We start from the raw sequence: 57671 nt of genomic DNA, 5'->3' as shown, positions 1-57671 counted from the left end.
GCCGTTTACAAAAGCAGCCGCTACGCCTACCCGATTAAGTGCAGAGCTTATTGGCGATAATAAACAGGCCTCATTGGGGCTTAAACTAGCGAAACAAGCTGAGTTTTGGGGCGGCTTCAATCAACAAAGTGGTGATAATTTAGCCCATTATGATCTGATCTTGGGGCGTCAGTTTAAGTTAGGCGACAAGCTTGCCAAAGACCAAGGTCATATCATTATTGATTTACCTGATGCGGTGCTGACTCAGTGGCTGCCGATCATCAGTCAATTTACCGATAAGGCAAGCTCAAGTATCGATCTTCCAGATACCACGGCTGCGGCACTGGTAAATACTGAAGAGGAAATGGCCAGTATTTTTGCCAATAAGCCTGCAGCTGAGTCAGCCGTGGTTGATACTGTGACAGCCCATGCAGCGGAAACCTCAGCGCCCACTGAAAACCAGCCTAGCACCACAGAAGCTACCCTAACGCGGCAAAAAGCTAGCTTCTTCCCGCCGCTAGCGTTAATTGATGCCAAGGTGGGTAAATTAGATATTTTAGCCCAAGACTTTAATCAACTGAGTTTTAGCGCCAAGCCGTTAGAGCATGTATGGCGTTTTGATGTTTTGTCACAAGAATTTGATGGGCGGATTGATTTTTATTCCAGTTGGCGTGAACAAGGCTTAAAAGTTGTTGCCAGTAAATTGCATTTAACGCCCAGGGTTAAACCTGCTGAAGAAGCGGAGTTCAGCCCAGATAATATGCTCGATAATTTACCGCCATTAGCTGTGGATGTGGATGATTTTGGCATCTACGATAGGCGTCTGGGCCATTTAGTGCTGCAGGGTATTCCTTATGAAGACGGTTATCGCTTTCAAACATTAACCCTCACCCGGCCCATTGTTAGCTTGCAAGCTACTGGCGATTGGACCTTTAAAGATGGCAAAAACCTGACTAAGTTTGATGTTAAATTGAAAGCCAGTAAATTTGATGCATTGTCAGAAGTCCTTGGGATTAACCCCGGCTTAAAAGACGCCCCCCTTGATTTAGTTGGTGAGTTTTCATGGCAGGGCCCGCCTTATGGTTTCTCATTAGACACCCTAAACGGTAAATTACGTTTTGATATGGGCAAAGGTTACTTATCTGAAATTAGTGACAAAGGTGCCCGTATATTCTCGCTATTTAGCTTAGATTCTATTGTACGTAAATTGTCTTTAGATTTTTCAGATGTCTTTGGTAAAGGGTTGCACTTTGACTCGTTCGGGGGCTCACTTAATATCGATAACGGTGTGGTTAAAACCACTGACACTGAAATGGATGCGATTGCCGGTAATATGAAAGTGCGTGGTTATACTGATTTAACCACCCAAAGTTTAAATTATGATATTCGCTTTATTCCGCAATTGGCATCAAGTGTGCCTACAGTGGTATTACTTAGTACCAGCGCATGGACTTTAGGCTTAGGTGCCTTTGCCTTGACCAAGGTATTAGAGCCTGTGATTGAGGTTATTTCTGAAATTCGTTTTCGCCTTGGTGGTACTATGACCGAGCCACAATTAGAAGAACTTGAGCGAAAAAGTAAAGAAATCGAAATCCCAGAATCAATTTTGCCAAGAACGCCAGCAACACAAGTCAGCCCTGATAAGGTCGGGGCAGGTACGGTAAGCTCGGAAGCTATTAGCTCTAAAGCTGAGAGTGTAGAACTAAACCGCTCTGAAAATCAGCCGAATGCAACTGATGTTAATAAAGCTAATGTTAATAAAGCTAATGTTAATGACGCTGGTGTTAATGACGCTGGTGTTAATGAAGTAGATGCTACTGACATAAACCTAAAAGCAGATGAAGCAGCCACAGAGGCCGCAGCCAATATCGTGTCCTTTAGCCTGTATCATCGACAATGCCAAGGAGGCGCCAATGCAAGTCAGTTTATTGCAATGTCAAAGCAGCACAGATGTCAAAGCCAATCTGGCCTTTATCGACTCGCAGCTTAGTGTATTACCTCGAAAGGCTAATGAACCGCAACTGGTAGTACTGCCTGAGTGCAGTTTGCTATTTGGTGGTCACGAGCAGCAGCAATTAGCTGTTGCTGCTGTGGAAGAATCCAGCAAACTTAAACAGCAACTGGCCGCATTAGCTCAGCGTCATCATGTTTATATGGTGGCCGGAACTATCCCGATTTCTGCAGATGCAGCTAGGGTCTATAGTCGCAGTTACTTATTTGATGATGAAGGCAATACCTTAGGCAGCTATGATAAGTTACACTTATTTGATGTTGAGGTTGCCGATAAAACGCAATCCTATCGAGAAAGTGATACTTTTTGCCCAGGGGATCGTATCACTGTCATTGACACCCCATTTGGCAAGATAGGCTTAGCCATTTGCTACGATATACGTTTTGCTGACTTATTCAGGGCATTAAGGTTAGCGGGGGCAGAAATTATTGCCTTGCCATCTGCATTTACTAAGGTAACAGGCGCAGCCCATTGGCAAACCTTGATCCAAGCAAGGGCGATTGAAACCCAGTGTTATTTTCTGGCTGCCGATCAATGGGGTCAGCATAACCAAGGTAGCCGAGAAACCTGGGGCCAAAGTATGATAGTAGACCCTTGGGGCAAGATTATCGCTGAGAAAAAGACCGGTCTAGGTTGGGTGCAAGCCCAGCTTGATTTAGCCGCCTTAGCGACCATAAGACAACAAATTCCAGTGGCGGCGCACAATCGCTTTATTGCGCCCCAATTAAAATAAATACTGAATTAGCTAACATATCGAGCGATGAATTAAGTTCGGTGAGACAAGAATCCACATACAGGCCATGGGGCTTAAAGAGAGAATTAATGCCATTTTTAGCTCAAGTAGAACAAAGTTTATTACAAGGCGCACTCACCCTTGACGGGCTGCAAGATTATCTGAACATTATTCATCAGCATAATATTGATTTTTCAGATTTATATTTTCAAGGCAGCCGCCATGAAACCTGGGCGCTTGAAGATGGCATTATCAAAGAAGGTAGCTTTCATATTGAGCGCGGAGTCGGTGTTCGTGCCATTACTGGCGAGAAAACCGGTTTCGCTTATGCTGATGAAATTAATCCAGCAGCATTACGCGCAGCAGCAGAAGCGGCAAGAGGCATTGCCTTGGCGGGCCAAGAGCACAAAGTACATGCCTTTAAACGTCATGACACCCATAAGCTTTACAGTAGTGATGACCCCATAGCGGCCATGGAAGAAGCGCCAAAAATTAATTTGCTCAAGCAAACTGATGCCTATATTCGTAGCCTAGATAGCCGCATTATTCAAGTGGTAGTGAGCTTGTCTGGCGTACATGAAGAAATTTTAGTGGCTGCCAGTGATGGCACCTTAGCGGCGGATATTCGTCCGTTAGTGCGCTTTAATTGTAGTGTTATTTTAGAAGATAACGGTAAGCGTGAGCGCGGTAGTGCAGGTGGCGGCGGTCGTCATGATTACAGCGTATTTATGGCAACTGATGACGCCGGTTTACCTGTGTGTTTTGACTTTGCCCGTGAAGCGGTGCGTCAAGCCCAAGTGAATATCAATGCTATTGATGCCCCAGCAGGTGAAATGGCCGTAGTACTGGGTAACGGCTGGCCTGGCGTATTGCTGCATGAAGCAGTAGGTCACGGTTTAGAAGGTGACTTTAACCGTAAAGGCAGCAGTGCCTTTAGCGGTAAAGTCGGTCAGCAAGTGGCCTCAGAATTAGTTACCGTAGTGGATGATGGCACCATTGTTAATCGCCGTGGTTCATTAAGTATTGATGATGAAGGGGTGCCAACCCAAAAGACCACCTTAATCGAAAATGGTATTTTAAAGGGCTATATGCAAGATAAGCTTAATGCGCGTCTAATGGGCGAGCCGACAACCGGTAACGGCCGCCGTGAATCTTATGCGCACCTGCCAATGCCACGTATGACTAATACCTATATGGAAGCTGGCACTTCAACGCCTGAAGAAATGATCAAGTCAGTAGAGAAAGGCATTTATGCGCCTAATTTTGGTGGCGGCCAAGTGGATATTACCTCAGGCAAATTTGTGTTCTCAGCCTCAGAAGCCTACCTGATTGAAAATGGCGAAGTCACCCAAGCAATTAAAGGGGCTACGCTTATTGGCAACGGTCCAGAAGCCATGAGCCAAATATCTATGGTGGGTAATGATCTGGCCTTAGATCAAGGTGTCGGCGTGTGCGGTAAAGATGGTCAAAGTGTACCAGTTGGGGTGGGGCAACCTACCTTGAAGTTAGACAGTTTAACCGTTGGCGGCACTGCTTAACAATGAAACCAAGGTGCCTTAATAGCACCTTAGTTATTTAGGCCATTCTAATCGACATTGCTTTATATTTAGCTACACTTAACTAACTGTTGTTGATGTAAAAAGTAAAGTTAGTCACGACTTGCTAATAACATAGAGTAAAAAATCTAATCAGGGTGGTGTAATGGGCTATTTGGTCATTTGTAATCGCATTATGTGCAGTCGTTTTGCCGCATTTTTAGTTGTGGGGATCAGCGTTATTAGCGCAGCTCAGGCTGAGCCCTTGGCTTTTAATCAGGCTTGGCAACAACTGCTAACGGTCAGTGATAAGTTAAAGGCGCAATCTCAAGAAGTCAGCCGCGCTGAAGCGGAGCAAGATGCGGGCAAAGACTTAAGTTTGCCCTCGCTTGATCTATCAGGAAGTTATACCCGCTTAGAAAAACCCGTAGAACTTGATTTACGGGATCTTAATCCCATTGCATCATTAGATCCCGCCGCTCTGCCGCCAGCCCTTGGCAATATCATTGGTGCGATCCCCGGCTCACTGTTTGTGACCCCGTTTACCGAGCAAGACGTTTTTCGAGCCAGTTTAAAAGCCATGTGGCCAATTTATACTGGTGGACAAATTACTGCGGCTCAAGGTATTCAAGCCGCCCAAGTGGAAGAAAAAAAGCATCAGTACGCCTTAGTCAGCCGCGAGCTGTTTACCCAGCTTGTCGATCGCTACTTTGCAGTAGCAGTGACCAAAACCTTAGTGCAAACGAATCAACAGTTGGTTGATTCGTTAACCGAGCACGCGTCACACGCGCAGAAATTAGAGCGCGAAGGGCAGATTGCCAAAGTTGAGCGCTTAAATGCCCAAGTGGCGCTAGAAAATGCCAAAGTTAATTTAGGCAGCTCCCAACGCCAATATGAAATGTCGACCATTGCTTTATCGAGAATGTTGCAGCTGAGCAATGCTACTCCTACATCGGGGTTGTTCTCACTGGCGCAGCCGCCATCATTGCCGCGCTTAAGCCAGTTAACCATCAGCCAGCACCCTGCGCTAAAACTGCTGGAGGCTAAAGAAACCCAAGCGAATGGGCTAATTAAACTCGAAAAGGGTAAGTATCATCCCACCGTATTTTTATACGGTAATTACACCCTTTACGAGGACGATAGTTTATTTTCGCAAATTGAACCCGACTGGATGGTTGGATTAGGCGTAAATGTGCCAATATTTAGCCGTGATGGCCGCAGCGGTAAAGTCAAAGCCGCCCAAAGCGCCTTGTTGCAAGCTAAGCATACTAAGGCGCAAACTCAGCAAGACTTAAGCCTGCTGGTGGATCAAAGCTATCGCCAACTCCAGCAAGCAGATGAAGAAGTTAACGCCCTTAATGCCTCTTTAGCTCTCGCTACCGAAAACCTGAGATTACGTGAACTTGCCTTTAATCAAGGTCTATCAACCTCAATCGATCGGGTGGATGCAGAGCTTAAACTCAGCGCTGTTAAAACCCAGCAACTGGGGGCGCAATATCGCTATGTACAAGCATATGCCAGATTAATGGCCATCAGCGGTCAAGTGGATGAATTTATCGGTCGAACCCAATTACAGGAGAGCCAGCATGCGGGCTAATAAGATTATTGCAGTTATCGCCATTATTTTTTTGGTGGGCATATTAGCTAACGGCTTGAGATTGGCATTTGAGCCTAAACCCAGTGTATTGCAGGGGCAAATAGAGGCCAGAGAATACAATATCTCCTCTAAAGTGCCCGGCCGCGTTGAGCAAGTCATGGTTAGGCGCGGCGACAAAGTGGCCATTGGCGACTTATTATTTGCCATTAATAGCCCGGAATTAGCCGCTAAATTAATGCAAGCGGAGGGCGGTCGTGACGCCGCTAATGCCATGCAACAAGAGGCGGATAACGGCGCAAGACAACAGCAAGTTACCGCAGCAAAGGAGCAATGGCTCAAAGCTAAGGCGGCGACAGAGTTAATGCAAACCACCTATCAGCGAGTTGAAAACTTGTTTAATGAAGGAGTGGTTGCCAGACAAAAGCGCGATGAAGCCTTTACCCAATGGCAAGCAGCTAAATACACTGAGCAAGCGGCGTTAGCTATGTATGAAATGGCCGATGAAGGCGCGCGAGTCGAGACTAAAGCTGCTGCGGCGGGTAATGCCCGTATGGCAGAAGGTGCAGTCAAAGAAGTGAATGCCATTTTAGCCGACAGCCAAATGCGCTCGCCTAAAGTGGCTGAGGTCAGTGACGTGTTATTACAAGCTGGCGAGTTAGCCCCAAGTGGTTTTCCTGTGGTCAGTTTAATTGATATGTCGGATGCCTGGGCCGTATTGCAACTACGTGAAGACCAATTGGCTGAGTTTAAAGTGGGCAATGTTGTGTCGCTAACCATTCCGGCATTAAAACTGACCACGGACTTTACAGTGGCGCACATCAGTGTGATGGGCAGTTTTGCGACTTGGCGCTCCACTGAAAGTGGTCACGACTTTGATATGCGTACTTTTCAAGTCGAGCTGCGCCCCAATGAAGCCATTGATGATCTTAGAGTGGGCATGTCAGTATTACTGACATTAGATTAATCTCAGCATTTACAAGCCAGTAGAGGCTAGAGGCGCTCATGGGAGCTTTATTACAGAAAGAACTCAAGACACTGTGGAACTCACCTTGGCAATTAGCCTTGGTGACTTACATTCCCATCATCAGCATGTTGTGTTTATGGTGGCTATTTAGTGCAGGTTTACCACGACAATTACCCGTAGCAGTGGTTGATTTAGATAACAGCCAGCTAACGCGAACATTGACTCGCAACCTCAGTGCTAACTCCGTTATCAGCCCTAAAACTTATCCTAATCTGGCACTGGCTCAAGAAGCTATGAGTACTGCAGAGGTCTATGCGCTGGTAGTGTACCCCCATCAGTTTAAGCATGGCTTATTAACAGGCGCTAGCCCGACCATAGATATTCGTTATAACAGCCAGTTCTTATTAGTCGGTAAGTTGTTATCCAGTCAATTACAATTAAGCCTTGGCTCAGGGTTAATGCAAGTGGCGGGGCTAAAACAACTTTTAGGCGGTGCCAATAAAGCATCTGTTGCAGTAAATTTATCCCCAGTGACCAGTCAAACCACGGCTTTATTTAATCGTAATAATAACTACGTCGGATTTTTAGTGCCGCCAGTATTAATTGCATTGCTGCAGTTATTATCAATGATGGTGTTCGTGAATAGCTTAAATGCTAGTTTGATCAAAGGTGAAGATAAATGCTTATTGCCTGATAATTTTTGGCAATTAGTGGCCACTAAAGTCATGCTCTACACGCCAATCATGTTGCTCCATGGCGGCTTTATTTTAGTTTGGTTATATGGCTATTTAGGCTTACCCATTGCTGGCAGCTTAGGCTTGTTAGTACTGACTCAGGCCATGATGCTAGGGGCCTTGTGGCTATTGGTCATATTAGTGGTGGTGGTTATGCGCGAGCCTGCTGGCAGTATCAGTATGGGCTCGGCGATGTTTGCGCCAGCATTTGCCTTTATGGGGATTACATTTCCAGTTAATGATATGCCGCAATTGGCGCAGTGGTGGCGATTGTTAATGCCTTCAAGTCATTATATGGACACCCATGTTATTGTGGTTAGCTATGGCGCCGAGGCTGGGCAGGTATTATTGCAATCTAGCTCCTTGTTATATTTTCTCGTGTTATTGCCTATTGCTTGGTTATTAGTAAAAATTATTCGTCAAAAACAAGCGCCGGTAAATAGTGCTGAGTCGTTAGCTGTTGTGAGCCAACAGCAGGAGGCACGATGAATTGGTTGCAACTTGTTATCGCTGATTTTAAAGCGCTGTTAAGTGATAAAGATATTGTACTGACGGTTTTTGGCGGCTTACTGTTTTACTCGGTGTTATACCCTCTGCCTTATTTACATCAAGTCCCTACCGAGCAAAAAATTGTCGTGGTAGATCATGATAACTCTTCATTGAGCAGACAGTTAGTGCGTCATGCCGATGCCAGCCCCAAAATCAAAATAGTCAGCCAAGTGGCCAGCATCAATGAGGCGCAGCAGTGGATTGCTAACGGCGATGCCTTTGGTTTATTGGTTATTCCAGAAGGCTTTAGGCGTAACCTACTGCTGGGTAAAGGGGCAACCTTAAGTTACGGTGGTGATGCCAGTTACTTCTTAATTTATTCTGCGGTAGCAGAAGGGTTAGTGGCAGCAGGCATGGATGCCAGTAAACAAGTGCAAATGATAGGCTTACTGGCGCGGGGCGAGAATCCGCAGCAAATTCAACAAGATCTTAATTCAGTCAATTTAAATAGTGTGCCGGCATTTAATCCAAGTTTAGGCTATACCCCTTATGTGGTGCCGGGATTATTTTTACTGATCTTGCATCAAACCCTCTTGATAGGTGCCAGTATTTTAGGCGCAGGCCAATGGCGTAAACAGGGCTATTGGCAGCAGGTATCGCCACTGGCGTTGATCACCGCACGAATAGCCGTTTTCAGTTTAATTTATAGCTTTTTTTCATGTTTTTATTTGGGCTATTGCTACTACTTTTACGGCGTTAGTGTGCAAGCGAGTTTAGGCCAAGTGTTGCTGTTTATGGTGCCATTTATATTATCGACTGCGGCGTGCGGGGTTGCATTAAGCTGTTTGTTTGTCAGGCGTGACTTACCCACTCAAGTATTATTATTGGTCTCAATGCCGATTTTATTTGTCTCAGGCTTTGTGTGGCCGCAGGCATTAATTCCTGAGCCGTTAGTGCAAGCTTCGCAAATTATCCCTGCTGTACCTGCCATTATGGGTATGTTGCAGTTAAATCAAATGGGCGCCTCATGGGATGCCATCATGCCAATGTGGCTGCAAATGTGGGGCTTATTTTTACTGTTTAGCTTGCTGGCTTATATTGGCGTAAGACGTCGATTATTTAGTAAGGAAGGGGCCAGTGTTTAGTTTTGAGTAGCGGCCTTTAGGGCTGTGAATTAGCTGGTTAATCATGGCGTATTGAGCTTAATTATCCAGTGATCGTGATATTGATATTTTTTTGATAAATAAAAATAGGTATATTCAGATGAAATATACCTATTTTGTTTTTCATGTCTTTGAGCTTAATCATTAAGCTTTGCTGTCGCTGTTGATCGTCTTCCAAATTATAACGTTCCTGTTTCAGAGCGACTTAATTCCGCTTCTAAGCGACTTAAGTTATGTTGGTAAATTGGCTCATGGTTGGCTTTTGCTGCTTTCTTAAAATCAGCCAGTGCGCCTAGATTATCATTAGCCATTAACTTCATAACACCACGGTTATTGTAGGCATAAGCTCGCATTTGCATTGAGGGTAACTTAGCAGCCTTATTGGCCATTTCTACCGCTTCAGTACAAGCTGTTTCAGCAATATCAAACTTTGAAAGCTTAGTGTAGCCAACACAAAGACTCAAACTGCGAGTGTATTTGTCAATGACAGTGGCGGTGGCAGCTTCTGTTAGGGCGATGCCTTCACTGATGTCACCAGATTGAATGGCATCAACTCCAGGTGTGTCTTCAATAAGTACCATTTTATATTTGCTCGTTTCGATGGCATTGGCCATCACAGCAGAGCTTGATAATAATAAACCAGCTGCGGTGATGATAGAGAGTGTTGATTTTTTCATGGTTATATTCCTTTATAGGTAGTAGCTAGTTGCTACAGGGCTAATTTAGGAAAAAAGTCTGAGGCTGACAAACGAGATAAATCAATTTGATAAGTGAGATTTATTCACTCATGCAGTGGTTAACCTATTAGTCAGCCCTGGTGAGGTGGTTTAAAAATGGAAGCGGGCGACAACCCAATCAATAAGTAACTGCACTTCAGGCTTGGTGACATTGTTATGGTTGATCAGATAGTAGCGGTCGTGACTGGTTAAAGATTGCTCAAATAATGAAATTAACTGATTGTTTTCAAACCATGATTTACTGATAGGCAGTGGGATTAATGCGATGCCTAAACCTTGCTCAGCAGCTCTTGCGACGCTAAACATACTATCTAATTGAATTATTTGTTTGGGTTTGAAATGATCAAGGCCAACACTTTCAGCCCATTGATGCCAGGCATAGGGTCTTGCCTGATGCATGATTAACGGGACTTCTAACAGGGCGCTAAAGCCTTTATGTTCAAGCCTGTTAAACAGTGCTGGGTTACAGGCTGGAACATAATTAAGCGGAAATAAATCATACGATTTATCAGGGTCTTGGCGACTACCAGATAACACGATCGACAGATCTGTATTGGCCGTTTGTTTGGCGCGGGTTTTAACGGTTTCGAGCTTTAAATTAATATTAGGATATTCGTTTGACCAACCCACCAGTTGCGGTACAAACAGCTCACTGGCAAAAAATTCTGGCATTGAAATACTGACTTCATGCATGGTGTGGGCATTATTGAAGTTATTGACTGTTTCGGTCAGCTGCAGCATTAACGGGGTAATTTGTTGATAAAAGCGCATCCCTGTTTCTGTCAAAGTAATTGAGCGAGTTTGGCGAATAAATAATTGCTGTTGTAGGTTTTCTTCTAGCTGTTTAATTTGATGGCTCACCGCTGAAGGGGTGAGAAATAATTTTTGAGCAGTCTCTTTAAAACTGAGACATTCGGCTGCAACACAAAAACAACGCAAACCTCGTAATGAGGTATGTAAAGGTAGCATTTAAAATCCTTTTTACTAAAGTCGATGCAGGCTAAGCAAAGACTAGACCAACTAAATATTATATATAAAACAGTTATTTAAAAGTTTAATTATTAGTCGCAGTTACCAATAGTGCTTCTTTAAGCACTTATTTGGTGCATTAGCTTGATGTGGTGACTTTTCCTGAATAAGGTTAAGGCTACATAAAATTAAGGCCTGCATTAGCAGGCCTTAATGGTTTCAGATCGTAATGGGGTTATAGCAGTGCTATTGCACTGTTACCTCAACCGATTCTTCAGTCTTAATTCCGCGCGGAGTGGTGACGGTTAAAGTAATCACATCTTCACCGGTTTCATCTGCTGCGGTGTAATAAAAATCTGCAGCTTCGATATCACATGATAGCCTAGGAGTAATATCCTTATATTTGAAACAAGTCGCATTGGGTACGGCGTAGCCACTAAAGGTGATAGATCCATTGACTGCTGCAACCGTTAAAGTTGAACCTGCTGGCATCATTTGATTGGCACTGTCATACAGTTCAACATCAATACTCGTCATGCTACCAGAGCTAACAGTCAGCTTGTTTTCTACAATGGGGCTTTCATCAACAGTCGGAATTATTTGAGCCGTTGAACCTGACATGGTTAATACCGTTGCGGCACGAATGTAAGTTTTATTGTTTTGCTCTTGTGATGTGCCGCAATTGCTGCCTTCACATTGTGGGCCGTTAAACAATGTATCACCGAGTTCATTGTAAGGCTTGCCTGTGGTATTGAAATAAGGTTCACCATCACGGCGAACACCTGACTCATCATCATCTCTAAAGGCATCACCTAAATCGCTATAGCCACTCTGATGATAAGTTTCGATGTCCATACCATTGCCAGTACAAGCTACAAGCGTTACACCATCGGTATCTAAACATGCATTAATAATTGCACCGTCATCAGTTGGCTCAAAGTTTGACTCAGGATTTTTGTAAGCATCGGCATCATCAAAGATATTATTACCATTGGTATCAAAGAAGGTCTCATGACCTAAAGCATAAGCCAATACAGTGACGCGATGATCCGTTGGGCGTGGATCAGTTGAGGTCCAAACCACTGAACAGCTGCCATTGACAGTTAAACAAGATGGCTGAATTTGGCCACCTTCTGCGGTAAAGTTAATGGTGGTGTCATCGGGCGCTGGATTGCCAAAGCTATCAGAGGCGTAAGCGGTCATGGTGACTTCAACACCGTTAACATCAGCAGCTTCTGGGTTGAACAAAGAAGGAGAAATGTTAAAGCCCAGTTGTTGCGGCAGGCCTGTGTTAACGGTTAACTGCTCTGATTGAGTGGTAATGATGATGCCCGAATCTGTATCTTCTGCAGATGCTGACACTCTTACTGGGGTTGGCACAGTGCCAGACTGAACCGTAACGCTAACTAATCCATTGGCATTACTGATAGCTTCATCACCATTGGCAAACTTTAAGCCGCCGATAACGGTGTCTAAACCAAAGGTCACCTTTTGCTGCGCTGCAGGTTGACCATTAGCGCTACTGATTAAGAAAGTCACTAATGAGCTTTCAGTAGAACCTGTACCGCCAGCGCCTTTAATGCGAATTTGGTTTGGCTCTGCAGAGATAAAGCTCAAGCTACCTAAAGTTTGGCGCTCTAAAGAGAAATCGAAGTTGGCGTTGTAGGTGTCATTACCAATAACGGCTGCAGCGATAATTCGTTGGCTGCGAATACTGTTGCCACTGCAACTGCTATCTTGAAAGGTTGAGTTGGCTCTGCCTGAGGATGTCGTAACCGGGGTATCAAGACTCGCATCGCCATTGGCGACACAATCAGAACTAAACGATACGCTTACGGGGGTCTGTAATGGCTCGAATGTACCGTCAGCCGCTTCAATAATCACATCAGCATAAACGCCAAAACTTGCCCCTGCACCGATGGTGTAGGTTAGAGGATCTGCGTCGGGGTCATCAGCGATTAAGGTTGAACCTAGCTTATCTTCGATGAATGTCTCATCGTCAACAATATAACCAAACTTAATCGTGCCTTCAGGAATCACTTCATCGCCACTTAGCACTTCATAGGCACTGCTGCCTGAAACAGTGGTGCCATCAAAGTCAGTGCTGGCAATTAAGCTATAAGCGCCAAGTTCACTGCTGTTTGGGGTGTAGCTAACAGTAGCAATACCATCAGTAGAGGTTAAGGCGGTATTTGGCGATAAACTGGCGCTGCCAGCCTGGAAGCTCACTAATTGATCCGCTATTGGTTGATTGCTGCCATCTAAAACTGCTGCCGTAAGCAATACGGCTTGATCAATCTTAAAACGGGTTACCGTTTGCCCTGCCTGAGTAATACTGGCATTGATTGTGATGGTTTCAGGTGTTGGCGTGGTGGTTGAATTAATAAATTCAAAATTACGCGAGGCAGAAACACTGTCATCAGTTTCGGATTCAGTATCTGTAGGGGTATGAGACACCACTAAGGTACCTGCGCCGACAGTATTATCTGTGGTGCTGATGAATACGCTGGCGATACCACTGCTGTTTGTTAGTGTGCTATCAACGCTGGCTTGACCAAAACTTGGGGCAAAGCTGACAATGGCGCCACTGACGTTGCTATTGGATTGCTTTAACTGGGCTACTGCGCAAAAGCGCTCAGTGACATCAAAGCGTAATTCATCAGTGGTTTCAGCGCATTGACCATTAACAACGCTTTGGTAGCTTAGGCTAATGCTGTAACTGCCTTCGCCTCCACTGCCAGTATCGTTATCATCAGAAGGCCCATTACAAGCGGTCATTAAAAATAGTGAAGCAATAGAAAAAGGCAGTGCACGTATTATTGTATTTAGTGGCATCAGCAACATCCTTGTAAGTGGTGTTTATTCGGTTATTCCAGCACGTAAATATTTAAACAACTCGATAAATGATTTTGACTCAGGGCCTTTAGCGAGTTCTTTATTGGTTTGTCTGATTAATTGACGTAACTTTTGACGCTCAAAACTTGCGTATTCAGCCAGTAAAGCTTCAACTTCTTCGTTTGGGTTTTCTAATAAGCGGGCACGTAACTTCTCAATTTTATGAACCTGTGCAGATTCATTATTGTTTTTATTCAATACATTATCGATTGATTTAATGATTGGCTCATGATCATAGCCACGCATTAGTTTGCCAATGTATTGTAAATGACGACGATAGGCTTCTGTTTTTTGCTTAATATTTTTGGCTTTTAATACTGCATCGTATAAAAACTCTTCTAGCTCGACTTTATCAAGCTGCGTTTTACTTAATGCAATTAAGCGCATGCCAAGCTCTTGAGCTTCTTCGCTTTCTTTTTTAAATTCTGTTCTGCTGACGTATTCATCGTCATTGTCGTATGGCTGTTTAAAGTGATCTGAATCGCCGACAATTTTCATAGTAATAAACCTCTCATAAATATCGGCGAATAATAGCACTTTCAGGGTGGTGTAGGCCACTGTATAACGGGTTTTCAAGCTTAAGCCGATGAATATTTTTTAAATATGTTAAGGCTGGTCAACCTTTGATGCTTACCATCGTCTTCAGCTTGCCAAAAGAGCAAGCCTGTAGAGACCGATTTATCAACCAGCTTCATAGAATCAATCTGCGAGAATTCAATATGATACTCACTGATTAACTTAAGGTTAGTTTATTTAGCGCCATTGTGGTGGGTAAATCCTTGTTTTGATGGTTATCAATACAGTTTTGAATTTGATATGCTAAGCCTAACAATGGAAACTAAAGAGTAAATTTGTGTCTACCAATAATATTGATACTGAATTAACGGCGTTACAAGATGCCGTTGCTGTCGCATTAGAGCATGCAAAAAAGTTAGGCACGAGTGCGGCTGAAGTTGCCATTAGCAAACAACAAGGTTTGTCGGTTTCAACCCGTGAAAAAGAAGTTGAAACCGTTGAATTTAATAAAGATGGTGCTTTAGGTATTACGGTTTATCGTGATGGTTGTAAGGGCAGTTCTTCAACTTCTGACCTTAGTCCTGAAGCCATTGCCGTTGCCGTTAAAGCCGCTGATGATATTGCCCGTTATACCTCATCAGACCCTTTTAGTGGCCTTGCTGATAAAGCGTTAATGGCGCAAACCATCCGCGATTTAGATTTATACCATCCTCAAGATATTACTCCTGATGAACTAGCTCAATTAGCCATTCGCGCCGAAGAAGCCAGTTTGTCAGTAGACAGTCGGGTGCAGCATTCTGATGGCGCGACCGCTAATGCTCATACTGCAGCCAAGGTCTATGGCAATAGTCACGGATTTTTAAAAGGCTATTGCAGCTCACGCTATAGCTTAAGTTGTGTGGTGATCGGTGAAGAAGACGATGGCAACATGCAGCGTGACTATGATTACACCATTGCACGTAAATATAATGAGTTAATGACGCCTGAGTCAGTGGGGATTTTAGCCGCTAACAAAACGGCTAGTCGTCTCAATGCCCGTAAAATTCCCACGGCTAAACTGCCTGTACTATTTTCGCCTGAAATCGCCACTGGTTTAATGGGTCATTTGATCGGTGCGATAAGTGGTAGCAGTCTGTACCGTAAATCGAGTTTTTTACAAGATTCGATTAATACGCAGCTGTTTCCTGAATGGTTTAACATCGAGGAAAACCCACATCTTATTGGCGCTTTAGCCAGTGCAAATTATGATAGTGAAGGTGTGGCTACCCAGCAGCGTAATATTATCGATGCTGGCCATTTATCCACTTACCTGCTAACCAGTTATTCAGCGCGCAAGTTAGATTTAGTCAATACAGGTCATGCTGGTGGCATTTATAACTGGACCTTAAGTCATAGCGGCCAAACCTTTGATGAATTAGTAAAAGCCATGGGCACAGGTCTTATCGTCACAGAAGTGATGGGCCAAGGTGTCAATATGGTCACAGGCGATTACTCTCGCGGCGCTGCTGGATTTTATGTTGAGAACGGTGAAATTCAGTTCCCAGTAGAAGAAATCACCATTGCAGGCAATTTAAGAGACATGTTCATGGGCATTCAAGGTGTGGCTAAGGATAGAGACTTACGTTCATCTATTCGCACTGGCGGTATCTTACTGAGTGAAATGAAAATAGCCGGTAGCTAAGCGCTGCAGTAATAAGTTTACTGTCTTAACCTTTAAAACACCGACTTGTCGGTGTTTTTTTTGTTTTTGTCAGAGTAATGGAACCCTCTAATTTACATAGTCTTTATGAGCTTTACACTTCTTGACAATCGATTACGCTCAAGCTTAGTCCTATCCATTAATATGTAGTCAAATCGTTAATGGAGTTGTTATGTTTGATAAAAAAATGTGTGGATTAATGATGTTGGGACTGAGCTCCTTAACTCTGATGGGCTGTGATTCTTCTGATAGTGATGATAACAGTGAAACTGATAGTGCTTATATCCAGTTTTATAATGCGTCGGCTAACAGCACAGCCACATCATTGGTGATGGACGAGTATGAATACACTTCGGTGGCGTTTAGCGACAGTATGCCCCGCTATAGTTACGCTACTGGTAGTGTCACCATGGAGATCTATGGTTCAGATGAAAATGGTGATTCAAGCAGTATTTATTCTGAGGACATGGATCTAGATAAAGAAGAGAATCATTTATTTGTCCTTTATGGTGATTATCACTCGCCGGAGCTACTCAAGGTTATTTATGACCGCGCGGATATGGATGACCTCAATAGCGATGAAGATAATGAATACAGTAAAATGCAGGTGCTGGTTGCCAATGTTACTGCAGAGGAAATGGCATTTGATGCTTACATTTCCCTCGACACTGACTCATACGCCGATGCCACTATGATTGGTAGTGTCGATTACCGTGGGGTCACCTCAGAATTGATGCTCGACACTGATGACTATATTGTTTATCTCACCGACAAGGGTACAGATAATGTGGTCTACACCACAAGCAGTATGAGCTTAACCACAGAAACTGTTTATAAATTTATGATTAGAAACAGTTTTGGTTCAGGTGATTTAAAAGTGGTGATCGACAGTGTCGATTCAACCACAACGCCAACGTCTTACACTAACATCGATGCTACTGCAGATTTTCGGGTCTTTAACGGGCTAGAGCAACGTAGTTTAGATGTCGATGTGATCAGTAAAGCTGAGTCGCATTACTTACTGGATATCGCTCCTTTTACTGTAAGCGATTACCAACAAACCGGTTTTAATGATTATGGCGTCAGTGTCACAGATTCAGCCACTGCAGAAATACTGTTAGACAATGTACTAGTGACCTTTAATCAAGATGATGTGCGAACCTTATTGCTATACCAAGATGACACAATTAAAGGCATGGTCATTGAACATGATTTGCGCCCAAGAGCCTTTGAAAGCAACGTTGATATCGTGAATTTATCGCAGGATTATGATGATTTAAGCGTGTATTTTGTTCGCAGCTCGGAGACGATTGAGTCGGCAGAATATAGCATCACGGATTTGGATTTTACCGATCAAGATAGCTTAGTATTACTCCATGATAATTATGAAGTTAATGTGGTTTATGAGTCAGATAACGGTACTAAAACCTTATTATATCAATCTGATTTTATTAGCTTTGACGGTGAAAGTAATTACAGCTTTGTATTAATGCCAGATAGCAGCAGCTCTTTTGGGTATAACTTGGTACAGCTTTAGTTATTGAGAGTCATAAAAACAGTAAATCAATCAAAATGCCGATAAATATTATCGGCATTTTTTTATATTTGAGTCTCGCTGCGAGCTTTAACAGCAATTAATTATGTCATTCAAGTTGCCGTTAACGCCATATTAAACAATCGCTTAAAGGCATTTTTAAAGGCCGTTTGTAAGTCTTGAATATGCTGCTGCGGCAAATGATTAATCATCTGGGCGTATGAGACTGCTTGATGGGCATAGCAAACGAATTTAGCGATATTCCATGCGTCATGTCATTGCTCTATTGAGAGTAAATGGCTCCATTGTGATAAGTACTGATTAACTACAAGCTGTTGTTCATTAGTGGCTTTCATTCGATATAAGTAAGTGCCAGGTTTGCTTTGCCACAGCGGCTTTAGCTGTGGTTATTTAATTGGTTAATTGCTTGGCTAAATCAGCGGTAGTGGGCTGGGTGGAGGGTGACATTATCTTATTCATTGTTATGGGGTTTTGTTTTTAGGGTAGCATGTGTCGCGGTTAAATAAAGGTGTACGTTTAGTTACGATTTATATAGATGTTAAAGTGCTTAATAAACAATTGCTTACCTTGGTTGTAACGAAAAGGCACAACTGTAATGTTGCACTTTAGCTGATATGTTAATTAAATAGGCTCCAATAATAAGATTTATGCTCTTTTTGCTTAAACAGAATGACGTGCAATAAAGCAAAGCCTAGCTTAAACCGAATGAGGTGCAGCTAAGCAAAATTTAGCTTAAACCGAATGACGTATAGCAAAGTAAAATCGTAAATCGTGAATCGTAAATCCTAAGTCCTCAATCTAGAACATTAATAATAAGAGAGAAGCTATGAACACCGCCAGTCGAACAGGCATTCTTGCCGCATTGTTATTTTGCTCTGTTTCCACCGCCGCGATTGCTGAAGAGCCCGTAGCGAGTAAAAAAACAGATTATGACCGTAACATTGCAGTGGATAGCACAGTGGTGACCAACCATAAAACCAAGGTGAACGGCAATAGCTTCTCCTATACCGCAACGGTTGGCACTCAGCCTGTATGGAATAAAAAAGGCGAGGCGGTTGCCACTTTAAGTTATACCTATTATCAGAGAGATAATGTAAAAGATACCGCCAAACGACCGCTGTTAATCTCTTTCAACGGTGGCCCAGGCTCAGCTTCTGTGTGGATGGATATTGGTTATACCGGCCCGCGTGCAATTAATGTTGATGATGAAGGTTACCCGCTACAACCTTATGGGGTGAAAACCAATCCATACTCGATTTTAGATATTGCCGACATTGTTTATGTAAACCCGGTCAATACCGGCTATTCAAGGGTATTAGCTAATAAAGACGGCGAAATGCCAAGCAAAGATGAGCAACAAGAGATGTTCTTTGGGGTTAACGCTGACATCAAATATTTAGCTGAATGGGTCAATACCTTTGTCAGTCGTACTGAACGCTGGCGCTCACCTAAATATCTGATTGGTGAAAGCTATGGCACCACCCGAGTTGCTGGGTTGGCACTCGAGTTACAAAATCGCCAATGGATGTATGTGAATGGGGTTATTTTAGTCTCGCCGACTGACATGGGTATTGAGCGCAAAGGCCCGGTTAAATCAGCTAACCGCTTACCGTATTTCGCAGCAGCGGCTTGGTATCACAAAGCCTTAACTGCTGAACTTCAACAAGCCGACCTTGCTGATTTTTTGCCTGAAGTTGAAGCCTTTACCATTAATGAATATATCCCTGCACTAGCTATGGGCGGCTTTATCGCTCCAGATCATAAACAAAAAATTGCAGAGAAAGTGGCGCTGTATTCAGGCCTCAGTGTTGATGTTATTTTGAAATCAAACCTTGATGTGTCAACTCGATACTTTTGGAAAGAGTTACTGCGTGAGCGTGGGCAAACCATTGGCCGTTTAGACTCACGTTATATTGGCATAGATAAACAAGATGTCGGTGATAGCCCAGACTTTAACGCTGAACTTATGTCTTGGTTACACTCCTTTACCCCTGCAATTAATGCTTACATGCGTGAAGAGCTAAATTACAAAACCGATGTAAAATATTACATGCTGGGTGATGTACACCCGTGGGATCGCACCGAAAATAAAACCGGTGAAAACCTACGTCAGGCGATGGCGCAAAACCCATATTTAAATGTGTTATTTCAAGCGGGTTACTATGACGGCGCGACGAACTACTTCGATGCCAAATATAGCATGTGGCAATTAGATCCGAGCAGCAAAATGAAACAACGCCTTAGCTTTAAAGGCTACCGCAGCGGTCATATGATGTATTTACGTGCCGAAGATTTAAAGCAATCAAATCAAGACTTACGTGAGTTTATTGAGAACAGTTTGCCAAAAGAAGATGCGGCAGCAAAATATTAACTGCTAATGTTTAAAAATAGCAAAGTCGCACTCATTTTAGGTGGCTGAGCTATTGATTAAAGAGGAGCTTCGGCTCCTTTTTCGATATTAAACTCAGCGAAATGAATGCGAATAAATAGCTGTGTGCACAATGCCATTTTAAGATTGTAATTTAACCAATTAGCGATTAAATAGTCCGTTGTAATATGGCTTCAATAAGCATAAGAATAATAAGTTGGAGTGTTAAATGAGAGTAAGCAAGTTATCTGCAATATCGTTAGCCATCACATTGGTTATGAGTATGCAGGCACAGGCCAAAGCCGTAACGACACAAGACGTGACAGCGAATGAGTTTTCATGTGAAGGCAAAACCACTGTTCCTATCTATGAGATCCAAGGCGCTGGTGAGATGAGTCCATTTATCGCTGCAGGCGCGGATGAATCCATTCATGAAGTGACCACTAAAGGTGTGGTTACTGCGCGGGCAGAAAGATTATATAAAGGTTTTTTTATTCAAGATCCCCAAGGTGACGGCTCGCCTTTGACATCTGATGGTATTTTTGTCCATTGGGGAGACACTGCGCCAGCAGAAATTGTCCCGGGGATGCAGATTTGCGTCACTGGTAAAGTACAAGAATATGCAGGCTTTACCCAAATCAATATTGCACAGCAGCAACAATTTCACTTAGGTAACTATGTCGGTGAGTTGCCAGCGACCCCGTTACATATTGCTGATGGTCAATCACTTGCCGAAGCGCTGGAGCGTGTTGAAGGCATGAAAGTGCTATTAGACACTGCAAGTGACATGAAAGTTACCCGTTCATTTAGCCTAGATTATGACTCATATCGCAACAACATGGTGTTATCACATAAAGCGCCACTGATGAAAGCCACGCAGGTTTATGCACCATTATCAGCAGAGGCGATAGCATTGAATCGCGCCAATATCGCCAACCAGCTGGTGGTTGAGTCAGACTATAAAGCTGAACATGGCGAGGTGCCGTATTTCCCAAGCTTTAATGCCGATAACGGCTATATTCGGGTTGGCGATCAGTTGACCAATATTGAAGGTGTGATTGGCTATAGTTATGAGCAATATCGCTTTATGCCAACCAATGACATTAGTGCCAGTGATTTTATTCGCCATCATGATCGCACCGTAGCGCCAGCCATTGCGGCCCAAGGTGACTTACGGGTAGCAAGTTTTAATGTACTGAACTTCTTTAATAGTGAGTTTGGCGGTGATAAAAACCCATTAGGCCACAATCGCGGGGCAAAGCTTGAGTCTGAAATGCTGCTGCAGCGCACAAAAATCGTGAATGCGATGGCGGCGATGAATGCCGATATTATTGGCTTAATGGAAGTTGAAAATAATGGCTTTGGTAAGTTAAGTGCCATTCAAAATCTAGTTGATGCCCTTAATGCCAAGCTGGCACCTGAGCAGGCTTATCAATTTGTTAAAGTCACTGACAATGACGGTTTCATCGGCACTGATGCTATCGCAGTTGGCATATTATATCGACCCGCCGTTGTTGCTTTAGCTGACGCAGCTCAAATAATCGCGACCCCTGAGCAACACGTGGCAGAAGGAGCGCTAACCCGTATCAATGAGGGCGTAACAGAAACAAATCCCGCCTACCATAAATATCAGCGCCACAGCCTAATGCAAAGCTTTAGCATTAATGGTAACAAGCTGACGATTGTGGTTAATCATTTTAAATCTAAAGGCTCAGGCTGTTTAGAAGATTGGTTAAGCTTTAATGAAGATTCAGAGCCTGTAGATTTACAGGGCAAGTGTAATGCCTTTCGCGTTTCTGCTGCTAAAGTGATCGGTGAGTCGGTAACCGGCTTAGACGGTGATGTGCTGGTGATTGGCGATTTAAATGCCTATGGCAAAGAAGATCCGTTAGCAGTACTCACTGACTATGATGCCAGCCTAACTGAACATGTGATAAAAACCGCCTCACACACCAGCTTAAATGGCGCAGAGCATGATGCACAAGGACGTGTGATTGATAAGGGCTATGGGCTAATCAACTTAAACACCCAAGCACATGGGCCTGCTACATACTCGTACAGTTATGGTGGTGAGTTAGGTAATTTAGACCATGCTTTAGGTAATACAAGCTTAGCGGCTCGGCTAGTGGCGATTGAAGACTGGCATATCAATGCGGTTGAATCGAGCTTGTTTGAATACAGTAGCAAATACACCGGCGATTTAGTTAAGTCTGACAATGGCTATTCATCATCAGATCACGATCCGGTGATCATCGCCCTGGCATATCCCGAAGTACAGGATACTAAAGATGCAGATGCTATAATGACAGCCAAAGATGATGGCGGTAGCTTAGGTTACTTAGGCTTATTGCTCTTGTCTGCTTTAGGTTTTCGCCCTAAAGCCTAATCGATGTATTATTTAATAGAAATTATTATCATTTAAAATCGGTGGTGGTTTGTAAATTTTTTGAGCGTATTTTATTGCGCTTTGTGCTTGCTTTACAGGCAATTTACTTTAAATCACCGTGATAAAAAAAACGCCTGTTATAGTGTTGTGCTAGTAATTGCACCATTTAATGGCTGTGTTTTTTGAGTGTTAAAGAGAGTCGAAAAGTTGAATACCGTAACCGCTCCAATGTTAAAAAAGCGAATTGATAGTATCGATATTATGCGCGGCATTGTAATGCTTATCATGCTGCTGGATCATGTTAGAGAGCGGTTTTTCTTTCATGAGCAAGTCACCGATCCGATGACACTGGATAGCACCAGTACCGGATTATTTATAAGCCGATTTGCTGCGCATTTTTGTGCGCCTACTTTTGTGTTTTTAACCGGAGTATCAGCGTGGTTATATAGCCATCCGCAATTTGGCCCACAGCGCTCCGCAAGGTCATTTTTAATCAAGCGTGGCCTGTTTATTATCGCATTAGAGTGCACAGTGATTACGTTTCAGTGGATGGGCAATTACGAGATGATTTGGCTGCAAGTCATGTGGGCAATTGGCATCAGTATGTTGGCGCTAGCGTTATTAATCGGCTTACCAAGATTTTGGCTTGGGCTTATTGGCTTAGTGATCGTATTTGGTCATAACATGCTTACGCCCATTAGCTTCTCGCCAGGGGAGTGGGGTTATACGTTATGGGCCATATTGCATGACCGCGGCAATATCTTAACCAATGACTTTATCGGCATTAGAGCCAGTTATCCGGTACTACCTTGGATTGGGGTGATTTTGTTAGGCTATGTGATAGCACCGATTTACAGTGCAAGCTTTGATGATAACAAACGTCATAACCTGCTCATTGGGCTTGGCTTAAGCTGCTTTGCGATTTTTGCAGTCTTACGCGGTTTTAATATTTACGGCGAAACACTTGATTGGCAGCAAGGTGAAACCCTAGTAATGACATTAAAGTCGGTATTTAACTTAACCAAATATCCACCTTCATTGGACTTTTTACTGGTGACTCTTGGCGGCACATTATTGTGTTTACGGACGCTTGAAAAGCTGAACCCGCGCTATGGTAAAGTGTTATCAACCTTTGGATCAGCGCCAATGTTTTTCTATATTGTGCACTTATATTTATTACTGTTTATGTACCGCTTTGCCGTTAATGTCATTGGGCCTAACTATGGCGATTTATATGGCTTTACCGATATAAGCTGGGTGTGGGCGGTGACGGTGATATTGGCGCTGCTGTTGTACTTTCCAACTAAGTGGTTTAGTCAGTACAAGCATCAAAGTAAACAGGGCTGGATTAAGTATTTCTAGACAATGGCGTTAACCAAAATGTTGTGGTTAATCAGTAGATAGTAAAAAGGCGCATTAAGCGCCTTTTTCGTTTTATGTGTGGATTTAGGATTAGTCGATTAAGTCATATTGCTCGGCTAAAACGTTAATAATATCCGCTTTTGGGTTGTCAGGTAGCGAGATGCTAGTGCCGGTTACCTTTTCTGCCACGCCAGTGTATGTGCGAGAGACATTCATCATCGCATCTAATGGTAAGTCGTTATCACGGGCGAGGGCTTCACGCTCAGGCATTCTATCTTTGTTAAGCAGAATATCGGCATCGTCAAAATGATTGAGCAGAAATTGACGAAAGCCTTCTTTGGAGTTTTCAACAATCTTGCTATCACGATACGCTGCGCCATCCCAAATACGTGACGAGTCTGGTGTGCCCACTTCATCCATGTAAATCAGTTTGGAGTTACCGTCTTTGTCATTGACGTAGCCAAATTCAAATTTAGTATCGACAAACATTTGGTCGTGGGTGGCTAGCGCATCTGAGATGACCTTAAAGCCTTGCTTTAATAATACTTCATATAAGTCGATATCGGCTGGTTTTTCAAAGCCAAAGGCTTGGTAGTTGGCTTCAATATCGGCGCGGCTAATGTTGACATCATCTTGCTCAGGCACACCTGGAATACCGGTTAAAATGCCTTTGGTTGAAGGAGTTATCAATAACTCTGGTAGTTTTTGATCTTTGGTTAACCCTTCAGGCAGTGTGATACCGCAAAATTCGCGTTCGCCTTTGGCATAAGCGCGCCACATTGAACCGGTAATGTATTGACGACAAATCGCTTCAACTTTAATTGGACGCGCTTTTTGCACAATCCATACAAATGGGTGTGGGATATCAAGAATATGGCTATCGGCTAAACCATTTTCAGCAAACAACTTAAACCAATGATTAGAGATAGCGTTAAGTGCCGCCCCTTTACCTGGAATGCCCTGTAAATTACCTTCACCATGAAAAATACAATCAAATGCTGAAATGCGATCGCTGATCACCATTATCGCTAATGGGGTATCAGCTGGCACGTTATAGCCTTTATCGGCAATTAAGCGGCGGCTATCAGCCTCAGTTAACCAATATACACTGCGAACTTTACCGCTGTGTACTGGCTTATCGGTTCGGATCGGCAAATCGTTATTGATAGCGAGAACTGAATCAGCAAGACTCATGGCCAGTATTCCTTAAGAAATTGAGTGTAGGGAGATATCCTTTATTGATAAGGATAGTTAGGTATTTTTATGGCGGCTATTTTACCTGTATTAAGGCAGATTTCCATGCTTATCAGGCGGCTAAACTCTTAATCCTGTATAGCGAATACTGAGGCAAATTAAACTCGCTATTCGCCATTGGCTTTATTGGCATAGCTCTTTAGAATGAATTTTCTGCAGCTTTACCATTAAAGAGCGAATATCTTGTGAGCCATACCCGTTTAGGTCTTATGTTTGTCAGCGTTGCCGTTGTGTTTTGGGGGATATTACCCATAGCGCTTAAGTTATCCGGAGGGTTTATTGATCCGGTTACGTTAACTTGGTTTAGGTTTTTAGTGGCCTTTGTGGTGACCTTTATTCTGCTATGGCGCTTTGGTAATTTGAAGCAATTTAGTCAACTGCAGGGGGGTGATTGGCTAAAGCTTGCTGCTGCAGGTATTTTACTGATGCTCAATTACACCTCTTTTGTGTATTCACTGGATTACTTATCACCAGGTACTGCGCAACTTAACTTTCAAACTGCACCGTTCTTTTTAGCCTTTGGTGGCGCACTGTTTTTTAAAGAGCGGCTCACGGCGGTGCAGCTAAGCTGTTTTGCAGCTCTGGCATTAGGGGTGTTGCTGTTCTTTCACCCAAGCCTTGATGTGTCGGCAGAAAATAGCAGTCAAATTCTATTTGGGGTGCTGATTGTGCAGTTTTCAGTGTTGTCGTGGACGAGTTATGCCTTACTGCAAAAGTCATTGTTTACTAAGCTAACACCCAATAATGTGTTGCTATGTATCTATGGCTTAGGGATCCTTGTGATGGCGCCTTTTAGCGAGTTTAGTCACTTTGGGCTTATGGATAGCAGCCATTGGTTGATCGTCGGTTTTTGTGCCATCAATACCTTAATTGCTTATGGCTGTTTTGGTCAGGCGATGAAGTACTGGCCCACGGCGCAAGTGAGTGCCATGCTCGCGCTGACGCCAGTGCTCAGTTTTAGCGTTAACGCTTTAGTGGTGTATTTAGGCTGGTGGCCTGAGGTGTTTAAGGTTGATGTGATTGATCTGTGGTCGCTGCTGGGGATTGTATTGATTGTTGGCGCTGTGTTTACCATGCAACTATGGCCCTTGTATGTGGGCAACAAGCAAAAGCGGCAAGCCCATGTCGAAGGCGAAAGCGTTTAAGACCAAAGCGTTTATCGCAATAACTTTAGCGTTATTAGTGCTTGTAGGATGAGTTTTATTTCAGCCATAAAAAATGGAGCCACAAGGCTCCATTTTTATGCGTTAAACCAACGTTAGTTGGACTGCAAGTATTTACTCGCTGTCACGTGGCTTACGTGGACGGTCGCTACGAGGGCGGTCACTACGTGGACGATCACCACGAGGGCGGTCGCTACGAGGACGGTCACTACGTGGACGACGTGGTGCTTCAGCTGGGAAAGAGGCATCACTCGCTTCACGAATGTTTAATGCTTTACCACAAACACGTACTTTTCTTAAGTGGCCTAGTACATCTTTTGGCATGCCGTCTGGCAAGTCAATTGAAGTAACTTGATCAAATAATTGAATTTGACCAATGAACTGGCTGTCAATGTTTGCTTCGTTAGCGATGGCGCCAACGATATTACCTACACCAACACCGTTATCACGACCTACATCGATTACGTAACGGCACATTTTAACATCAGGCTTATCTTTCAGGCCTTCAGCGCTACCAAAGCTTGTTGGCAATGGACGGCTGCCGCGTGAATCACGACGAGGACGCTCACGACCAGCGTCGCGAGGACCACGATCATCACGGTCACGTGAATCACGTTGACGCTCTTGAATCGCAGGAAGTTGTAATGGACGCTCAGCCTGTACTTGTTGAAGTAATGCTGCTGCGAGTAAGTCAGTGTCAATTTCAAGCTGCTGACATAACTGAGCCACTGCATTTTTCATGAAATCTAAGTCACCGTTAACGGTTTCTTGGATTTGCTCACCTAAGCGTGATAAACGACGCTCAGCAACAGTTTCAGGGCTAGGTACTTTCATTGGCGAGATACGGCTGTTCGTTGCACGTTCGATAGTGCGAAGCATACGCATTTCACGGTTGGTAACGAAAAGAATTGCCATACCAGTACGACCAGCACGACCTGTACGGCCAATACGGTGTACATAAGCTTCTGAATCATATGGGATATCGTAGTTAACTACGTGACCAATACGTTCAACGTCAAGACCACGGGCCGCAACGTCAGTAGCAATTAGGATGTCTAACTTGCCGCGTTTAAGTTGGTCAACAGCACGTTCACGAGCTTGTTGGTTCATATCACCGTGTAATGGTGAAGATGCATAGCCACGCGCTTCAAGTTTTTCAGCAAGTTCAACACAGCTGTTACGGGTACGTACGAAGATGATAATACCTTCAGTATTTTCAACTTCTAAAACACGTACTAACGCTTCAAGTTTGTTGTGTTGTGATACTTGAACATAACGCTGATCAATTGACTCAACAGTAGTATGGCTAGCAGCAATACTAATGTGAACAGGGTTGTTTAAGTGCTTGTTCGCAACGCGCTTGATTTGCTCTGGCATAGTCGCAGAGAAAAGGGCAAGTTGACTGTCTTTTGGTTTGTGCTCAAGAACCCATTCGATATCATCGATGAAGCCCATTTTTAGCATTTCATCAGCTTCATCAAGAACAAGTGCTTGTAGTGCATCAAGTTTAAGAGTGCCACGACGCATGTGGTCCATTACACGACCTGGCGTACCAACAACAACTTGTGGGCCACGACGTAGCGCACTTAATTGTTGATGCATGCTTTGACCACCATAAATAGGTAGTACATGGAAGCCTTTCATGTGTTTAGCGTAGCTACCAAATGCTTCAGCAACCTGAACAGCAAGTTCACGTGTTGGTGCAAGCACTAGGATTTGAGGAGCATTCAGCTTTTGGTCAACATTACTTAGTAAAGGCAGTGCGAAAGCACCTGTTTTACCTGTACCTGTTTGAGCTTGGCCTAAAATATCTTTACCTTCCATTAAAGGATCGATACTAGCAGACTGAATTGGAGTTGGTTTTTCGTAACCTAGATCGTCAAGGGCACGAAGCAAATTCTCGGATAAACCAAGTTCGCGGAAAGTTCTTTCATCGGATGACATTGAGTTGTAGCCTTGTGGATGCGTACGAAGTTATTGGCATTCGTACTAGAGTTTCACAGACAGAAAATCAACCCCGTGTCGATTTCCCGCGTCAAAGGGGCGATATTATAGCAAGCTTTGGCCTCGTTGACTATCTAATTTTAACAAATAACTAAAATTGGCCTGATTATTGTAGCGCTTACTGAGCGATTAACTAAGTAACTTTTGACGTAATTAAATCAGAAACGGTTATTTTATGGCCGTGATTCATTTAATCCATTTTTTATAGCGGATAAACAAGCCTTTTCGCAAATGCAGTTGCAGTAATCGCCTTAGTGCTCAATTTCTAGCGCTTTACAATGATGCGCTGTTTATCCAGTTTAAGTAGCGTGAATGCCGTTTCAGTGACTGCTGCTAAAAAGTTAATATCGATAGTATCTAAGGTGTCTTCAACAGTGTGATATTGCTTATGGGTTGGCACGCCTAAATAGAGCCAAGGAATACCAGCTTTGTGGAACGGGTAATGATCTGATGCTCGCAGCCAATTAATTTTGAGCATACTGCCATCATTTAGCCTTGAACGACTCTGTCTCACACATAGATTATTATAGTCTTGGAGCTGGTGTTTTATCTGCTTAAATTGAGATACATTTTGCTCCCCTTCAATATAAATGGCTTTGGGTCTAGAAGGGTGGCCAATCATGTCTAAGTTTAGCGACATTTCTAGCTGCATATCTGGCAGTGTTAACAGTTGCTGAACTAGCGCGTATGAGCCAAATAACCCCGGCTCTTCAGCATCGGTGGCAACTAGCATTAAGTTAACCGCCGGATCGCCATCTTGCTGCCATTGCTTTGCAATCGCTAACATTGCAGCAATGCCTGAAGCATTATCATCAGCCCCAGCAAAGACTTTACTGCCACGACTGCCTAAATGGTCATAGTGGGCGGTAATAATGCGCCAGCGCTGGGATGCTTGCTTTGATTTAATCGTGGCAATGAGGTTAATACCCTGTTTATCAGCAAAGTTTTGCCGATAAACAAATGGCAGCATAAATTCTTTTTGCCAAGGTGATAACCCCAGTTCAATAAAGCGCGCACTTAGGTATTGGCGGGTTTTTTCTGCACCTATGGTATTGGTTTTACGGCCAGCCAAATCATCACTGGTTAATATGCGAATATCTTCGATGAGTTGATTTTTATCAGCCCATTGACTGGAAGTGTCATTTCCACAGTTTTGCGAAGCGCAGCCGCTTAGCAAAAAACACAATGCCACTGGCGTCAATCTAATCGACACAGTGAAACAGGGTGGTTTTTGAACATGATATTTTTGCAGAAATGATGCTAATACCGAGGATAAATAAGCCAGAGTATTTTGGTAAAATTCCATTTATATCCCTCTGGCTTGATGAGTAAACTAACTCAATGGTGCGCATACCGCAGCAGGTGTATTCTGTGCAATTACTAACAGTGTAATCGCTATTTGGCTTTAGTGGCCTTCTTTGCTGGAGTTTTCTTCACGCTACTTTTATTGGTGACACCTTTATTAGCGACACCTTTTGGGGCCGCAGCCTTCTTGGTCAATAGCGGCTTTAAAAAGCGTGCAGTATGGGAGGTTTTATGTTTTGCCACCTCTTCAGGGGTTCCGCTTGCCAAAATAGTGCCGCCGCCGGAGCCGCCTTCAGGGCCTAGATCCACTAGCCAATCTGCCGTTTTAATCACATCAAGATTATGCTCAATGACCACTATGGTGTTGCCTTTGGCTTTTAAGCGATGCAGTACATCTAGTAGCAGCTGAATATCAGCAAAGTGCAAGCCTGTAGTGGGCTCATCAAGAATGTATAAGGTTTTGCCGGTATCACGTTTGGATAACTCTTTTGCTAACTTCACTCGTTGAGCTTCACCACCGGACAGTGTTGTCGCACTTTGACCTAAACAAATATACGCCAAGCCTACATCCACTAAGGTTTGCAGTTTTCTTGCGATCGCAGGGATTGGATCAAAGAAAACACGCGCTTCTTCAATGGTCATTTGCAGCACTTCGTGAATATTTTTGCCCTTGTATTTAACATCTAAGGTTTCGCGGTTATAGCGTTTACCTTTACAGGAATCACAAGGCACATACACATCTGGTAAAAAGTGCATCTCAACCTTTATTAAGCCATCACCCTGACAGGCTTCACAGCGGCCACCTTTAACGTTAAAAGAGAAGCGACCCGGTAAGTAACCGCGGCTTCGAGACTCTTGAGTTGCAGCAAATAATTCACGAATAGGGGTAAATATGCCGGTGTAAGTAGCAGGATTTGAACGCGGTGTTCGCCCGATTGGGCTTTGATCAATATCAACCACCTTATCGCATTGCTCCATGCCGGTAATGCTTTTATGGGCTGCAGGCTCATCAATGGTAGCGCCGTTTAGCATTCTGTGGGCAATTTTATAAAAGGTGTCGTTAATTAAGGTTGATTTACCCGAACCTGATACCCCAGTAATACAGGTAAATAAACCAATAGGAATGGTTAAGTCGACATTTTTAAGGTTATTACCAGTGGCGCCGCATAGCTCAATGACTTTTTTCGGATCCATTGGGGTGCGTTTATCACTAATGTGGATTTGCTTGGTGCCAGAAATATATTGGCCAGTGACAGACTCTTTACAGTCGAGAATGGCCTGCAGAGGCCCAGAGCAAATGATTTCGCCGCCGTGAACGCCTGCGCCGGGGCCAATATCAATCACATGATCAGCCATGCGAATTGCGTCTTCATCATGCTCAACCACAATCACGGTATTACCGAGATCACGCAGGTGTATTAGCGTTTGCAGTAAACGTTCGTTATCGCGCTGATGCAAGCCAATTGAAGGTTCATCCAGCACGTACATTACGCCCACAAGGCCGGCACCAATTTGACTGGCTAAGCGAATACGCTGGGCTTCACCCCCTGATAAAGTATCTGCTGAGCGGTCTAAGCTTAGGTAGTTAAGGCCGACATTGACCAAGAAGCCTAAACGATCGCCAACTTCTTTAAGAATTTTTTCAGCGATCTGCGCTTTTTGCCCTTCGAATTTAATCTCAGTGAAATAGATCATGGCTTCACCGATGGACCACTGAGTCAGCTGCGGTAAGTTTAACTCGCCAATAAATACGTTACGGGCTTCTTCACGCAAACGCGAGCCGTCACAGCTTTTACAGGATTGGGTATTAATAAACTTTGATAGCTCTTCACGTACCGAGTTACTTTCAGTTTCGCGGTAGCGGCGATCCATATTATTGAGGATCCCCTCAAATGGATGATTACGAATAACCACATCACCACGATCGTTAATGTACTTAAAGGCAATGTTTTGCTTACCTGAGCCAGATAGAATAATTTTTTGTACTTTAGCGCTTAACTGCTCAAAGGGGGTTTCGACATCAAATTTATAATGTTCAGCTAAGGAGCTGAGCATTTGAAAGTAATAGAAATTACGTTTATCCCAGCCTCTAATCGCCCCGCCTGCTAATGACAGCTCGCTATTGGCAATCACTCTTTCTGCATCAAAGTACTGCTGCACACCTAAACCATCACAGGTTTGACAAGCGCCAGCGGGATTATTGAATGAGAAAATACGTGGCTCAAGCTCTGCCATGGAGTAGCCACAATATGGACAGGCAAAGTTAGCCGAGAACATCAACTCGTCTGCTTCTCCGGCCATGTCGGCAATAATAGCAATACCGCCTGATAACTCTAACGTCGTTTCAAAAGACTCTGCTAAGCGCTGCTTTAAATCATCACGCACTTTAAAGCGATCAACCACCACTTCAATGGTGTGTTTAACATGTAGCTCAAGGGTTGGCGGATCGGATAAATCACAAACCTCACCGTCAATTCTGGCGCGCACATAACCTTGAGCAGCCAAACTTTCGAGTAATTTTACATGTTCACCTTTACGGGCTTTGACCACGGGAGCTAATAGCATTTGGCGACTGCCTTCAGGCAGTTCCAATACTTTATCTACCATTTGGCTGACCGTTTGCGCGGTTAATGCTTGGCCGTGGGTTGGGCAGCGCGGCTCACCAACACGGGCAAACAGCAGTCTAAGATAATCATAAATCTCAGTGATGGTACCCACGGTTGAGCGTGGATTATGGGATGTGGATTTTTGCTCAATTGAAATTGCAGGACTTAAGCCTTCGATATGATCCACATCAGGCTTTTCCATCAAACTTAAAAACTGGCGCGCATAGGCTGATAGTGACTCAACATAACGGCGCTGGCCTTCGGCATATAAGGTATCAAAGGCTAACGATGACTTACCTGAGCCAGATAAACCTGTGATGACAATAAGTTTGTCTCGGGGGATGGTTAAATCAAAGTTTTTAAGATTGTGGGTTCGTGCACCGCGAATTTCAATGGTATCCATTCATCACTCTAGAGGTTGTTTTAGCTACCTTGTCAAAGTAGCAAAATTTGAGTTAGCTTAGTAAATAGCCGTTAGTGTATCGTTAATTAACTCGCTTATACAGTGTTTTATACAGTGTTGGTGACACTAAATGTACCCAGGGAGCCAGACTAATAGCGGCTGAAACCATAAAAAAACGACTGGGATATAAAACACATTATAACCTGTTTGTTTAACCTTATTAACAAATACGACAAACAGTTGCCTATTGGTTCATTATTCCTTTTGAGCTAAATTAGAACGCTGTGATAATATGCGCAACTCGCATTTTTCTATAGATACACAATTTAAGGGCAACTGAATGGCCAACAATGGATTATCAGGCATTGAGAAGAAAGTCGCGTTTTCGTTAGCCAGCGTGTTTGGTTTACGAATGATGGGCTTATTCATGATCATGCCCGTATTCGCGCTTTACGGCCAACATTTAGAGGGTTTTTCACCTCTATGGGTGGGTATCGCTATCGGTGCTTATGGCTTGACCCAAGCGGTGTTACAAATTCCCATGGGCATGTTGTCAGATAAATATGGCCGTAAGCCGATTATTTTGGCTGGGCTGGTGGTGTTTGCTATAGGTAGCGTGGTTGCTGCAATGTCAGATCATATTTATGGGGTTGTGCTTGGCCGAGCCATTCAAGGGATGGGTGCTATTGCCGCTGCAGTGTTAGCGCTGGCCGCCGATTTAACCCGCGATGAGCAACGCACTAAAGTGATGGCTATTATTGGCATGTGTATTGGTTTCTCGTTTGCATTGTCATTGCTTGCAGGGCCGATAGTGGCCCAATATGCAGGTTTAGAAGGGCTATTCTTTTTAACCGCTATCTTAGCGGTAGTGGGCATGATCATTGTGCAGGTGTTGGTACCTAACCCAGTCTCACAAGCGCCCAAAGGCGATACTGTTGCTACGCCCACTAAATTAAAGCGTATGTTAATGGACCCGCAACTGTTCAGACTCGATGCAGGGATTTTTATTTTGCATTTAGTGCTTACTGCCGTATTTGTGGCCTTGCCATTAGATTTAGTGGATGCAGGTTTAGTAAAAGAAAAACACTGGATGCTGTATTTCCCTGCCTTTATCGGCGCGTTTTTCTTAATGGTGCCGTTAATTATTATTGGTGTTAAACGTAACAACACTAAAACCATGTTCCAAATATCACTAATGATCATGATGCTGGCATTGGCAGCTATGGGATCTTATGCTGATAACCTCTGGGTATTAAGTGCCGCTGTGGTGTTATTTTTCACTGGTTTTAATTATCTTGAGGCGTCATTGCCTAGTTTAATTGCTAAATTTTGTCCGGTGGGCGATAAAGGCTCAGCTATGGGCGTTTATTCCACTAGCCAATTTTTAGGGGCATTTTGTGGCGGTATGCTAGGTGGCGGAGCTTATCAGCTGGTTGGCGCTGCAGGGGTATTTTATGTGGCACTTGGACTGATGTTTATTTGGTTATTATTAACCATAGGCATGGAAAAACCCGTACTGCTAAAAAGCTATACCCTTGAGGCACAAGTTAAAGATAGAAATCAGGCGAAAGACATGGCAACCCAGCTATCACAGCTATCTGGGGTAGCAGAAGCCATTGTCGTCATGGAAGAGAGAGCAGCTTATTTGAAAGTTGATGATCAATTCGATTTGAGTGAAGCGCGAGCTGTGTTAGGCTCTGTCAATTAGATCGTTTTGATCGCTCAGTTTTGTAATTTAGATTAGATAATAGATAAAATCGCAGGAGATTTTCGATGGCCAGTCGTGGTGTAAATAAAGTAATTTTGGTTGGTAATTTAGGTAAAGATCCTGAAGTTCGTTACATGCCAAACGGTAATGCCGTAGCCAACTTTACTGTAGCTACAAGTGAAACTTGGAAAGACCAACAGGGTCAGCAGCAAGAGCGCACCGAGTGGCACAATATCGTCATGTACCGTCGTTTAGCTGAAGTTGCTGGCGAATACCTAAAGAAAGGTTCTAAAGTTTATTTAGAAGGCAAATTGCAAACCAGTAAATGGCAAGATCAGACTACAGGTCAAGATCGCTATAAAACTGAAATCAATGCGATGGAAATGCAAATGCTTGATAGCCGCGGTCAAGGTGGTGGTCAGCAAGGTGGCATGAACCAAGGTTACGGTAACGCGCCGCAACAAAGTGCTCCTCAGCAAGCTCAAGGTGGTTATGGTCAGCAGCAACAAGCTCAAGGTGGTTTCCAACAACCAGCTCAAGCGCAAAAGCCTGCTTACACGCCTAAGCCTCAAGCGCCAGCTCAGCAGCCTGCCCAACAAGCACAAGGTGGCTTCCAACAAGCGCCAGCTCACCAACCTGCACAAGGTGGATATCAGCAAGCTGCTCCTGCGCAGCAGCAAGGTGGTTTTCAACAACCAGCTCCAGCACAGCGCCCAGCGCCAACGCCACAGCCACAAAATACTACACCTGATTTAGGCGGTGATTGGGATGATGATATCCCGTTCTAGATCACGTTAAATGCAAAAGTGTTAAATTAAACACGTATTTTACGAATTATTATGAGGAACCCAGCATTTTTGCTGGGTTTTTTATTGGCTGCGATAGCTATTTAGAGGTGACGAGTCACGATCTTGAGTGATCAACTGGCATTGTTAACCATGCCTTTTAAGACAATATTGTTATAGGTGACAAAGCCAATAATATTGCCTTGTTCAATGACAGGAGCTTTGTTGATCTGGAATTGATCAAATAAGCGGGCGGTATAGCGAATATCCATATCTGGGCATACTGACATCACAGGCTTTATCATGATTTCATAAACATTAACCCGCTCTGGTGACTTATCAGTGGCTAATACTTTTCTGGCAATATCACTGAGTAACAATATGCCGTATTCATCATGCTCATGGCGTTTGTTAATCACTAAAATAGTGACGTTTTTTGCCATCGCAATATTAATGGCTTCACTGACGGTAAGTAGGCCATCAATCATGGCGTAATCATTCATCAAAATATCACGGTTTTTTATTGGCGTTGATGGTTTCATATTTGATCCTTTATATCATCAGTGAGTTTTGCAACTTGGTGAGCAACACCAACGGCATCTTCAACATCAATTTGAATTGCTATTCCTTGACCTGGGTGAGTATTAAAGCCGCCCACCTCACAGATCGTTTCTAAAATATGTCGGCTCATATGCTCTTCAACTAGCCATAAAATGACGTCCCGTTGTACATCTAAGCCTAGCCCCATGAAGGTTTTCTTTTTAGTTAGTCCTTCACCGCGAGCATGGTTAATTACAGTGGCACCTGTGGCACCAGCTTCTCTGGCGGCATCCAGTACCGCTTCAGTACTAATATCATCAACAAAAGCGACAATTAATTTAAATCGCATGGGTTACTCCTTGGCGGATTTTCGTTGGTCAACAAAGGCTACGATTTGGGCGTAGCTCATGACGGCAATGATTGGAAATAAGCTAGCAAAGGCAATTAAGCCAAAACCATCAATAAGGGGATTGCGGCCTTCAACATTAGATGCAAGCCCTAAACCGAGTGCGGCCACGAGGGGCACAGTCACGGTAGAAGTGGTGACGCCGCCGGAATCATAAGCTAAAGGAATAATCGATTTCGGCGCGAAAAATGTTTGAATTACAACTACCACATAGCCAGCCATGATGTAGTAGTGAATAGGATCACCAACCACAATACGAAAACAACCTAGTGAGATCCCAAAAGCGACCCCAATGGCCACAGAAATTCTCAAGCCTTGAATACTAATGGTGCCACCAGAGACTTCATTGGCTTTTATCGCCACCGCAATTAATGACGGCTCAGCAATGGTGGTACTAAAGCCAATGGCAGCTGCAAACACATAAACCCACAGGTAATCTTGCCAAATGAACGGTCCAGCGGAGCCATCAGGGTGCAAAATACTGGGGGAGGTGAGTTGATCCGCTAAGTTTTCACCAATGGGAAATAGCGCTAACTCTAAGCCGACCAGGAAAAAGCTTAAGCCTAAGATCACATACACAAAACCTAAGACCACGGTTTTCCAATTGGCAATGGGACGCTTGAGTACACCCAGTTGAAAGCCAAATAAAATTGTCGCAATTGGCACCACATCACGCATGGTAAGCAGTAAGGTTGCCAATAGCTGGTTAATCCACTCCATAATACTCCTTGTAGGCGCAGCTTTGATTTATTACAACGTCAGCTAAAACAGGGCTGTTGCGGAATGTCATTACAGGATCATCCCGTAAAGCAGTACAAAAATAACTGGGGTTAAACTGGCAAAGGCAATCAGCCCAAAGCCATCAAGCATGGGATTACGTCCTTTAATCACAGTGGCTAAGCCAACGCCGAGAGCCGTTACCAGCGGTACAGTAATGGTTGACGTGGTGACGCCACCAGAGTCATAGGCGATACCAATAATATTCTCAGGGGCAAAGCTGGTGAGCACCATCACTATGATGTAGCCGCCAATGATCAAATAATGAATTGGCCAGCCTTTTACAATGCGAATAACCCCTAATAAAATCGCTAAACCTACTGACACCGCTACGGTTAATCTCAGTCCCATCGCATAGCTGTCCATGGCAGCCTCAGTGGCCTTGATGGCGCCACCATCTGCTGCAACTTGGGCTGCTTCAGCGGCGACAGCGGTTAAGGCGGGTTCTGCTAAGGTGGTGCCAAAACCTAATGAAAAGGAGAAGGTCACCAGCCAGAAGGTACTGCCTTTACGGGCGAGTGCGTGTGCCAATGATTCACCAATGGGGAATAAGCCCATTTCTAAACCAAAGACAAAAAAGGTTAGCCCAAGAACAATAAATACTAAGCCTACAAGAATGGAAAATAAGTTATCGGGTGCTTGTTGGAGGATAAATATTTCAAAGAAACTCACCACGACTATGATGGGAATAAGATCTTTAAAACTGCCGAGCATGGATTGTAAAAGCTTAACTAACCCTGTCATTCCTTCTCCTTTGATTGCTAAATACTAACCGCCAAACAGCGTGTTAACTTGCTAGCCTAAAAGGTTTATTTATTGTTTTTAGCTAGTTCCAGTTTGCCTGTTTATAGTTGTAAGGCAACATTAAATTAACACAAGTTACAATATCTTTGAGCTAGATCAATTTGTCTAAAAAAGATCCTAGTAGGAGAGGATTAAAGAGGGACTTTTTAAGGGTTATAAACTTTTTTAAGGCTAAAGAGTTTCTTTTCTACCAATAAAAAAGAGACCATATAGTCTCTTTTGTCAGCGATTAATATGTCAGTGTTGCGTGCTGCATAAGGCCTAGCAGATCCACTTAGGCTACATCTGTGTCTAATGGTAAGTGTTGCCACTCGTCATCGGCGCTTATGTGTAGCACTTTGATCTGTTTATTGTGCTCGACATTAATATTGCTCAATTGGTTAGGACATAATGTTAGCTGATTGGCGATTTTGATGTAAAAGCCCACCGTAGTTGGATCGTTGCCGATAACGCTTTTTGCTAGCGTGGTTTGTTGGTAAAGCCATAGGTAGTCACCTTTGATTTCACAATTTAGGTATTCAAGCTGCAATAATTGCTGATTGTTATCTGCAATGTGAAAGTTTGTCTGCACGTAGTCAGCAAATGCTTGCCTACTTTGTGGCTTGTTGACTAAATCACTATCAGTCCCAATGACGCGTTTCGCTGTTTGCTGGGCATCAGCTAAATAAAAGCAGTGTTGAATGGCTAAATTGCCGTTTTTGGCATTAAACAGCACATTGGTATAGCTTTCTTTTTTTCTATTAGCAGAAGCCTGAAAATTAAATAATAACAAGCCTGCAAGGGTGATAAACCATATTAGAGCAATAATTATCCAAAACATTATTATATTCCTTTATTGCTAGCTGTTTAAAAAGCAGTGTTGAGCTGCTGCATGATTTGAGCCTGTTGGTAATTAATAAATATTGATACGCGGAAAATAAGCTGGCATTAACAGCAAATACTAATTAAATACCATAGGTCAATATATAGTATTAGTAAAATCTATTATCAAAGTTTTTAATGTTAAATAGGAGGTTAGGCACAGCTTGAACGCGGTTATCGCGAATTGATTATCTGACTATGATTGAGGCTCATGGCCGGTATTGACTCGGGCTAATATAAGCTGAATGCTTATTGGTGAATGTCTAAATATATGGTTTATAAAGTATGTTGTTTAAATGGCTTTGGTTAAATTTAATCATTAAAGGCCTAATGGCGGCATATTTTCAGGTGCTTTAATTTGGTATTTATCTAAAATTTGTTGAAACTCACCAGAGCGCTTTAATTTAGCAATACCTTGAGCATACACATCTGCGATACGGCTTTGATTAGGATTAAAGCCTACATATAAAGGCGTTGGCTCACCATATGAACCGGCGTATTTGATTTGATTAGCTACATCATTTTTGTATGCAGTATATTCAATAGCGACTTTATTACCCAGTATCACATCAAATCGGCCATTTACGAGGCGCTTAATGTTCAACATCATGGGTTGCTCTCCCGTGGCGGCGTAAAAGTCGGTTGAACGGCTAATTTTATCATTGAGCTGCTCGCCGTAGTCATAACCTCCGATAATCCCCACTAGCGCACCATCAAGACTGTCTAATTGCTGAAATGACCATGAAGCGTCTGCGCGAGTATAAAAATCCGTGCTGGTATAGCCAACAATCAGTGTGTCGGTATATAAATTAAATTGTTCAATATGGGTTGGTGTAACTGCAAGAATGGCATCGATATTACCAATTTTAACTTCCTTTAAAGCGCGATTAAAAGGTACCGCAATAAAATGCACCTGTTGATCCATGACTTCAAATGAGCGCCGAGTCAGTTCAGTGACATAACCGGTGTGATCTTGGCAAATATAAGGGCACCAAATATCCGATGCGATCAATACAGGCTTGGCTGCAAGGGATGAAGAAACCAGTAGTAGTAGAGAGATAATATATTTCACGGTAGTGTTGGCCTCAATAGAATAAGTGCTAATGGCGCAGCCTTACTTAGCTAGTTTTCACCGCACTATGCTCCGCTATTAAACCTAGTGCTTGCTTAAATTCAGTTAGTTGAATTAAATCTAGCCACTTTCAGTAAATATAGTAACCTAAAACGACAGTTTGCTAGCGAAAAGTTAATTTTTTTGTGACGCAATAAATAATATGGACGGGCCAAATGATCGTAAACAGCATAAAGCATGTGATTTACAATGAAACGGGCGCAGCTGAAGTGATGCGCTTTAACCATTCAGCATTACCTAGGCTTAAAGCTGGGCAAGTGATCATAAAAGTACATGCTGCAGGGGTTAATGGCCCAGACATTAAGCAGCGAGAAGGCGCATATCCGCCGCCAAAAGGTGCTAGCCCGATATTAGGCTTGGAAGTGGCAGGGGAAGTCATTGCAATGGCTAAAGATGTCACGCAATGGCAAATCGGCGACAAGATCTGTGCCTTAGTGCCTGGCGGTGGCTATGCAGAGCAAGTGATCACTTACGCCTCACATTGCTTACCGCTCCCCAAAGGCTACAGCTTTGTACAAGCGGCGGCCTTACCGGAAACCTGTTTCACGGTTTGGGGAAACTTGGTTAATCGCGCCAAGCTTAAAGCCGGTGAAACAGTGCTGATCCACGGCGCCTCTGGCGGTATTGGCACCACCGCCATACAAGTTGCCAAAGCCCTAGGCGCTAAAGTGTTTGTTACCTCAGGTAGCGATGAAAAATGCCAATATTGTCTCGACCAAGGGGCGAGTATGGCGGTTAATTACCATAAAGATGATTTTGTTGAGCCTATCCTTGCAGCAACACAAGCTGAAGGGGTCAATGTGGTGCTAGATATTGCGGGTGGTGATTTCATCAACCGCAATTTAAAGGTATTGGCTTTTGATGGCCGCATGGTGTCAGTGGCAACCCAGCGCGGCGCTAAAGCAGAAGTGAATATTTTTAGCATTATGGCCAAACGCATTCAATGGACTGGCTCAACGCTTAGGCCGCAAAGTGTCGAGGCTAAGGCTGACATCGCCGCTGGATTATTAGCACAGCTATGGCCATTACTGGATGCTAAACAAGTGCAGATCCGGGTTGATAAAGTGTTCCCGTTTGATGAGGTCGTAAAAGCGCATCAATATATGGAGTCAGGTCAGCATAGAGGCAAGATTATTCTGCAGCTAGGCGAAGCCTAAACCTAAATGAGCAAAACCTAAACAAGTAAGATGTAAACAAACAAGACCTAAGCAAGAATTAGGCAATAGTAAGGCATCAAATTCAAAACAGTCTTTTTATCATAGCTGACTTGAAGGCTGTCATATTTGAACTAAATTAGAGCTTGCAGCGCCGCTAAATTACACTGGGTGCATAACACCTTGGGAAAATCATAACTCAGATGATTTGCAGCATAAGACGATGGCGATATGGCACTGGCAAAAAATGGCAAAAATATAAAAAACTTCATTAATAATATATTGATTTTTTCATAAGTTTTTGATTAATTATCCTCAATAATCATGCGCGTTGCGTAGAGGTTAGTAAATAAACTGTGTGCTGCTAAAATGCACATTTTTTAGGTATGTGTTGATTTAAGGGCATTAGCATATATGTATAACACTGCAAAAAAACAAGTTTGGTATGGTGAGCTTCGTACTCCACGTGGCACCTCAATTGTCGTCCATGACAACCGACTCCCCGATGCGTCTCCCGGTCGAATCTACTTATTTAATGTTAGTCGTAACACGATTGGCGAGTACGTAGAGGATATCGTTAAGGTTAACCTGCATGAGCTGGAACCCCAGCAGTTAACAGCCGCCAAAGCTGAGCATGAAGCAGCATGGCTTGCTGCTAGAGCTGAGTTTATGGCAAAACATGAAGCGCATATCGAATTATCTTCAGTGCCAGACTCTGCGCCAGCCTCAAAAGCCAAAAAAGTTGCAGCGGTGGATGAGATTATCGATGTCGATGACAGTGAAATGGAATTTGAAGATGCTGATGCCGACTTCGGTATCAGTGATGACAGTGACGATTAGCATAAAGCGCTAAAGACAAAAAATGGAGCATGATAATAAATCATAGCTCCATTTTTATTGGCTGTTTATTAGTAAATCAATCGCTCAACAGTAATCGCTTAGGCTTAAATTACCCCAAACTCGTAACGGCTCACATGGCGATAAACTTGTCCTGGCTCTATCCAAGGCTTACCGGGTAAATCGGCTTGATTAGGTGAGTCTGGCAGCATTTGTGGTTCAATACATACCGCTTGGTGAGACTGGTAAATACGGCCGTCAAAGCCTTTTACGCCTTCAAGGAAGTTAGCGCCATACAGTTGCACCCCAGGTTGATTGGTGTAAATCGTCATGGTGCGGCCAGTTTTAGGGCTTGAAAGACAACCAAATCGACAGACTTGCTCAGCATTGTTAAGCACATAACAATGATCAAAACCATTGGTGGCAGCAAGAGCAGGTCGATGAGTTTGCACAGCAAATGCAGTGGCTTGGGCTAAATCTAAATCGCTGCCAGTGGTCGCAGCAATTGAAGTTGGAATACCCACTTCATTCATTGGCAAATATTGCTTGGCATCCACTTGGATCAAATGCGCTGCATTAGTTAAGCTATCAGCGCCTTCTAAATTAAAATAACTGTGCTGGGTGAGGCTAATAGGGCAGGCCTTATCGACACTTGCTTGCATTTCAATGAGTAAACTATTGTCAGCCAAGCGATAATCTAATTGCACCGTACAATTACCCGGAAAGCCCATATCACCATCTGGGCTATCAAGGGTTAATCTCACCCCGTCTTCAAGGGCTTGCATATGCCAATGCTTTAAATGAAAACCTTCAGCGCCACCGTGTAAGCAATTGGTCGCTTGGTTTATATCGAGCTGATAGTGGTTGCCTTGATACTGCAACTGACCATTAGCAATGCGGTTAGAGTATCGCCCTGCAATGGCGCCTAAATAAGCCGGCTGGTTTAAATAATCGCTGACGCTATCACAGCCTAAAACGATGTTATCTCGCTGGCCTTGGTTATCTTCAGTCCATAAGGCGTTTATAATTCCCCCTAGACTTAACACTTCAATAGCAACCTTGCCGTTGTCGACTCGAATACGTTCTACCCATCCTCCGCGAGGATCTTGCCATGGTTCAAGTGTGGTGATTTGTAACATTAATGCCTCTTATAGCAATAGAATTGCTTATTCAATTCTGCCTGCGCCGCCACTGGCAGAGCATAAATAGATAATTGGTTCTAAGGATGTTTGTTGTGGATATAGCTGCTCAACGGCATTGACCACAGCATCGGTTAGCTCATGATCAATAAGCGCTACCACGCAACCATCACTCATTCTTACGCCGCCTTTGGTGCCAATGATATCTTTAATTATTTTCACTAAGGCATCAATCTCAGGGGTGCTGATGTCAAAATCATCGCGCATGGATTGTTGTGATTGGGCCATTAATTGGCCGAAACGGGCAGTATCTTGTTGCTCTAGAGCGCGGGCGGCATTCACAGTGCGTTGGTTTTCAGTTAATACATGCTTAGCTCGATGATAAAGTTCATCACCTAAGCTAGCTTTCGCGCTGTTTAGCTGGCCAAGGCTGACTTCCCTTAGTGACTCAACTCCAAGCAATTCATTAATCTGATGACATTGCAGTTTACGGGCATCAAAGCGGTCAATTAACAGCTGGCGATCGATGCTAGGATCGACAATCAGCAAACTTAAGCTGTCAGGAATCGCTATTGCGCGGCCGTCTAACTCTAAGCAGTCAATCAATAAGGCGTGATCGGCCACCGCCAGTGCGCTAATGGTTTGATCCATAATGCCAGATTCTGACTTTATGAACCTGTGCTCTCCACGTTGGGCAATTTGTGCAATGGCTAATGGCGATAAATGCAGTTGGCTGGCGTAGCTAATGGCAGTGCCAAAGGCCACCTCAAGAGCTGCTGATGACGACATGCCTGCGCCCAGTGGCACATTGCCGACAATGGCAATATCCATGCCTTTAGCTTTAAGCCCAGATTGAGCCATTGAGGCGGTAAAGCCTTTTAGGTAATTTCCCCAACTGCCTTTATCTTCAATGGCGTTTTCTTCACCAAAACGCCATTGTTCGATTTGCCCAGCAAAGGCATCAGTCACGGCTCTAAAGGTGTTATCACTACGATGTTTAACCGCAATAACAGTGTGAAAATTAATTGCAGCGGGTAAAACGAATCCTTCGTTATAATCCGTGTGTTCGCCAATAATATTGACACGACCTGGTGCTTGATACAGGTCGTCAGCCGTAGTTCCAAATGTTTGTACAAACAACTTCATGGCTTTTTGAGCAGGATTTGACATACAGTTACAGTTCCAAAGAATGTCGAGTTACGAAGTTACCTAAGCGGTATAAAAGTATTAAATTTTAAATTGATAATGTGATTTATATCACGACTTGCCAGTGGCTGTAACTACTGAAAACTCGATTGATACAATTTGCAGCTTAAGAGTAGTCGGTTTTGTGGAAATAACAGTAATTTCAATGCCTTTGTACTACTAAAGAGGTATGTTAATGTAAGGGTTTACGTTGACTGTTTTATTGGCAGAACAAATTTGAGGTATAAACTGGCTTTATAACCACCCAAATAGCGACGCTGGCTAACCTTGGCTGATTGATAAAAAAGCGCATTTTAAACAATAAAAAAGCGCCTTAATGTTAATAAGGCGCTTATCGGTTTAGCATAGCGAATAGAGGATATCGCTAACTATTTACGCTTATGGCTTGCTCAAGTTAGGGGTGATTTCAGTGGCTGCGCTGGCTTTATCAACGCTCGCTTCTGATTCTTCCTCTGTGTTTGGCTCAAGTAATTCATGAATAACATTGTCCACAAAACCAGCACCTGCAGCTTCGTAAAGGTTATAAACGCTGTTAACCCCTTGCTCTTTCAGTGACTCTGCATCTTCAGAATATTGCACAATGGCGCTGATCTTACCTTGGTAATCGAGCTTTTTAAGTTGCTCTACCGCAAACATATTACCAATATGGTGTGGCATGGCTAATAGCACCAATTCAAGCCCCGGTGCCCGCTCAAGCTTTTCCCAAAAATCGGTATCGCTAGCATCGCCTTGCACCACATTGCGGCCTTCAGAGCGATGAAAATCCACCAGTTCTTGCTTGTGTTCAATCCCCAGTATTTCGCCTGAGTATTTAGCGCGCAGCTCATCGTAAGCACCTGAGCCAATCCGGCCCATCCCTAAAATCAAAAAGCGCGGATTACCCACAGGAATTTGTCTATCCTCAGGGTGTAGCGGGTGTTTTTCAAGGGTGATAAAGGTTTTATGGTAGCGCTGATAGAACTTGTTGACCGCCGCATTAAGGGGCGCAGCAATTAAGAAACTGATGCTCAAGGCTACTGCTAAAATGATTAACCACTCGGCAGGTAACCAGCCTTTTGATGCGGCTACCGCAGCAACAATCAAGCCAAACTCACTGTAGTTACCTAGATTGAATGAGGCAAATAGCGAGGTACGAGAACGCAACTTAAAGCGGGTCAATAATATAAAGAACAGCATGATTTTAAACGGCACTAATAGCACCAGTAACCCAGCTAGGCCCACATCGGCAATGGTTGGCAAACCATTTAAACCAATGGTTAAGAAAAACGCGACTAAAAACAGCTCTTTAAAGTAGTAAATTGATTTAGAAAGCTCGGACGCTTTAGCGTGGCCTGCCAGTAAAATACCAATAATCAATGCGCCTAGATCCGGCTTTAAGCCAACGGCTTCAAACAGCCAAGCGCCCATGACTAATGCCATAGTCAGGCCAAATAAAATCAACATTTCGCCGTGGCCAACGCGGTCGAATATTTTATAAATTAGTGGTTTAACTAGTGGTAACAGCAATAAACCTAAGGCGTAAATGGAGGGGAAATCACCCTTTGAAATGGTGAGGAATAGCACTGCGAAGATATCTTGCATAATCAAGATACCAATGGCGATACGGCCATACAAGGCTTGGCTATCACCGTTTTCATCCAGCACTTTGACGGCAAATACGGTACTTGAAAAACTTAAGGCAAAGCTCAGTAGTAACAGCTGATCAATATCTAAATCAACTAGCCTGTCTAGCCCTACTAATCCCAGCAATTTTAAGATGGGTAAAAAGAATAATATCGAGCCAATTAAGTGCAAACTGGAACTGGCCCACACCTCAGATTTGAGTAAACTTTTGACATCTAATTTAAGCCCAATAGCAAACAGCAGTAACATGACGCCGAGGTCAGCTAGTTCCTGCAGCAGTGGCAAGCTTTCATCTTGGATCCCAAAAATAAACAGTAAAAAACCTGCTGCAAGATAACCAATTAGTGGTGGTAAACCGACTCGACTAACAAGCATGCCACATAATAGCGTAACAATGAGAATTGCGGGTTCCATAAGGCCTTATTCGATTTGTTGAAACTAGGTTGTAGGTAAGTAGATTGTATAAGAAAAGAATCAACTTGGTATTAAAAAATAGCTCAGGATTAAAAAAATGGCCAATCTAATAAATAAATTGACCATTTTCAATATCTTAGTTGAGAATAAATTTATTTATTCAGCAATAAATCCAAGTGCTCAGCAAAGGGTTTAGGCCCCATAAAGCCGGTTACGCGTAAATCTTCACGCTGATTGCCATTTTCATCGAACATTAATAGGGTCGGTAAGCCTAATACGTTGAAGTGCTCAAGCAGTTCAATATCAATGGCATCACTTTTAGTGACATCGGCTTGCAGTAACACCATTTGATCTAAACGCTCTAATACTATTGGATTAGCAAAGGTAATCGCCTCAAACTCTTTACAGGCCACACACCAGTCAGCGTATAAATCTAGCATCACGGTTTTACCGCTAAGGCTGGCTTTATCTAGCTCAACTTCTAAGTCTTCTAGTGACTTAATTTGAATGAATAACTCACCATGGCTAATTTGCTTGCTTTGGTTAGTCTCATTGCTGATTGATGGCGCCTGATGGCCCAATGCAGTCATTACCGCTTGGAAACCATAAGAGAAACTGGCGAGTAAAGTCAGCGTCAGTATGATGCCACGGGTGGTTTGCTTCCAGTTAAACTCTGATAGTTTGTTCTGGTGTATGAGGTAGCCCGTTAAGCAAATCCCCCAAATTGACCACAATACATCAGATACCAGTCCTGGCCAGATGCGGCCAATCATCACGATTGAGACAGAAATCAGCAAGAAGCCAAAAATGGTCTTAATGATATCCATCCATGCACCGGCGCGCGGCAGTAATTTACCACCAGAAGTACCAATGATCAGTAATGGCACCCCCATACCCATGCTTAATACATACAGCGCCAAGAAGCCCTGTAGTAAGTCGCCACTTTGGGCCACATAAATCAGCGCACCAGACAGCGGCGCAGTGGTACAAGGCGACGCCACTAAACCTGAAATAACGCCCATAAAGAACACCCCAACAAGGTTGCCACCTTTTTGGTTATTCGACAGGGTATTCATCTTGTCTTGGAATTTGCCCGGCAGGCGTAATTCATACATACCAAACATAGATAAACTCAGCAGTACAAACATTACCGCTAAGAAAATCAAAATAGCAGGATGTTGCAATGCCGCTTGAAATTTCATGCCCGCAGAGGCAACCACTAAACCTAATAATGAATAGGTAATCGCCATACCTTGAACGTAGGCCATTGATAGTGTGAAGGCTTTAGCGGTAGATAACTTTTTCCCTTGGCCCACAATAATCCCTGACAAAATCGGGTACATAGGAAACACACAAGGGGTTAAGGCTAAACCAATACCTAAACCAAAGAAGATAACTAAGGTCCACATTAAGCTATCGTTGGCCAGCATTTGGCTTAAGCTGTCTTGTTGGGTGATAGGCGTTGTCGCATTGCTTGCGGTTGCTGGTTCAGCTTGAGCTGGCACATCACCAATAATGGCTTTTTTGCCCTTTACCTTGCCATCGTTAGCAGCAACAGCATCTAGCTTAACATCACGTTTGGTAGGCGGATAACACAGCTTGCCTTCAGCGCAACCCATAAAGGTCACTTGTACTAGGCTGCCTTGGGCGGCTTCTTTAAGGGCTAACGGCAGCTCAACAAAGGTGTAATACACTTCTTGTTCGCCAAAATATTCATCGTTATGAACCTTGCCTCGGGGTAGGTCTATATCGCCAATCACTGCGCCGTCGGCAGAAAACTGCAACTTGTCACGGTACATGTAATAACCATCGGCAATCACAAAGCTAATGGCTAATTGATTATCTTTTTGCTGATAATCAAATACAAAAGCCTCTTCAACAGGCATTAACTCTGGCTCGCCCTGAAGGAAGCTGAACTTATTACTGCTAAAAATGCCTTCACTGTGAGCTAATGGCGTTAGCAGGAGTAAAGAGGTAAAAATAAGCGCAAATATTTTTTTCATGATTGGGAAGTTTCTTCTATCCATTTTAAATAATTTGGCAAGCCTTGAGTAATAGGCATAGCGATTAATTCAGGTACTTCATAGGGATGCTGTTGGATCACTATTTGTTGAATTGCATCATAATTTTTAGCAATACATTTTATGTGTAAAGCGACTTCACTACTATGACAGACCTCATCATCCCACACATAAACTGACTCTATTTGTGGAATTAATTGCACACAAGCAGCCGCTTTAGTTTCCACTAGCGTTGATGCAATGCGTTTTGCACTGGCGTTATCAGGGCAAGTTGTTATAACTAATAAGTAAGTTGCTGGCATTGGAATGCTATCATCTATTGGTTGCCTTAAAGTTAGCTTAAGCTTAATAACATAAACTGCGGTTTATCTTTATTGTTGTTGCTAATGTTATGTTTATCGCGATTTCAATAGTGCAATACTGTACGTTTTTTCGTAAGCGCTTGCATTAGTCATTGATGATAATCGTGACACGTCTTGAATTAAGACCGGATAACCCCCATTTAGTTTTCATAGCCAGTGAAAAAATTGAGGCCCACATGTTATTTATTTTATTGTTTGTATTTATTATCGTTCCGACCATTGAGTTGTCAGTATTAATTTCTGTGGGCGATGTGCTTGGCACCTGGAATACCATCGCATTAGTGTTTTTCACTGCGATTGTGGGAGTATCACTAGTGCGCAGCCAAGGCTTAAGCACCTTAATGTCAGTGCAATCTAAGCTTGAGCGCGGTGAAGCGCCGGGTAAAGAAATTGTCGAAGGCATGATGCTCGCCGCGGCAGGCTTACTGTTATTGTTTCCGGGCTTTGTGACTGACTTTATCGGTTTGTTATTGCTAACCCCAATCACTCGCTCACCGATTGCCAGCTATATCTTTAAACGTATGCAAATGCGCGTGGTTGCTGGTGGCGGTTTTCAGGGCGGCTTTGGTCCACAAGGTCAACCAGGCCAAAATCCATTTGGGCAAAATGGCCCATTTAACCAAGGCGGCAATACCTTTGACGGTGATTTTGAACGCAAATTTGATCCAAATGATTTAACCCCTGTAACCCATCAGGTAGAAATTAAAGATATCACCCCACAGGATGAGCCTCGCGCAGATAGTGAGCAAAAGGGCGAGCAAGATAAGCCCAAAAAAGACTAATTGTTAGCTTGGTGACTCAATGAAAAAACGCTAGCAAGGCTAGCGTTTTTTATGGCTCAAATAATTCAGCTGCTTGTTTACGGCATTAACTTAAGGTGCGAGAGTCGAATCCTTTGAAGGTTTGTCTAGCTGCTCAGCCATCCAATACGCGCTAACCGTACTCCCAACCCAGCAAATAAATAACACCCAAGTGGCCATCGATACTGAAGGGGGTAAATCAAGGGTCACGCTGTCGTGCACTGCGGCATAAATACTGTTGAAGTCCAGCGCAATATTTCCCGCGACAATATCATCAGCCACTACTTGAGCGCGCTGCATCAGCACGGTCATGATGGCGCATAAACTGATAAAACAAGCCAGAATAATGCCCCAACCTATGGCTTTTTTACCTATGTATAAGTGCCCTGTACCCGGGCACACAAAAGCTGACAATAGCGCGGCGTTGATTGATCTTTTCATTGTGTATTAACCCTTGTGCATCCCTGTTAATTTATGGTGTTAATTGACTCAGTGGCCGTTGACGCGGTAACGGACTCTGGCTCAGTGACCCGACTGGCCATCACATAGCAGGCAATGCCCATAATGGTATTGGTTATTGGCAGCGCAATTAATAAACCTTTTACCCCGCCAAAGTATAAGCCAATGGCCGCCAATGGCAGCATTAAAATAAACAGCCTGACTAAGTTAATCACTAACGACTGGATCGGTCTATGGTAGGCATTTAAACAAGTGGCGAAGATAATCACCACTGCTAATGGCCCATAGGCTGCGGGTAAGGCTTTAATATAAAAGCTCAACCAATCGATCACCACAGCATCATTACTGAATAACTGCGCAATAAAATCAGCACTCAAAAAGATAGGCAGATACAGTAAGGTTTGCAGCACAAGGGCAAACCGCAGTGACAGCATCATGGCATCTTTAGCCCGCTGATGTTGCCCCGCCCCCAAGTTTTGCCCCACAAACGGCATTAAACTGGAGTTAAGGGCCATGATCCCCAAAATAAATAAGGTTTCTAAGCGCACCCCTGCACCATAAGCCGCCACCGCAGCTTGATCGACTCTGGCAAGCATGGCCAAAATAATGCCGTTGGCAATAGGGTTAATCATATTCATTAAAGCCGCAGGGCGGGCAATATGCCCCAGCTTGCACCAGTTTTTGATAATCCGGTGCTTACTTAATTTGGTGAAGACCAAAATTTGTTTTTTGAATACCAAGATATACACAGCCACAGAGGCTGAAAATAACCAGGATATTGAAGTGGCAATGGCTGCGCCTTGAATACCCAGCTCAGGGAAAGGCCCAAGACCAAAAATAAGTAAAGGGTCGAGTATAAGGTTGATAATTGCTGCCACCGACATAATGATCGCAGGGGAGTAAGTATCACCGGTGGCGCGAATGCCCTGATTGCCCACCATCAATAACACCAATAATGGCGCCCCTAAAAACCACACCAGCATATAATCATGAATAAGTGGCAAACTTAACTCATTAGCGCCCAGTAGGGTGAATAGCGGGTCAATGGCCATAATCCCGATGCACACTAACGCGCTCACCAATAAAAATGTTAGCCACAAGGCATCAAACAAAAACGCTTTAGCTTGGGGTTGATTACCTGCGCCAATTAAGCGGGCGAGGTTAGTGGAAACCGCCGCGCCAATGCCAATGGCAATACTGGAAAAAATAATCGCCACCGGAAACGTAAAACTTACCGCAGCTAATGATTCAGTGCCCAAAAGACTGATGAAATATGTATCTATAAGGCTGCCACCATAAATGGTGAGAATACCGATAAGGTTGGGGAGGCTCATATTGAATAGCACACGACCTATTGGTGCGTTAAGCAACCCATGTTTATCTTTCATCTATCTCGACTTAAACACGAAAACGGGAGCCAAATTCTAGCAGCATTCAAGATGGTTTAAATATTAGCAGCCACAAATTTTACAATTAAATCGCAGTTTTTTTTAAAATACACTTGGAACTGTCAACATCGACCCCCATATATCATTCATCAAAGGGGTAATGCCCTTATCATTTTGTTAAAACCGCCTCGTTTTAGGGCACCAAATCATTAGGAGAGTCCGTAGATGAATATTCGTCCATTACATGACCGCGTAATCGTTAAACGTTTAGAAGTTGAATCAAAATCAGCTGGTGGCATTGTATTAACTGGTAGCGCTGCAGAAGTATCAACTCGTGGTGAAATCCTAGCAGTAGGCAATGGTCGCATTTTAGAAAACGGTGAAGTTAAAGCCCTTGACGTTAAAGTTGGCGACGTAGTGATTTTCAACGAAGGTTACGGCGTGAAAAAAGAAAAGATTGATGGTGAAGAAGTCCTTATCTTATCTGAGTCAGACCTAATGGCTGTTGTAGGTTAATTTTAAACATTAACCCTTTGCAATCATCAACAAATTTGAAGGAACATAACAATGTCAGCAAAAGAAGTATTATTTGGTAGTGACGGTCGCGTTAAAATGCTTAACGGCGTCAACATTCTTGCTAACGCAGTAAAAGTAACATTAGGCCCAAAAGGTCGTAACGTCGTTTTAGACAAAAGCTTTGGCTCACCGCTAATCACTAAAGATGGTGTATCGGTAGCGAAAGAAATCGAACTAGAAGACAAGTTCGAAAACATGGGCGCACAAATGGTGAAAGAAGTTGCTTCTAAAGCCAATGATGCGGCTGGTGACGGTACAACTACTGCAACCGTATTAGCACAATCAATTGTGGTTGAAGGCCTTAAAGCAGTCGCTGCTGGCATGAACCCAATGGATCTTAAGCGTGGTATCGACAAAGCAGTTATTGCAGCCGTTGCTGAGCTTAAAGCACTTTCGCAAGAATGTGCAGATTCTAAAGCCATTGCTCAAGTAGGTACTATCTCTGCTAACTCTGATGAATCAATCGGTGAAATCATTGCAACAGCAATGGAAAAAGTAGGCAAAGAAGGCGTTATTACCGTTGAAGAAGGCCAAGCCCTTGAAAACGAATTAGACGTTGTAGAAGGTATGCAGTTTGACCGCGGTTACCTTTCTCCTTACTTCATCAACAAAGCTGAAACAGGCAGCGTTGAGTTAGATTCTCCTTTCATCTTATTAGTTGATAAGAAAATCTCTAACATCCGTGAATTATTACCAATCCTTGAAGGTCTAGCTAAAACAGGTAAGCCACTGCTTATTGTTGCAGAAGACGTTGAAGGCGAAGCATTAGCAACATTAGTTGTCAACAACATGCGCGGTATCGTTAAAGTAGCTGCTGTTAAAGCACCTGGCTTTGGTGACCGTCGTAAAGCAATGCTACAAGATATCGCTATCCTAACTGGCGGTACTGTTATCGCTGAAGAAATCGGTCTAGAACTTGAAAAAGCAGCCCTAGAAGACTTAGGTACAGCAAAACGTGTTGTTATCACTAAAGACAGCACCACCATCATCGATGGTAACGGCGAGCAAGCGCAAATCTCTGGCCGTGTTTCGCAAATCAAACAACAAGTTGAAGAGTCAACATCTGACTACGACAAAGAAAAACTTCAAGAGCGTATGGCAAAACTTGCTGGCGGTGTTGCAGTAATCAAAGTTGGCGCAGCAACAGAAGTTGAAATGAAAGAGAAAAAAGCCCGTGTTGAAGATGCATTACATGCAACACGTGCAGCCGTTGAAGAAGGCGTGGTTCCTGGCGGTGGGGTTGCACTAGTACGTGTAGCGTCTAAGATTTCTGAAGTTGAAGTGATCAACGAAGACCAAAAGCACGGCGTAATCATCGCACTACGTGCAATGGAAGCACCACTTCGTCAAATCGCAACCAACGCAGGTGAAGAAGCCTCAGTTGTGGCGAACACAGTTAAAAACGGCAGCGGCAACTACGGTTACAACGCTGGTAACGACACTTACGGTGACATGCTAGAGATGGGTATTCTTGACCCAACTAAAGTAACCCGTAGTGCATTACAGTTTGCCGCATCAATTGCTGGTCTAATGATCACCACCGAAGCAATGGTAGCTGAAATTCCACAAGAAGCTGCAGCGCCAGATATGGGCGGTATGGGCGGTGGTATGGGTGGAATGGGCGGCATGATGTAATCTAGCTTGTCTAAATTGGTGATAACTGCGTTGCTTCACCACTCGTTTAGCGTACTAAACGTCGTGGTAAAGCGCCTTGTTCTAACCTATTTATACAGCGCTATATGCACTGCTGGTCTAAAGCCTAAAAGCTAGAGCCAAACTTCTTGTAAAAGAACTTTTGATATATATGAAAGCCCCGATACCTAACGGTATCGGGGCTTTTTGTTTGGGTTAAATATCTTTATCCATTTAGTACTAATTAACTTGTATACTTGAAAAGTACGTAGGCATTTCAGACATAACACTAGACACTAGCTCACTGTTTTTATTTAATATGTTGCTTTTAAAATTACTAATATTAATATTGGAATCATTGAAAGATCTTGATAATAGTTTACATATTTCTCTATCTACATAACCTTTAGAGTACAACCAAAGCTCAAAGTCACCAGATAAACCAAGTTTTAAGCTATTTTGCAAATGTTTTAGCTCTTCTTCTAAGTCTTCGTTTTCATATTTACCATTACATAAATCAGCTAATGCACCTACTATTAACATAGCATCGTAACCTAGCGTGTTATCAGTATATTTAACTATCTGGTCCATTGTAACTTTGCGAGATTGCGAGCCTGCTTGGTATTTAATTTTTTTCTTATCCATAAAGTTAAATATTTCGCTATAACTTGCCCCTGATATCCATAAACAAGACGATTCTAAAACCATCTTCAAAGGACTCAATTTTTCAAAAAGTTCATTCCTACATACATCTAACAAGAGTGGCCAAATGCGTTTAAATAATTCAAATATATCTTCTTGAGCACACAAGTGTTCATAGTTTTCTTCCAACCATTCTTCAATGAAGATTAAATCTTCTATACCCAGTAGTGCTTTGCCATAAAAAGAGAGTTTCTCTGGCTCAATATTTATTACCGATTGATAAATTAATTCAAAAGCCTCAATGAGTAAGAGCTTTTCTTTTTCAGAGCACAAATGATGAGCCAACGTGCCTTGGGCCAAATCTAAAAATACAGTTTCATTATTATCGTTTGATGCATCTTTCAGAAAAGACATCATATAGCTCTCAAGGGCATTAATTGTCTTTTGTTTACTATTCAAGTCAAATAATAAATCTTTTAAATCTTCCCCCGTCACCCCATTTTTTCTAGCTTCTTTTAAGCACAGCTTTCTATACTTCGTAGGATTTTTTATAAATTTAATTGCTTTAAACTGTTGATTACCAACTATAATTGGTTCAATCAGTAGCTTTAAACTACTTACACAGTCCTCTGAATTGGAAGGGTCTAATAGAGCTCTTACTTCTTGCCACCTTTTGTCACCAGCCCATGTAAGTCGTTCATCGTATAGTTTTGTATTGGCAAAAATAACGCTACCTTCTGTGTGATAGCCTGATCTACCAGCCCTACCTATAAGATTATGAAAATCTCTAGTCGATATTTTGTTAATACCCTGAGTTGTACTTGAAATAATCAAATATTTAATTGGTAGATTTACACCTTGAGCTAATGTAGAAGTACAAACAACAAGTGAGGCTTTGTTATTTTCCATGGCCCATTCCGCAGAAACCCTGAGGCCATTAGGAATATTGGAACCATGTGGCAAAACTCCTAAACCAATAGCTTTTGAGAAAATACTATTATCTGCAAAGTGCAATCGGCTTAAACTCTCAATTTTCAAAATCTCTAGTGAATCACTTTTAACTATTGGCGGAGGGAGCGCCAACCCTCTTGAATAACAATCAACTAACGTTGTACAGATAGATGTAATTGTGGCCTTAGTCCCGCAAAATATTGCTGAAGGTGATTGTTGAGCTAGTTTAATACCCAAATAAGCAGACATAGATGAATTAACACCTACTTCAGGGAATATTCGTTCTTTCCTTTCTTTTACTTTCTTTTCTAAATTTATTCGTTCGATAATTCGAGGAACGAAGAACTCTCTTTCTTTAACAAACTCTTTGTCTATGTACTTAAGTTGCCCAGTTGAGCTAGCGAATGCTGTTTCCCTAATTGTTGGCAAACAGTGAGTACCTTTAACTTCTGTTCCATTTTCTCCATACAACCAGTCACCTATAGTTTCAGCGTTAGACATAACAGCTGAGATAAGTATTAGCTGAGAATCATCTGGAATATTAGCCTTTAAGGATGCTAGTAATAATTCATATGTAACACCTCTAGAGCCCGAATCAAACTGGTGACCTTCATCGAAAATTAATAAACCTATATTAGAGGCTAATTCTGGTTCATGACGCAGTAAGTAAACGAGTTTCTCAGGTGTGGATACAATAATTGAATCGCTAGCATTGTCATCATCCTCTATATTCAGCAGGTCGTTAATCATTGCTAAATCATTAGGGTTTAATTGTGGGACATCTTGTAGTTCATTGATTTTGATGTTTTCATTTGAAAATGACTTTTTAAATGAATCAGCTATTTCCCTACACAATGCTCTGAATGGAGCAACAACAACAGCTAAGTTACTTCTTTTTGATAAAAAAGAACTGCGTATAATTAATTCTGTTGATTTTGTTTTACCTGCACTGGTTGGCATCTGAACAACAGCTGACTTCCCTTCAAAAACCCCTTTCTCGCCCAACAAACGTTGAGCGGGCCAAAATTCTTTAATGAAACTTTCTTTTGCTAGTGCAGCCTTCCAAAGGTCAACTGTTAAGCCAGTATATTTTGGAAGACAAATTAACGATGAATATTCTAACTTTCTCTTAGCTATAGCAGCCAAAATATCAACAAGTAGCAGTTCACGATCATTCCCCCCCTCGTATACAGCTTTTCTTAATTTTTTTATTGCATCATCAAGTTGGGTAAATGGGACTTCTTGTTTGAAGCAATTAATAATACTCGATGTAAAATATTCTAGCTCTTTTTCAAAATCGCAATTTTGTATAACATACCAATTATGCTCTAAATTTCCTTTTAATAGCCAAATCAAAATACCTTCGATATAGGAAGGAGTTAGTATATCAATGTCGTAATCTACAGCCTTTATTAAAACTAAAGAACTACCTGGCATATCAGCTAAGTAATAAGAGGCTGAACCTAACAGGTTTAAATAATTAGATAACGAGCTTTCTAACCTTGAATTGTTCAAAGAATCGAAATATTGGCTTACATCTATCAATTGACTTTTTAAAGCCAGGTATTCTTCATCATTGTCATCTTGCGCTAAATGAGAAGCCTCTATAGCGGATAAATCGCCTAGTATCCCAATAGTTAATAAAAGTAACTTTTGAGGTTCAATAGTTAAGTTAATGTGGTGTTCTTCCTCTACACCAAATTCATACATTTTTGCTTTAGATTTGGTAATAGACAGATATATTTTTGAGCTACGTTCAAGCTTCATCAGCAGCCCTCTGATATAAGAAATGAACCAAATCCATTAAAGCATCTCCCTTGATAACCAACAAACTCAAAGAAGAGCTATTAACATGTCCTGTAGTATCAGTTTTATTCAACTCAACGTCCGAGTACATTGTATTAGTTAAAACAGATGCAGCTCCGTACTTTTCTTTGTATGGACGATCTCCAATATTTTGAAAACGCTGAACTTTAGGAACATCTTGTTGAAGACCCTTTAATTTTAATCGTTGCTTTATTGCATTAAGAGACTCTGCAACTCTAAAGCGATCTTTATTTGAATCATTAACTGCTATTTGTAATCGGTTGGAAGGTTTTTTTCCAGTTAATGACCCCTTCACTTCATAAATCATTAATTCATCATTCTTAGCTTTACCATCATTAGAAAACTTAAAACCAATTACATCTGAACCATTTTCAGATAAGTTTGGATTCACTTTAAATTCATAACGAGTCCTTGGAACCCAGTAATTTAAATTAAACTCTAGAAAGTCTGATACAAGTATCTCTGTGAAATCTCCTGACCTAGTAGCAGGGCCTGTCTTCTCATGGGGTGCAGTAACATTTTGAACGGGGAGTTTTGTTTTTAGTAAGTACTCTGTTCTAGACAGTCCAGTACCATCTCTTAAGTCATCAATTTCATTATCATCACAATAATGGTTTCTGAAATGTTTTGCCCAAGCAGACACTGTAGCTTCGTCAGTCATATCTGGATTAAAAGTATAAATAGGTGCTTGCTTACCACAAGCTGTTGTTATTATCTCTCCTGTATCTTCTAACCATTTCAGATGTTTATTTGTCCATGGCATACTACTTTTCCTTTAGTGGGCTTATCCAACGGGCAGCAGGTAAGTTCGGGATAAATTAGAACTAAGTAATGTTTTTAACGTCTTGTCATTTCCTACAGCATTCAAATCAACCTATTTACTGCGCAGCAATCTTGGCAGTTCAAGGTGTAAGTCTCTTTGCGCTTTTGTACTTTGGTATTCTTGCTTTGGCACGTGGGGCAGGCTTGCTTCATGGGCGTATTTTTACTGCATTGATTACATTTTATGTAGTAACCAAACTTACCGTACATTGGGATGTAATTTGTTGATTCACCGCAATGTTTACAGCTTAGGCTGGCTTGAACTGCTGGTTGATTTTCAGTTAGTGGAGCACTGCTGTTAGTTGTTGTTTGAGTTTGTTGCTGTTGTATTGGCGCAGGCACTGGTTGTGGAAATGATTGTTGCTGTTGCTGTTGCTG

43 protein-coding genes and 1 pseudogene (1 of these 44 only partly in view) are annotated in these 57671 nt (G+C 42.9%); 20 read left to right on the top strand and 24 right to left on the bottom strand.

The window, feature by feature from the left end; genetic code table 11:
• The 7 genes from BCU91_RS11175 to BCU91_RS11145 form a co-directional block, all read left to right on the top strand.
• On the top strand, positions 1-1969 hold the 3' portion of the coding sequence (locus tag BCU91_RS11175) for a YhdP family protein (RefSeq protein WP_241904072.1). 2414 nt of this gene lie to the left of the window's left edge; the window shows 1969 of its 4383 coding nt (coding positions 2415-4383); its start codon lies off the left edge, out of view; the stop codon is at positions 1967-1969.
• Positions 1893-2723, top strand: coding sequence for a carbon-nitrogen hydrolase family protein (locus BCU91_RS11170; protein WP_102475462.1), 831 nt, complete (start codon positions 1893-1895; stop codon positions 2721-2723). Before BCU91_RS11175 ends, BCU91_RS11170 begins: the two co-directional genes overlap by 77 nt.
• A gap of 89 nt (positions 2724-2812) precedes the next feature.
• Positions 2813-4261, top strand: a complete 1449-nt coding sequence (gene tldD / locus BCU91_RS11165; protein ID WP_102439992.1) for a metalloprotease TldD — start codon at positions 2813-2815, stop codon at positions 4259-4261.
• A 193-nt stretch (positions 4262-4454) separates the two neighbouring features.
• On the top strand, positions 4455-5855 hold the full coding sequence (locus BCU91_RS11160) for a TolC family protein (RefSeq protein ID WP_102475501.1): 1401 nt from the start codon (positions 4455-4457) through the stop codon (positions 5853-5855).
• Positions 5845-6819 carry a biotin/lipoyl-binding protein gene (locus BCU91_RS11155; RefSeq protein ID WP_102439991.1) on the top strand — a complete coding sequence of 325 codons (975 nt, stop codon included), beginning with the start codon at positions 5845-5847 and terminating at the stop codon, positions 6817-6819. Before BCU91_RS11160 ends, BCU91_RS11155 begins: the two co-directional genes overlap by 11 nt.
• A 38-nt stretch (positions 6820-6857) precedes the next feature.
• The gene (locus BCU91_RS11150) at positions 6858-8042 is read left to right on the top strand and encodes an ABC transporter permease (protein WP_102531485.1); all 1185 of its coding nucleotides are present in this window, start codon (positions 6858-6860) and stop codon (positions 8040-8042) included.
• Positions 8039-9187: an ABC transporter permease gene (locus BCU91_RS11145; RefSeq protein WP_102531484.1), complete on the top strand. Its 1149-nt coding sequence runs from the start codon at positions 8039-8041 to the stop codon at positions 9185-9187. Before BCU91_RS11150 ends, BCU91_RS11145 begins: the two co-directional genes overlap by 4 nt.
• A 197-nt stretch (positions 9188-9384) precedes the next feature.
• Here BCU91_RS11145 and BCU91_RS11140 read toward each other — a convergent pair whose 3' ends face one another.
• The 4 genes from BCU91_RS11140 to yjgA form a co-directional block, all read right to left on the bottom strand.
• Positions 9385-9882, bottom strand: a complete 498-nt coding sequence (locus tag BCU91_RS11140) for a hypothetical protein (protein WP_102475466.1) — start codon at positions 9880-9882, stop codon at positions 9385-9387.
• Positions 9883-10032: 150 nt separating this feature from the next.
• Complete coding sequence (locus BCU91_RS11135; RefSeq protein WP_102439987.1) at positions 10033-10911, bottom strand: LysR substrate-binding domain-containing protein; 879 nt, start codon at positions 10909-10911, stop codon at positions 10033-10035.
• Between the two features lie 246 nt (positions 10912-11157).
• The gene (locus BCU91_RS11130) at positions 11158-13746 is read right to left on the bottom strand and encodes an Ig-like domain-containing protein (RefSeq protein ID WP_102531483.1); all 2589 of its coding nucleotides are present in this window, start codon (positions 13744-13746) and stop codon (positions 11158-11160) included.
• A 24-nt stretch (positions 13747-13770) separates the two neighbouring features.
• Positions 13771-14304 carry a ribosome biogenesis factor YjgA gene (yjgA, locus tag BCU91_RS11125; RefSeq protein ID WP_102440045.1) on the bottom strand — a complete coding sequence of 178 codons (534 nt, stop codon included), beginning with the start codon at positions 14302-14304 and terminating at the stop codon, positions 13771-13773.
• 355 nt (positions 14305-14659) lie between these two features.
• Here yjgA and pmbA point away from each other — a divergent pair, with 355 nt between their 5' ends.
• The 5 genes from pmbA to BCU91_RS11100 all read left to right on the top strand — a co-directional run bounded on the left by pmbA (position 14660) and on the right by BCU91_RS11100 (position 23692).
• Positions 14660-16003 carry a metalloprotease PmbA gene (gene pmbA / locus BCU91_RS11120; protein WP_102439985.1) on the top strand — a complete coding sequence of 448 codons (1344 nt, stop codon included), beginning with the start codon at positions 14660-14662 and terminating at the stop codon, positions 16001-16003.
• A gap of 190 nt (positions 16004-16193) precedes the next feature.
• Positions 16194-17558 (top strand): hypothetical protein, encoded by a 1365-nt coding sequence (locus tag BCU91_RS11115; protein ID WP_102531482.1) that lies wholly within the window; start codon positions 16194-16196, stop codon positions 17556-17558.
• Positions 17559-18402: 844 nt separating this feature from the next.
• Positions 18403-19947, top strand: a complete 1545-nt coding sequence (locus BCU91_RS11110) for a carboxypeptidase (protein WP_102475468.1) — start codon at positions 18403-18405, stop codon at positions 19945-19947.
• A gap of 226 nt (positions 19948-20173) precedes the next feature.
• Positions 20174-22330: an ExeM/NucH family extracellular endonuclease gene (locus BCU91_RS11105; RefSeq protein ID WP_102531481.1), complete on the top strand. Its 2157-nt coding sequence runs from the start codon at positions 20174-20176 to the stop codon at positions 22328-22330.
• A gap of 228 nt (positions 22331-22558) precedes the next feature.
• On the top strand, positions 22559-23692 hold the full coding sequence (locus BCU91_RS11100) for a heparan-alpha-glucosaminide N-acetyltransferase domain-containing protein (RefSeq protein WP_102439980.1): 1134 nt from the start codon (positions 22559-22561) through the stop codon (positions 23690-23692).
• A gap of 90 nt (positions 23693-23782) precedes the next feature.
• On the opposite strand, the gene BCU91_RS11095 is transcribed toward BCU91_RS11100, so the two are convergent.
• Complete coding sequence (locus BCU91_RS11095) at positions 23783-24886, bottom strand: phosphoribosylaminoimidazolesuccinocarboxamide synthase (protein WP_102439979.1); 1104 nt, start codon at positions 24884-24886, stop codon at positions 23783-23785.
• Positions 24887-25155: 269 nt separating this feature from the next.
• Here BCU91_RS11095 and BCU91_RS11090 point away from each other — a divergent pair, with 269 nt between their 5' ends.
• Positions 25156-26091: a DMT family transporter gene (locus BCU91_RS11090; RefSeq protein ID WP_102475503.1), complete on the top strand. Its 936-nt coding sequence runs from the start codon at positions 25156-25158 to the stop codon at positions 26089-26091.
• 132 nt (positions 26092-26223) lie between these two features.
• Here the strand turns inward: BCU91_RS11090 and BCU91_RS11085 are convergent, their stop codons facing one another.
• From BCU91_RS11085 to uvrA, 3 genes are all read right to left on the bottom strand, one after another.
• Positions 26224-28053, bottom strand: coding sequence for a DEAD/DEAH box helicase (locus tag BCU91_RS11085; protein WP_102439978.1), 1830 nt, complete (start codon positions 28051-28053; stop codon positions 26224-26226).
• 325 nt (positions 28054-28378) lie between these two features.
• Positions 28379-29419 carry a M20/M25/M40 family metallo-hydrolase gene (locus BCU91_RS11080; protein WP_102475471.1) on the bottom strand — a complete coding sequence of 347 codons (1041 nt, stop codon included), beginning with the start codon at positions 29417-29419 and terminating at the stop codon, positions 28379-28381.
• 89 nt (positions 29420-29508) lie between these two features.
• On the bottom strand, positions 29509-32427 hold the full coding sequence (uvrA, locus tag BCU91_RS11075) for an excinuclease ABC subunit UvrA (protein ID WP_102531480.1): 2919 nt from the start codon (positions 32425-32427) through the stop codon (positions 29509-29511).
• A gap of 340 nt (positions 32428-32767) precedes the next feature.
• On the opposite strand from uvrA, the gene BCU91_RS11070 reads away from it, so the two are divergent.
• Both BCU91_RS11070 and BCU91_RS11065 read left to right on the top strand, forming a co-directional pair.
• A complete protein-coding gene (locus BCU91_RS11070; RefSeq protein ID WP_102439975.1) occupies positions 32768-34135 on the top strand; it encodes an MFS transporter in 1368 nt (455 codons plus the stop codon).
• A 65-nt stretch (positions 34136-34200) separates the two neighbouring features.
• On the top strand, positions 34201-34923 hold the full coding sequence (locus BCU91_RS11065) for a single-stranded DNA-binding protein (RefSeq protein ID WP_102439974.1): 723 nt from the start codon (positions 34201-34203) through the stop codon (positions 34921-34923).
• Between the two features lie 131 nt (positions 34924-35054).
• Here the strand turns inward: BCU91_RS11065 and BCU91_RS11060 are convergent, their stop codons facing one another.
• The 6 genes from BCU91_RS11060 to BCU91_RS11035 all read right to left on the bottom strand — a co-directional run bounded on the left by BCU91_RS11060 (position 35055) and on the right by BCU91_RS11035 (position 39380).
• Positions 35055-35462, bottom strand: a complete 408-nt coding sequence (locus tag BCU91_RS11060) for a CBS domain-containing protein (protein ID WP_102439578.1) — start codon at positions 35460-35462, stop codon at positions 35055-35057.
• Complete coding sequence (locus tag BCU91_RS11055) at positions 35459-35809, bottom strand: P-II family nitrogen regulator (protein WP_076538613.1); 351 nt, start codon at positions 35807-35809, stop codon at positions 35459-35461. The genes BCU91_RS11060 and BCU91_RS11055 overlap by 4 nt, the downstream gene beginning before the upstream one ends.
• Positions 35810-35812: 3 nt before the next feature.
• A complete protein-coding gene (locus tag BCU91_RS11050) occupies positions 35813-36586 on the bottom strand; it encodes a DUF1538 domain-containing protein (protein ID WP_102439577.1) in 774 nt (257 codons plus the stop codon).
• 69 nt (positions 36587-36655) lie between these two features.
• Entirely contained in the window at positions 36656-37387 is a 732-nt protein-coding gene (locus BCU91_RS11045) for a DUF1538 domain-containing protein (RefSeq protein WP_076538618.1), read from the bottom strand.
• Positions 37388-37721: 334 nt separating this feature from the next.
• A complete protein-coding gene (locus tag BCU91_RS11040) occupies positions 37722-38267 on the bottom strand; it encodes a DUF6702 family protein (protein WP_102531479.1) in 546 nt (181 codons plus the stop codon).
• Positions 38268-38627: 360 nt separating this feature from the next.
• On the bottom strand, positions 38628-39380 hold the full coding sequence (locus tag BCU91_RS11035; RefSeq protein WP_102475474.1) for a transporter substrate-binding domain-containing protein: 753 nt from the start codon (positions 39378-39380) through the stop codon (positions 38628-38630).
• Between the two features lie 215 nt (positions 39381-39595).
• Between BCU91_RS11035 and BCU91_RS11030 the strand changes: the two genes are divergently transcribed.
• The gene (locus tag BCU91_RS11030; protein ID WP_102439574.1) at positions 39596-40597 is read left to right on the top strand and encodes an NAD(P)H-quinone oxidoreductase; all 1002 of its coding nucleotides are present in this window, start codon (positions 39596-39598) and stop codon (positions 40595-40597) included.
• A gap of 411 nt (positions 40598-41008) precedes the next feature.
• Entirely contained in the window at positions 41009-41434 is a 426-nt protein-coding gene (locus BCU91_RS11025) for a hypothetical protein (protein WP_102439573.1), read from the top strand.
• A gap of 104 nt (positions 41435-41538) precedes the next feature.
• On the opposite strand, the gene BCU91_RS11020 is transcribed toward BCU91_RS11025, so the two are convergent.
• The 5 genes from BCU91_RS11020 to cutA all read right to left on the bottom strand — a co-directional run bounded on the left by BCU91_RS11020 (position 41539) and on the right by cutA (position 48136).
• A complete protein-coding gene (locus BCU91_RS11020; RefSeq protein ID WP_102531478.1) occupies positions 41539-42570 on the bottom strand; it encodes an aldose epimerase family protein in 1032 nt (343 codons plus the stop codon).
• A gap of 27 nt (positions 42571-42597) precedes the next feature.
• Entirely contained in the window at positions 42598-43740 is a 1143-nt protein-coding gene (gene galK / locus BCU91_RS11015) for a galactokinase (protein WP_102531477.1), read from the bottom strand.
• A 414-nt stretch (positions 43741-44154) separates the two neighbouring features.
• Entirely contained in the window at positions 44155-45813 is a 1659-nt protein-coding gene (locus BCU91_RS11010) for a cation:proton antiporter family protein (protein ID WP_102439570.1), read from the bottom strand.
• Between the two features lie 152 nt (positions 45814-45965).
• Positions 45966-47816, bottom strand: a complete 1851-nt coding sequence (locus BCU91_RS11005) for a protein-disulfide reductase DsbD (RefSeq protein ID WP_102439569.1) — start codon at positions 47814-47816, stop codon at positions 45966-45968.
• On the bottom strand, positions 47813-48136 hold the full coding sequence (cutA, locus tag BCU91_RS11000; protein WP_102439568.1) for a divalent-cation tolerance protein CutA: 324 nt from the start codon (positions 48134-48136) through the stop codon (positions 47813-47815). The genes BCU91_RS11005 and cutA overlap by 4 nt, the downstream gene beginning before the upstream one ends.
• A 236-nt stretch (positions 48137-48372) precedes the next feature.
• Between cutA and BCU91_RS10995 the strand changes: the two genes are divergently transcribed.
• Entirely contained in the window at positions 48373-48978 is a 606-nt protein-coding gene (locus BCU91_RS10995; RefSeq protein WP_102531476.1) for an FxsA family protein, read from the top strand.
• A 90-nt stretch (positions 48979-49068) separates the two neighbouring features.
• Here the strand turns inward: BCU91_RS10995 and BCU91_RS10990 are convergent, their stop codons facing one another.
• Positions 49069-49437, bottom strand: a complete 369-nt coding sequence (locus BCU91_RS10990) for a DUF6677 family protein (RefSeq protein ID WP_102531475.1) — start codon at positions 49435-49437, stop codon at positions 49069-49071.
• Between the two features lie 26 nt (positions 49438-49463).
• A complete protein-coding gene (locus BCU91_RS10985) occupies positions 49464-50843 on the bottom strand; it encodes an MATE family efflux transporter (protein WP_102531474.1) in 1380 nt (459 codons plus the stop codon).
• Positions 50844-51068: 225 nt separating this feature from the next.
• Between BCU91_RS10985 and BCU91_RS10980 the strand changes: the two genes are divergently transcribed.
• Positions 51069-51359 (top strand): co-chaperone GroES, encoded by a 291-nt coding sequence (locus BCU91_RS10980; RefSeq protein ID WP_076538652.1) that lies wholly within the window; start codon positions 51069-51071, stop codon positions 51357-51359.
• A gap of 51 nt (positions 51360-51410) precedes the next feature.
• Positions 51411-53054, top strand: a complete 1644-nt coding sequence (groL, locus tag BCU91_RS10975) for a chaperonin GroEL (RefSeq protein ID WP_102439565.1) — start codon at positions 51411-51413, stop codon at positions 53052-53054.
• Positions 53055-53291: 237 nt separating this feature from the next.
• On the opposite strand, the gene BCU91_RS10970 is transcribed toward groL, so the two are convergent.
• The 3 genes and pseudogenes from BCU91_RS10970 to BCU91_RS20570 form a co-directional block, all read right to left on the bottom strand.
• Positions 53292-56411 (bottom strand): DEAD/DEAH box helicase, encoded by a 3120-nt coding sequence (locus tag BCU91_RS10970; protein ID WP_102531473.1) that lies wholly within the window; start codon positions 56409-56411, stop codon positions 53292-53294.
• Entirely contained in the window at positions 56401-57234 is an 834-nt protein-coding gene (locus BCU91_RS10965; protein WP_102531472.1) for a Hachiman antiphage defense system protein HamA, read from the bottom strand. The genes BCU91_RS10970 and BCU91_RS10965 overlap by 11 nt, the downstream gene beginning before the upstream one ends.
• Before the next feature lie 101 nt (positions 57235-57335).
• Positions 57336-57671, bottom strand: a pseudogene (locus BCU91_RS20570) (nuclease); the annotation flags it as partial.

Source organism: Shewanella sp. 10N.286.52.B9 (genome assembly GCF_002873635.1).
Classification (GTDB): Bacteria; Pseudomonadota; Gammaproteobacteria; order Enterobacterales; family Shewanellaceae; genus Shewanella.
Note: the sequence above shows the minus strand (reverse complement) of the source record. Positions and strands in the feature narration are given on the sequence as shown.

What these genes read in the sequence shown, in the direction of transcription:
- BCU91_RS11170 (WP_102475462.1), top strand. Translation starts at nt 1,893, where the DNA reads ATGCAAGTCAGTTTATTGCAATGTCAAAGCAGCACAGATGTCAAAGCC.
- tldD (WP_102439992.1), top strand. Translation starts at nt 2,813, where the DNA reads ATGCCATTTTTAGCTCAAGTAGAACAAAGTTTATTACAAGGCGCACTC.
- BCU91_RS11160 (WP_102475501.1), top strand. Translation starts at nt 4,455, where the DNA reads ATGTGCAGTCGTTTTGCCGCATTTTTAGTTGTGGGGATCAGCGTTATT.
- BCU91_RS11155 (WP_102439991.1), top strand. Translation starts at nt 5,845, where the DNA reads ATGCGGGCTAATAAGATTATTGCAGTTATCGCCATTATTTTTTTGGTG.
- BCU91_RS11150 (WP_102531485.1), top strand. Translation starts at nt 6,858, where the DNA reads ATGGGAGCTTTATTACAGAAAGAACTCAAGACACTGTGGAACTCACCT.
- BCU91_RS11145 (WP_102531484.1), top strand. Translation starts at nt 8,039, where the DNA reads ATGAATTGGTTGCAACTTGTTATCGCTGATTTTAAAGCGCTGTTAAGT.
- BCU91_RS11140 (WP_102475466.1), bottom strand. Translation starts at nt 9,882, where the DNA reads ATGAAAAAATCAACACTCTCTATCATCACCGCAGCTGGTTTATTATTA.
- BCU91_RS11135 (WP_102439987.1), bottom strand. Translation starts at nt 10,911, where the DNA reads ATGCTACCTTTACATACCTCATTACGAGGTTTGCGTTGTTTTTGTGTT.
- BCU91_RS11130 (WP_102531483.1), bottom strand. Translation starts at nt 13,746, where the DNA reads ATGCCACTAAATACAATAATACGTGCACTGCCTTTTTCTATTGCTTCA.
- yjgA (WP_102440045.1), bottom strand. Translation starts at nt 14,304, where the DNA reads ATGAAAATTGTCGGCGATTCAGATCACTTTAAACAGCCATACGACAAT.
- BCU91_RS11115 (WP_102531482.1), top strand. Translation starts at nt 16,194, where the DNA reads ATGTTTGATAAAAAAATGTGTGGATTAATGATGTTGGGACTGAGCTCC.
- BCU91_RS11110 (WP_102475468.1), top strand. Translation starts at nt 18,403, where the DNA reads ATGAACACCGCCAGTCGAACAGGCATTCTTGCCGCATTGTTATTTTGC.
- BCU91_RS11105 (WP_102531481.1), top strand. Translation starts at nt 20,174, where the DNA reads ATGAGAGTAAGCAAGTTATCTGCAATATCGTTAGCCATCACATTGGTT.
- BCU91_RS11100 (WP_102439980.1), top strand. Translation starts at nt 22,559, where the DNA reads ATGTTAAAAAAGCGAATTGATAGTATCGATATTATGCGCGGCATTGTA.
- BCU91_RS11095 (WP_102439979.1), bottom strand. Translation starts at nt 24,886, where the DNA reads ATGAGTCTTGCTGATTCAGTTCTCGCTATCAATAACGATTTGCCGATC.
- BCU91_RS11090 (WP_102475503.1), top strand. Translation starts at nt 25,156, where the DNA reads ATGTTTGTCAGCGTTGCCGTTGTGTTTTGGGGGATATTACCCATAGCG.
- BCU91_RS11085 (WP_102439978.1), bottom strand. Translation starts at nt 28,053, where the DNA reads ATGTCATCCGATGAAAGAACTTTCCGCGAACTTGGTTTATCCGAGAAT.
- BCU91_RS11080 (WP_102475471.1), bottom strand. Translation starts at nt 29,419, where the DNA reads ATGGAATTTTACCAAAATACTCTGGCTTATTTATCCTCGGTATTAGCA.
- uvrA (WP_102531480.1), bottom strand. Translation starts at nt 32,427, where the DNA reads ATGGATACCATTGAAATTCGCGGTGCACGAACCCACAATCTTAAAAAC.
- BCU91_RS11070 (WP_102439975.1), top strand. Translation starts at nt 32,768, where the DNA reads ATGGCCAACAATGGATTATCAGGCATTGAGAAGAAAGTCGCGTTTTCG.
- BCU91_RS11065 (WP_102439974.1), top strand. Translation starts at nt 34,201, where the DNA reads ATGGCCAGTCGTGGTGTAAATAAAGTAATTTTGGTTGGTAATTTAGGT.
- BCU91_RS11060 (WP_102439578.1), bottom strand. Translation starts at nt 35,462, where the DNA reads ATGAAACCATCAACGCCAATAAAAAACCGTGATATTTTGATGAATGAT.
- BCU91_RS11055 (WP_076538613.1), bottom strand. Translation starts at nt 35,809, where the DNA reads ATGCGATTTAAATTAATTGTCGCTTTTGTTGATGATATTAGTACTGAA.
- BCU91_RS11050 (WP_102439577.1), bottom strand. Translation starts at nt 36,586, where the DNA reads ATGGAGTGGATTAACCAGCTATTGGCAACCTTACTGCTTACCATGCGT.
- BCU91_RS11045 (WP_076538618.1), bottom strand. Translation starts at nt 37,387, where the DNA reads ATGACAGGGTTAGTTAAGCTTTTACAATCCATGCTCGGCAGTTTTAAA.
- BCU91_RS11040 (WP_102531479.1), bottom strand. Translation starts at nt 38,267, where the DNA reads ATGTTTTGGATAATTATTGCTCTAATATGGTTTATCACCCTTGCAGGC.
- BCU91_RS11030 (WP_102439574.1), top strand. Translation starts at nt 39,596, where the DNA reads ATGATCGTAAACAGCATAAAGCATGTGATTTACAATGAAACGGGCGCA.
- BCU91_RS11025 (WP_102439573.1), top strand. Translation starts at nt 41,009, where the DNA reads ATGTATAACACTGCAAAAAAACAAGTTTGGTATGGTGAGCTTCGTACT.
- BCU91_RS11020 (WP_102531478.1), bottom strand. Translation starts at nt 42,570, where the DNA reads ATGTTACAAATCACCACACTTGAACCATGGCAAGATCCTCGCGGAGGA.
- galK (WP_102531477.1), bottom strand. Translation starts at nt 43,740, where the DNA reads ATGTCAAATCCTGCTCAAAAAGCCATGAAGTTGTTTGTACAAACATTT.
- BCU91_RS11010 (WP_102439570.1), bottom strand. Translation starts at nt 45,813, where the DNA reads ATGGAACCCGCAATTCTCATTGTTACGCTATTATGTGGCATGCTTGTT.
- BCU91_RS11005 (WP_102439569.1), bottom strand. Translation starts at nt 47,816, where the DNA reads ATGAAAAAAATATTTGCGCTTATTTTTACCTCTTTACTCCTGCTAACG.
- cutA (WP_102439568.1), bottom strand. Translation starts at nt 48,136, where the DNA reads ATGCCAGCAACTTACTTATTAGTTATAACAACTTGCCCTGATAACGCC.
- BCU91_RS10995 (WP_102531476.1), top strand. Translation starts at nt 48,373, where the DNA reads ATGTTATTTATTTTATTGTTTGTATTTATTATCGTTCCGACCATTGAG.
- BCU91_RS10990 (WP_102531475.1), bottom strand. Translation starts at nt 49,437, where the DNA reads ATGAAAAGATCAATCAACGCCGCGCTATTGTCAGCTTTTGTGTGCCCG.
- BCU91_RS10985 (WP_102531474.1), bottom strand. Translation starts at nt 50,843, where the DNA reads ATGAAAGATAAACATGGGTTGCTTAACGCACCAATAGGTCGTGTGCTA.
- BCU91_RS10980 (WP_076538652.1), top strand. Translation starts at nt 51,069, where the DNA reads ATGAATATTCGTCCATTACATGACCGCGTAATCGTTAAACGTTTAGAA.
- groL (WP_102439565.1), top strand. Translation starts at nt 51,411, where the DNA reads ATGTCAGCAAAAGAAGTATTATTTGGTAGTGACGGTCGCGTTAAAATG.
- BCU91_RS10970 (WP_102531473.1), bottom strand. Translation starts at nt 56,411, where the DNA reads ATGAAGCTTGAACGTAGCTCAAAAATATATCTGTCTATTACCAAATCT.
- BCU91_RS10965 (WP_102531472.1), bottom strand. Translation starts at nt 57,234, where the DNA reads ATGCCATGGACAAATAAACATCTGAAATGGTTAGAAGATACAGGAGAG.